This window comes from Bradyrhizobium sp. (genome assembly GCF_035701725.1).
Classification (GTDB): domain Bacteria; phylum Pseudomonadota; class Alphaproteobacteria; order Rhizobiales; family Xanthobacteraceae; genus Bradyrhizobium.
Genome location: NZ_DASSRP010000031.1, coordinates 1 through 50,661, shown reverse-complemented (window position 1 = coordinate 50,661; position 50,661 = coordinate 1). Strand labels below are relative to the sequence as shown.

At 62.5% G+C, this 50,661-nt stretch carries 49 protein-coding genes, 1 tRNA gene and 2 pseudogenes; 16 read left to right on the top strand and 36 right to left on the bottom strand.

Annotation, left to right across the window (positions count from 1 at the left end; translation table 11 throughout):
• The 3 genes and pseudogenes from VFL62_RS01895 to VFL62_RS01885 all read right to left on the bottom strand — a co-directional run.
• Positions 1–242: pseudogene (locus tag VFL62_RS01895) on the bottom strand (hypothetical protein); the annotation flags it as partial.
• Between the two features lie 161 nt (positions 243–403).
• A complete protein-coding gene (locus VFL62_RS01890) occupies positions 404–2,098 on the bottom strand; it encodes an FAD-dependent oxidoreductase (RefSeq protein WP_325170683.1) in 1,695 nt (564 codons plus the stop codon).
• A 92-nt stretch (positions 2,099–2,190) separates the two neighbouring features.
• The gene (locus VFL62_RS01885) at positions 2,191–2,388 is read right to left on the bottom strand and encodes a hypothetical protein (RefSeq protein ID WP_325170682.1); all 198 of its coding nucleotides are present in this window, start codon (positions 2,386–2,388) and stop codon (positions 2,191–2,193) included.
• Between the two features lie 205 nt (positions 2,389–2,593).
• Between VFL62_RS01885 and VFL62_RS01880 the strand changes: the two genes are divergently transcribed.
• The 4 genes from VFL62_RS01880 (at position 2,594) to VFL62_RS01865 (ending at position 6,034) form a co-directional block, all read left to right on the top strand.
• Positions 2,594–2,668, top strand: a tRNA-Thr gene (locus VFL62_RS01880).
• A 472-nt stretch (positions 2,669–3,140) separates the two neighbouring features.
• Positions 3,141–3,869, top strand: a complete 729-nt coding sequence (locus tag VFL62_RS01875; RefSeq protein ID WP_325170681.1) for an outer membrane protein — start codon at positions 3,141–3,143, stop codon at positions 3,867–3,869.
• Between the two features lie 150 nt (positions 3,870–4,019).
• Positions 4,020–5,081 (top strand): MBL fold metallo-hydrolase, encoded by a 1,062-nt coding sequence (locus VFL62_RS01870; protein WP_325170680.1) that lies wholly within the window; start codon positions 4,020–4,022, stop codon positions 5,079–5,081.
• Positions 5,078–6,034, top strand: a complete 957-nt coding sequence (locus VFL62_RS01865; RefSeq protein ID WP_325170679.1) for a TAXI family TRAP transporter solute-binding subunit — start codon at positions 5,078–5,080, stop codon at positions 6,032–6,034. The genes VFL62_RS01870 and VFL62_RS01865 overlap by 4 nt, the downstream gene beginning before the upstream one ends.
• A gap of 3 nt (positions 6,035–6,037) precedes the next feature.
• On the opposite strand, the gene VFL62_RS01860 is transcribed toward VFL62_RS01865, so the two are convergent.
• The 7 genes from VFL62_RS01860 to VFL62_RS01830 all read right to left on the bottom strand — a co-directional run bounded on the left by VFL62_RS01860 (position 6,038) and on the right by VFL62_RS01830 (position 12,603).
• Entirely contained in the window at positions 6,038–7,138 is a 1,101-nt protein-coding gene (locus VFL62_RS01860; RefSeq protein ID WP_325170678.1) for an amidohydrolase family protein, read from the bottom strand.
• A gap of 121 nt (positions 7,139–7,259) precedes the next feature.
• Positions 7,260–7,988 carry an amino acid ABC transporter ATP-binding protein gene (locus VFL62_RS01855; RefSeq protein ID WP_325170677.1) on the bottom strand — a complete coding sequence of 243 codons (729 nt, stop codon included), beginning with the start codon at positions 7,986–7,988 and terminating at the stop codon, positions 7,260–7,262.
• On the bottom strand, positions 7,988–8,674 hold the full coding sequence (locus VFL62_RS01850; RefSeq protein ID WP_325170676.1) for an amino acid ABC transporter permease: 687 nt from the start codon (positions 8,672–8,674) through the stop codon (positions 7,988–7,990). The genes VFL62_RS01855 and VFL62_RS01850 overlap by 1 nt, the downstream gene beginning before the upstream one ends.
• On the bottom strand, positions 8,671–9,399 hold the full coding sequence (locus tag VFL62_RS01845) for an amino acid ABC transporter permease (RefSeq protein WP_325170675.1): 729 nt from the start codon (positions 9,397–9,399) through the stop codon (positions 8,671–8,673). Before VFL62_RS01845 ends, VFL62_RS01850 begins: the two co-directional genes overlap by 4 nt.
• A 41-nt stretch (positions 9,400–9,440) precedes the next feature.
• Entirely contained in the window at positions 9,441–10,343 is a 903-nt protein-coding gene (locus VFL62_RS01840; RefSeq protein ID WP_325170674.1) for a transporter substrate-binding domain-containing protein, read from the bottom strand.
• A 41-nt stretch (positions 10,344–10,384) separates the two neighbouring features.
• Positions 10,385–11,716: an aspartate aminotransferase family protein gene (locus tag VFL62_RS01835; RefSeq protein ID WP_325170673.1), complete on the bottom strand. Its 1,332-nt coding sequence runs from the start codon at positions 11,714–11,716 to the stop codon at positions 10,385–10,387.
• Positions 11,713–12,603 carry a MurR/RpiR family transcriptional regulator gene (locus VFL62_RS01830; protein ID WP_325170672.1) on the bottom strand — a complete coding sequence of 297 codons (891 nt, stop codon included), beginning with the start codon at positions 12,601–12,603 and terminating at the stop codon, positions 11,713–11,715. Before VFL62_RS01830 ends, VFL62_RS01835 begins: the two co-directional genes overlap by 4 nt.
• Before the next feature lie 339 nt (positions 12,604–12,942).
• On the opposite strand from VFL62_RS01830, the gene hemA reads away from it, so the two are divergent.
• Together hemA and VFL62_RS01820 are read left to right on the top strand one after the other, a co-directional pair.
• Complete coding sequence (gene hemA / locus VFL62_RS01825) at positions 12,943–14,169, top strand: 5-aminolevulinate synthase (RefSeq protein ID WP_325170671.1); 1,227 nt, start codon at positions 12,943–12,945, stop codon at positions 14,167–14,169.
• 192 nt (positions 14,170–14,361) lie between these two features.
• Positions 14,362–17,865 (top strand): hybrid sensor histidine kinase/response regulator, encoded by a 3,504-nt coding sequence (locus VFL62_RS01820; RefSeq protein WP_325170670.1) that lies wholly within the window; start codon positions 14,362–14,364, stop codon positions 17,863–17,865.
• A gap of 1 nt (position 17,866) precedes the next feature.
• Here the strand turns inward: VFL62_RS01820 and VFL62_RS01815 are convergent, their stop codons facing one another.
• Positions 17,867–18,538, bottom strand: coding sequence for a response regulator transcription factor (locus VFL62_RS01815; protein ID WP_325170669.1), 672 nt, complete (start codon positions 18,536–18,538; stop codon positions 17,867–17,869).
• A 351-nt stretch (positions 18,539–18,889) separates the two neighbouring features.
• Here VFL62_RS01815 and VFL62_RS01810 point away from each other — a divergent pair, with 351 nt between their 5' ends.
• The gene (locus VFL62_RS01810; protein ID WP_325170685.1) at positions 18,890–20,518 is read left to right on the top strand and encodes an MFS transporter; all 1,629 of its coding nucleotides are present in this window, start codon (positions 18,890–18,892) and stop codon (positions 20,516–20,518) included.
• 66 nt (positions 20,519–20,584) lie between these two features.
• On the opposite strand, the gene VFL62_RS01805 is transcribed toward VFL62_RS01810, so the two are convergent.
• Genes VFL62_RS01805 through VFL62_RS01795 form a run of 3 tightly spaced genes read right to left on the bottom strand, consistent with a single transcriptional unit; the run spans position 20,585 to position 22,267 of the window.
• Positions 20,585–21,064 carry a secondary thiamine-phosphate synthase enzyme YjbQ gene (locus VFL62_RS01805; RefSeq protein WP_325170668.1) on the bottom strand — a complete coding sequence of 160 codons (480 nt, stop codon included), beginning with the start codon at positions 21,062–21,064 and terminating at the stop codon, positions 20,585–20,587.
• Entirely contained in the window at positions 21,064–21,591 is a 528-nt protein-coding gene (locus VFL62_RS01800; RefSeq protein ID WP_325170667.1) for a hypothetical protein, read from the bottom strand. The genes VFL62_RS01805 and VFL62_RS01800 overlap by 1 nt, the downstream gene beginning before the upstream one ends.
• A 52-nt stretch (positions 21,592–21,643) precedes the next feature.
• Positions 21,644–22,267 (bottom strand): 2-hydroxychromene-2-carboxylate isomerase, encoded by a 624-nt coding sequence (locus tag VFL62_RS01795; RefSeq protein ID WP_325170666.1) that lies wholly within the window; start codon positions 22,265–22,267, stop codon positions 21,644–21,646.
• A 366-nt stretch (positions 22,268–22,633) separates the two neighbouring features.
• On the opposite strand from VFL62_RS01795, the gene VFL62_RS01790 reads away from it, so the two are divergent.
• From VFL62_RS01790 to VFL62_RS01770, 5 genes are all read left to right on the top strand, one after another.
• Positions 22,634–23,005, top strand: coding sequence for an AtpZ/AtpI family protein (locus VFL62_RS01790; RefSeq protein ID WP_325170665.1), 372 nt, complete (start codon positions 22,634–22,636; stop codon positions 23,003–23,005).
• A gap of 65 nt (positions 23,006–23,070) precedes the next feature.
• Positions 23,071–23,814 carry a F0F1 ATP synthase subunit A gene (locus tag VFL62_RS01785; RefSeq protein ID WP_325170664.1) on the top strand — a complete coding sequence of 248 codons (744 nt, stop codon included), beginning with the start codon at positions 23,071–23,073 and terminating at the stop codon, positions 23,812–23,814.
• 38 nt (positions 23,815–23,852) lie between these two features.
• Entirely contained in the window at positions 23,853–24,080 is a 228-nt protein-coding gene (locus VFL62_RS01780) for a F0F1 ATP synthase subunit C (RefSeq protein ID WP_009796340.1), read from the top strand.
• A gap of 71 nt (positions 24,081–24,151) precedes the next feature.
• The gene (locus VFL62_RS01775; RefSeq protein WP_325170663.1) at positions 24,152–24,706 is read left to right on the top strand and encodes a F0F1 ATP synthase subunit B'; all 555 of its coding nucleotides are present in this window, start codon (positions 24,152–24,154) and stop codon (positions 24,704–24,706) included.
• 6 nt (positions 24,707–24,712) lie between these two features.
• Positions 24,713–25,198 (top strand): ATP F0F1 synthase subunit B, encoded by a 486-nt coding sequence (locus tag VFL62_RS01770; protein ID WP_325170662.1) that lies wholly within the window; start codon positions 24,713–24,715, stop codon positions 25,196–25,198.
• Positions 25,199–25,270: 72 nt separating this feature from the next.
• Here the strand turns inward: VFL62_RS01770 and VFL62_RS01765 are convergent, their stop codons facing one another.
• The 12 genes from VFL62_RS01765 to coxB form a co-directional block, all read right to left on the bottom strand.
• Positions 25,271–25,945: a hypothetical protein gene (locus VFL62_RS01765; RefSeq protein ID WP_325170661.1), complete on the bottom strand. Its 675-nt coding sequence runs from the start codon at positions 25,943–25,945 to the stop codon at positions 25,271–25,273.
• A 135-nt stretch (positions 25,946–26,080) separates the two neighbouring features.
• Positions 26,081–26,668, bottom strand: coding sequence for a GNAT family protein (locus VFL62_RS01760; RefSeq protein ID WP_325170660.1), 588 nt, complete (start codon positions 26,666–26,668; stop codon positions 26,081–26,083).
• Positions 26,669–26,878: 210 nt separating this feature from the next.
• A complete protein-coding gene (locus VFL62_RS01755; RefSeq protein WP_325170659.1) occupies positions 26,879–28,165 on the bottom strand; it encodes a pitrilysin family protein in 1,287 nt (428 codons plus the stop codon).
• On the bottom strand, positions 28,162–29,580 hold the full coding sequence (thrC, locus tag VFL62_RS01750; RefSeq protein ID WP_325170658.1) for a threonine synthase: 1,419 nt from the start codon (positions 29,578–29,580) through the stop codon (positions 28,162–28,164). Before thrC ends, VFL62_RS01755 begins: the two co-directional genes overlap by 4 nt.
• 297 nt (positions 29,581–29,877) lie before the next feature.
• Positions 29,878–30,579 carry an SURF1 family protein gene (locus VFL62_RS01745; RefSeq protein ID WP_325170684.1) on the bottom strand — a complete coding sequence of 234 codons (702 nt, stop codon included), beginning with the start codon at positions 30,577–30,579 and terminating at the stop codon, positions 29,878–29,880.
• A 50-nt stretch (positions 30,580–30,629) separates the two neighbouring features.
• The gene (locus VFL62_RS01740; RefSeq protein ID WP_325170657.1) at positions 30,630–31,034 is read right to left on the bottom strand and encodes a DUF983 domain-containing protein; all 405 of its coding nucleotides are present in this window, start codon (positions 31,032–31,034) and stop codon (positions 30,630–30,632) included.
• Between the two features lie 83 nt (positions 31,035–31,117).
• Positions 31,118–32,011, bottom strand: a complete 894-nt coding sequence (locus VFL62_RS01735) for a cytochrome c oxidase subunit 3 (protein ID WP_325170656.1) — start codon at positions 32,009–32,011, stop codon at positions 31,118–31,120.
• Between the two features lie 97 nt (positions 32,012–32,108).
• Positions 32,109–32,762: a cytochrome c oxidase assembly protein gene (locus tag VFL62_RS01730; RefSeq protein ID WP_325170655.1), complete on the bottom strand. Its 654-nt coding sequence runs from the start codon at positions 32,760–32,762 to the stop codon at positions 32,109–32,111.
• 4 nt (positions 32,763–32,766) lie between these two features.
• Positions 32,767–32,943 (bottom strand): CoxF protein, encoded by a 177-nt coding sequence (locus VFL62_RS01725; protein ID WP_325170654.1) that lies wholly within the window; start codon positions 32,941–32,943, stop codon positions 32,767–32,769.
• Positions 32,944–32,949: 6 nt separating this feature from the next.
• Entirely contained in the window at positions 32,950–33,888 is a 939-nt protein-coding gene (locus VFL62_RS01720) for a heme o synthase (protein WP_325170653.1), read from the bottom strand.
• A 57-nt stretch (positions 33,889–33,945) separates the two neighbouring features.
• The gene (ctaD, locus tag VFL62_RS01715) at positions 33,946–35,556 is read right to left on the bottom strand and encodes a cytochrome c oxidase subunit I (RefSeq protein WP_325170652.1); all 1,611 of its coding nucleotides are present in this window, start codon (positions 35,554–35,556) and stop codon (positions 33,946–33,948) included.
• A gap of 149 nt (positions 35,557–35,705) precedes the next feature.
• Positions 35,706–36,545, bottom strand: a complete 840-nt coding sequence (gene coxB, locus VFL62_RS01710) for a cytochrome c oxidase subunit II (RefSeq protein WP_325170651.1) — start codon at positions 36,543–36,545, stop codon at positions 35,706–35,708.
• A 527-nt stretch (positions 36,546–37,072) separates the two neighbouring features.
• Between coxB and VFL62_RS01705 the strand changes: the two genes are divergently transcribed.
• From VFL62_RS01705 to lepB, 3 genes are all read left to right on the top strand, one after another.
• Positions 37,073–37,558 (top strand): invasion associated locus B family protein, encoded by a 486-nt coding sequence (locus VFL62_RS01705; RefSeq protein ID WP_325170650.1) that lies wholly within the window; start codon positions 37,073–37,075, stop codon positions 37,556–37,558.
• 217 nt (positions 37,559–37,775) lie between these two features.
• Positions 37,776–39,197, top strand: coding sequence for a metalloprotease TldD (gene tldD / locus VFL62_RS01700; RefSeq protein WP_325170649.1), 1,422 nt, complete (start codon positions 37,776–37,778; stop codon positions 39,195–39,197).
• The gene (lepB, locus tag VFL62_RS01695) at positions 39,194–39,964 is read left to right on the top strand and encodes a signal peptidase I (protein WP_325170648.1); all 771 of its coding nucleotides are present in this window, start codon (positions 39,194–39,196) and stop codon (positions 39,962–39,964) included. The genes tldD and lepB overlap by 4 nt, the downstream gene beginning before the upstream one ends.
• Positions 39,965–40,011: 47 nt before the next feature.
• Here lepB and VFL62_RS01690 read toward each other — a convergent pair whose 3' ends face one another.
• The 6 genes from VFL62_RS01690 to VFL62_RS01665 all read right to left on the bottom strand — a co-directional run bounded on the left by VFL62_RS01690 (position 40,012) and on the right by VFL62_RS01665 (position 44,299).
• The gene (locus tag VFL62_RS01690) at positions 40,012–40,221 is read right to left on the bottom strand and encodes a GDCCVxC domain-containing (seleno)protein (protein WP_325170647.1); all 210 of its coding nucleotides are present in this window, start codon (positions 40,219–40,221) and stop codon (positions 40,012–40,014) included.
• 19 nt (positions 40,222–40,240) lie between these two features.
• Positions 40,241–40,957 carry a cytochrome c biogenesis CcdA family protein gene (locus VFL62_RS01685; protein WP_325170646.1) on the bottom strand — a complete coding sequence of 239 codons (717 nt, stop codon included), beginning with the start codon at positions 40,955–40,957 and terminating at the stop codon, positions 40,241–40,243.
• 8 nt (positions 40,958–40,965) lie between these two features.
• Positions 40,966–41,370: a thioredoxin family protein gene (locus tag VFL62_RS01680; protein WP_325170645.1), complete on the bottom strand. Its 405-nt coding sequence runs from the start codon at positions 41,368–41,370 to the stop codon at positions 40,966–40,968.
• An 87-nt stretch (positions 41,371–41,457) separates the two neighbouring features.
• The gene (locus VFL62_RS01675; protein ID WP_325170644.1) at positions 41,458–42,006 is read right to left on the bottom strand and encodes a PAN domain-containing protein; all 549 of its coding nucleotides are present in this window, start codon (positions 42,004–42,006) and stop codon (positions 41,458–41,460) included.
• A 334-nt stretch (positions 42,007–42,340) separates the two neighbouring features.
• The gene (locus VFL62_RS01670) at positions 42,341–43,711 is read right to left on the bottom strand and encodes a glutamate--cysteine ligase (protein WP_325170643.1); all 1,371 of its coding nucleotides are present in this window, start codon (positions 43,709–43,711) and stop codon (positions 42,341–42,343) included.
• A gap of 96 nt (positions 43,712–43,807) precedes the next feature.
• Positions 43,808–44,299 (bottom strand): MarR family winged helix-turn-helix transcriptional regulator, encoded by a 492-nt coding sequence (locus tag VFL62_RS01665; RefSeq protein WP_325170642.1) that lies wholly within the window; start codon positions 44,297–44,299, stop codon positions 43,808–43,810.
• A 125-nt stretch (positions 44,300–44,424) separates the two neighbouring features.
• Here VFL62_RS01665 and gstA point away from each other — a divergent pair, with 125 nt between their 5' ends.
• On the top strand, positions 44,425–45,036 hold the full coding sequence (gene gstA / locus VFL62_RS01660) for a glutathione transferase GstA (protein WP_325170641.1): 612 nt from the start codon (positions 44,425–44,427) through the stop codon (positions 45,034–45,036).
• Positions 45,037–45,133: 97 nt separating this feature from the next.
• Here gstA and VFL62_RS01655 read toward each other — a convergent pair whose 3' ends face one another.
• The 4 genes and pseudogenes from VFL62_RS01655 to VFL62_RS01640 all read right to left on the bottom strand — a co-directional run.
• On the bottom strand, positions 45,134–47,359 hold the full coding sequence (locus tag VFL62_RS01655; protein WP_325170640.1) for a 3-hydroxyacyl-CoA dehydrogenase NAD-binding domain-containing protein: 2,226 nt from the start codon (positions 47,357–47,359) through the stop codon (positions 45,134–45,136).
• Positions 47,360–47,371: 12 nt separating this feature from the next.
• Entirely contained in the window at positions 47,372–48,580 is a 1,209-nt protein-coding gene (locus VFL62_RS01650) for an acetyl-CoA C-acetyltransferase (protein ID WP_325170639.1), read from the bottom strand.
• A gap of 30 nt (positions 48,581–48,610) precedes the next feature.
• The gene (locus VFL62_RS01645; RefSeq protein ID WP_325170638.1) at positions 48,611–50,401 is read right to left on the bottom strand and encodes an acyl-CoA dehydrogenase C-terminal domain-containing protein; all 1,791 of its coding nucleotides are present in this window, start codon (positions 50,399–50,401) and stop codon (positions 48,611–48,613) included.
• Between the two features lie 119 nt (positions 50,402–50,520).
• Positions 50,521–50,661, bottom strand: a pseudogene (locus VFL62_RS01640) (nuclear transport factor 2 family protein); the annotation flags it as partial.

The window sequence follows — 50,661 nt, the reverse complement described above, 5'->3', positions numbered from 1 at the left end:
GCGATCGCGAGCAGCACCAGCGAGATGATCGCGATGATGTGCGAGGGCAGCAGCTTCTCGAACGGAAACATGAAGCCGGTGGCATTGGTGAGAATGGTGGTGATCAGGAAGATGGCGGTCATGCCCGGCATCGATTGCGACTTGAACAGCCCATACAAAACGATGAGGCCGGAGACGATTCCGATCAGACTGATGACGACATGCAGGACCGTAACTTCATGCAAACTTAGACCAAGCATCATGACGCGCTTCCCCCTGTTGGATCGCGCGATGCTACGGCCGATGACTGCAAATTGCTACAGGTTGCAGCGTCATGGCGTGACCCGTCTGCGCATAGCGCAATGACCGCGTCATGGAATTTTCGCCGGGCTGTCACCAAGACAGCGTCCAACAGGCAGCGGCCTCACAAGCTTGGCCGCGCGGAATCGTTGAGATAGCCGTGCAGCGCGGCGACGACCGCGGCGCCCTCGCCGATCGCGCCACCGACCCGCTTGACCGAGCCGGAACGGACGTCGCCGACGGCGAACACGCCGGGCACCGAGGTCTGAAGCGCCGATGTCGCAGCCGCCGCGCCGTTCGAGGCGCCGGTGACGACGAAGCCGGCCCGATCGACTTTCACGCCGCAGCCTTCGAGCCAGCCTGTCGCGGGATCGGCGCCGACGAACAGGAAAAGGTTGCGGGCATCAAACCGCATCTCTTCGGGCGCAAGGCGGCTGCGCCAACGCACGCGTTCAAGCGATGATTCTTTGGCGCCTTCGAGCCCGACGACCTCGGCATTGAAAATCAGTTCGATGTTGGGCGCCGCCTCGATGCGCTCGATCAGGTAGCGCGACATGCTGGCGCCCAGCCCGCCGCCGCGGATCACCATCTGAACCTTGCTGGCATGGCCCGACAGGAATACAGCGGCCTGGCCGGCGGAATTACCGCCGCCGACCAGAACCACCTGTTGCCGCGCGCAGAGGCTGGCCTCGATCGGCGAAGCCCAGTACCAAACGCCGCGCCCCTCATAATCGGCGAGGTTTTCGATTTCGGGACGCCGATAGCGTGCGCCGCTCGCGATCACGATGGCGCGCGAGCGCACCACGTCGCCGTTTTCAAGCGTCAGGCCGAAAACGCCATCGGCGCGCGAACAATCGAGCGATTTGACCTCGGTGGGGATCATGATCTCGGCGCCGAATTTTTGCGCCTGGTTGAAAGCGCGCGCCATCAGCGCATGTCCTGAAATACCGGTCGGAAAACCAAGGTAATTCTCGATCCGCGCGCTGGCGCCGGCCTGCCCGCCAAAGGCTCGCGTATCGCACACCGCCACCGACAAACCTTCGGAGGCCGCATAGACCGCCGTCGACAGCCCGGCGGGGCCCGAGCCGACGACGGCAACGTCGTAAACCTTGTCAGTTGCGACGGCGCGCACCATGCCGATGGCGCGCGCGAGCTCTGACTCGCGTGGATTGCGCAGCACCGTGCCATCGGGCACGACCACCAGCGGAAGCTCTTCCGGCAAGGGCCGATAACGCGCGATGACATCGGCGGCGTCGGCATCGACATGCGGGCACAGCAGATGGTGCGGGTAGCCGTTGCGCGAGAGAAAACCCTGAAGCCGGATGACGCCGGCGGAATTTCCGGGACCGATCAGCACGGGACCGCCGGCGCCGCCACGAATGAGGTTGACCCGCCGAAGGATCAAGGCGCGCATGATGCGCTCGCCGAGATCGGCCTCGGCCACCATCAACGCACGCAGCTTGGCCGGCGAGAGCAGCAAGGTCGTGACGTCGCCCTCGGCGTGACCGTCGACCAGCGCCGCCCGCTCCGATAACTGGCCGATCTCGGCAAGAAATTGCCCCGGTCCCTGATCGATGATCGGGGTCACGCGGCCAAGACCATCGTGATGGCTGATCGCGACATGGCCGGACAACACGACGAACAGCCCTGGGCCGACCTTGCCGGTCTCGAACAACGCTTCGCCGCTCTTATAGTGGCGCTCCTCGCCGAAATGGCGCATCCGCGCGATTTCCTCGGTGGTCAACACCGGAAAGGTCTGCTCGTAGCGCGGGAATGCACTGGCGAGGTTTGCCGGTCCGCTCGTTTCTTGTCCCAGCATGGCTTGCTCCGACATCACCTACCGCCTCATTTTGGGAACACGGACCGCTCGGCTCGATATTCTCCACCGATACGGCGACAGCAACCGGATATTTAGCCGGGGTTTTCCTCGTCGCCGTCGCGGATCACCTCATCAGAGGGCGATGGCGCCGGCGTGAAATCGCCGCGCCCTCGCGCTTGCGACTTTCTCCGCTTGAGATTTTCGCGCAATGCGAGCTTCAACCGTTCCCGGCGCGCCTGCTTGTCGCCCTGCCCGGCCGACCGACCACTGCCTTGCGGATCTTTTTGCATCGCTGACCTTGCCTCTCGCGCGATCAAATATCCGGCCTACTTTGGCGGAAACCGGGCCAAGCGCCCGCCAAAGCCGGAGGAACGCGCAAATTACGGCGATTTCGGCTTCCGCCGGGCCTTTCCCGTGCTTGCACGACCCCCGGCCTTGTGGCAAGGATCGGCCGCCTTGTAGGGCCTTTTTGGCCGATTCTCTGATCCGGGGCACGCTGCCGTAGCTCAGTGGTAGAGCACTCCATTGGTAATGGAGAGGTCGACAGTTCAATCCTGTCTGGCAGCACCAGTTATACCAACGACCTGCGGAACAAGATCGTCCGGCGCGCAAGATTCAAGCGTGCCGTGTCGATGACGGCTGATCGGCCTTGCAGGTGGTTTTCGTGCTTTCGCATGATCGCGGCTTTCTCGTTTCCATCAGCCGATGCGATCAAAACGCCCGGTATCCCGAAGCGCCCGTACCTTGGTGCGGCCAGTTCTGCGAACCCTCAAATCAAGCCAGCGCCGGTCAGATGCGAACGACAAATGGTTCCGATTGTTGCCGACTTGCTAATGACCCATGCCCGAAATTAAGCCTTCTTTAAAGCTTCATTAAGCCGTCACTAAGCATAAATTTCTGTTGTTCCCCAATATGTTGGGTTGTCCGCGAGTGTGGCGGATCGGTGACAGCTTTTTACCCAAAAGCTGTCTAAGTGCGCGCCATGGACGGCGCAGAATGCGCGCGGTCTCAAGAAACGGACTACTCTCTGGAGAACCAACAAATGAAGAAGTTTCTGCTTGCAACTGTGGCTCTCGTCGCCGTCGGCGCGACCGTGCCAGCACTGGCTGCCGATCTTGCGGCTCGCCCCCAATACACCAAGGCGCCGGCCTATGCCGCGCCGCTCTATAACTGGACCGGCTTCTACATCGGCGGCCACCTCGGCGGTGTGTTCTCGGACAACAGCAATTTCGGCGGTCTGACGACCGGCAACAACGGCAACGGCCGTTTCCTCGGCGGCGTGCAGGCTGGTGCCGACTACCAGTTCAACCCGAACTGGGTGGTTGGTGCGGAAGCCGCGTACTCCTGGATCGCGGGCAACAACGGCAGCGTCGTGTTCCCGAACGGTTCCACCTACACCAACAGCCAGCGCGGCCTCGGCTCGCTGACGGGCCGTATCGGCTACACCTGGGGTCCCGGGCTGCTCTACGTGAAGGGCGGCTATGCCTATTCCGACAACAACGAGTCGGTGACGGTCGGCGGCGTGCCTGCCGGGTTCGTGACCTCTAACGACCATCGCAACGGCTACACCGTCGGCGCCGGCCTGGAATACATGTTCACGCAGAACTGGTCGGGCAAGCTGGAGTATCAGTACTACAACTTCGGCAATGCGAGCTTCACCACCCCGGTCGCTCTGGCGCCGTTCGGCAGCTTCCGCACCGACGACCACGTCGTGAAGGCCGGCATCAACTACCGTTTCAACTGGGGAGGCCCGGTGGTCGCGAGGTACTGATCCTCGTCTGATCACTTGGAAAGAGAAAAGGCCGGCGTAGCGCCGGCCTTTTTAATTTGCGCCTTGCTCTGGCGGCATCGAATGGCGATTGTCTTCGCGCGCTGAGCCACCGATAGTGCACCGAAACTGACCAACGCGAACCGGACCGGAATGACTTCAAAGACAGAGGCGATGACTTCGTCCGCAGAAGCCCTGCGCTACCCCTGGGAAAGCCATCCGGGCGCCGATCAGGTCGTCGAAGTCATGCCGGGCCTGCTGTGGGTTCGCCTGAAACTGCCGTTTCGCCTCAACCATGTGAACATCTATCTGCTTGCCGACGGCGACGGCTGGGCGATGGTGGATTCCGGCTTCGGCAACGAGGAGACGATCGCGGCCTGGACCGCTTTGTTCGAAGGTCCGCTCGCTCACGTCCGGATCAGCCGCCTGATCGTCACCCATTCCCACCCCGATCATGTCGGTCTTGCCGGCTGGGTCGTCGAGCGCTTCGGCTGTCCATTGTTCATGTCGCAGGTCGAGTACCTGCAATCGGTCTATCACCAGAACCGCGGCACCGAAGAACGCAAGCAGGCACAGCGCCTGTTCTTCCGCCGCCACGGCATGGACGAAAACCTGACCGACAAGCTGCTCGGGCGCGGCCAGGATTATCTGAAACGGGTCTCGACCTTGCCGGCGTCCTATCGCCGCATTTCGCATGGCGACGAGATCTCGATCGGCACGCGCCGTTTCAAGGTGATTACCGGTGGCGGGCACGCGCTGGATCAGGTGATGCTTTACTGCGCCGCCGACAAGCTGTTTCTGTCGGCCGACCAGGTGTTGAGCAAGATTTCGCCCAACGTCAGCGTCTGGGCGGTCGAGCCCGAGCAGAATTCGCTCGGCGAATACCTGGCATCGCTCGCAAGCCTGACCACCACGCTGCCTTATGATCTGTTGGTGCTGCCCGGCCATGGCGTTCCGTTCTATGGCCTGAAGACGCGGATCAAGCAGCTTGCCGATCATCACGAGGAGCGCTGCCGGTTAATCGCAGATGCCTGCCGGGAGACGTCAAAGACTTCAGCGCAGCTCGTCCCCGTGGTGTTTCACAAGCACGTGCTGGACGAGCATCAGATGGGCTTTGCCGCCGGCGAACTGGTCGCCCATGTCAACTACATGCTGGTCGAGGGCCGCCTGACCGTCGAAGAAGTCGACGGCATGCTGCGCTTCAGAACGACATGATTTGCAGACCAAGAGTTCCAGCTTGCGGGCTGCTGGCTCTGATCGTGTGGTTCGCGACGGCGGCGATTGCGCAAACCACGGCGCCCGTGACCCTCATGACCGCTGGCGACGGCAGCGCCTTCCTGCCCTATGGCCAGGGCGTGGCCGCCTATCTCGCGAAGAAAGACATCCGCGTCGAGGTCAGGAAGAGCGGTGGCTCCAACGACAACCTGATGGCGGTAGATAGCACGCCAATGACGATCGGAACCGCGTTCATGGCATCGGCCTTTGAAGCCATCAACGGGACCGGCTTTGCGGCCGGACATCGCCATGAGAACGTGCGCGCGCTGTTTCCGATGTACGAGACATCGTTCCAGGTGGCGGCGCTGCGCTCAAGCGGCCTGCGCTCCCTCGCCGATCTCGACGGCAAGAAGGTCGGGGTCGGTCCGGCGCGCGGCCCGGCCGAAGGATTTTTCCGCGCCGCTGCCGAGGTCGCAAATGTCAAACCCATCATCGTCAATGGAGACCCGGCCGCGCTGTCTCGTCAGGTTCTCAATGGCGAGATTGATGCGCTGTGGCAGGGCGCGGTGGTGCCGATACCGTCCTTGACCGCGGTCGCCGATCAAGGCGATGCGATCGTATTCGGATTATCCGATGCAGAGGTCGCGGCAGTGCTCGGGAAACTGCCGGCGCTGTCGCCGACGACGATCCCGCCCGGCACCTATAAGGGGCAAGCGGGCGAAATCAAAAGCTTCTCGGCCTGGAACTTCGTGGTCGCCAACAAGGACCTTCCGGACGAGGTGGCCTACGCGATCACCAAGGCGGTTCTGTCGGCGGACGATCCGCGGTCGGACATTTACCCGACCGCATCGGGCACGCGCGCGGCCAATGCCGCCAACAACCGCATCGTGCCGTTTCATCCCGGCGCGCTGCGATTCTATCGTGAAGCCGGTATCGCGCTGCCCGCGCGTTGAGTTTCATGCTTCGAGATTGAACAGCTTCGCCGCAGTCCGGCCCAGGATGTCGGCCTTCTCGTCGTCGCTCAGCGAGGTCGACGCAAAGATGTGGTCGACCGGACTGAGCTGCCAGGGATACGGATAATCACTGCCGAGCATGATCTGGCTCGCGCCGACCTGCGCCGCCAGATGGCGGATCGCCTCCGGCGTGAACACCAGTGAATCGAAATAGATCTGCCGCAGATATTCCGTCGGCTTCTTCTTCAGCTTGATATCCGGATTGCATCCCTTCGGCCCGACGGTGCAGGGATGATCGGAGCGATCGGCATAAGACCCGAGATAGCCGCCGCCATGCGCCGCAATGATTTTCAGACCGGGGAAACGGTCGAGCGTGCCTTCGAAGATCAGATGCGACAACGCAATCGTCGTATCCAGGGGATTGCCGATGGTGTTGTCGAGCCAGCCGTTGCCGGCCAGCCGGTTCTTAAGTTCAGGAATGCCGCGCGGGTGAATGAAGAGCGGCGCACCGAGCTCTTCCGCCTTGACCCAAACGGGATGGAATTTCGGGTCCGAAAAATCAACGCCGTTGACGGAGCCGCCGATCGCAGCGCCCTTCAGGCCCTGCTTCTTCACCGCGGACTCGAGTTCCCGGACGGCCAGATCGGGGGCCTGCAACGTAAGTGAAGCAAACGCCGCGAACCGGTCCGAATGCGCGGCGCAGAATTCGGCGAGTTTCTCGTTCTGGATCTTGACGACTTGCGCAGCGAGATCGCGCTCCTTGTCGTACCAGAACGGATTGATCGACAGGATCTCCATGTCGACGGCCTGCGCGTCCATCGCAGCGAGCCGCTGCTTCAGATCGATGAAGGTTTCTTCGGCCCCATTGATCGGTCCAGCCTGGCGGCGGTGCCCCTCCTCGCCGAGCAGCGCACCTGCCTCGTGGAAATTGCAATGCGCGTGCACATCGACGGTCTTGACCCGTTTGCCATTGACGCTGACGGGGAGTTTGTGGCGCACCGGCTCCTCGGCACGGACGCCGTGCAACAATCCGCAGCCACAAAAAATGATGCCGGTGGCCGCAGCCGCTGTCCCGGTTTTGAGAAAATCGCGGCGCGTCGTCATGATGTTTGCTCCCATGATTTTGTTGGGCCCGCCTTTCGCAAGCCGGCCGCCTTGATGGCGGACTTGGGAGCGATCGTAGAATAGGGCGTGGCCCGCGGGCAAGTCGCCCGGCGCTCAATCGTCAGTGCTTGAGAATCCGGGCGAGAAACGCTTTGGCACGTTCGGATTGCGGCGCGTTGAAAAACTGGACCGCGTCCGCCGTCTCGACGATTTCGCCGCCATCCATGAACAGGACGCGGTTGGCGACGTTGCGGGCAAAGCCCATCTCATGGGTGACGCAGATCATGGTCATGCCCTGTTTGGCCAGCGACGTCATGACGTCCAGCACCTCGTTGACCATCTCGGGGTCGAGTGCCGAGGTCGGCTCGTCGAACAGCATCACTTCGGGATCGAGCGCCAGCGCACGTGCAATCGCCACGCGCTGCTGCTGGCCGCCGGACAATTGCGCCGGGTATTTCGTGATGTGGCCGGAGAGACCGACCCGCGCGAGCAACGCCCGCGCCTTCTCCTCGGCAACAGCCTTCGGACGCTTCAGGACCTTGGTCTGCGCGATCGTCACATTGCTGAGCACGGTCAGATGCGGAAACAGCTCGAAGCTCTGGAATACCATGCCGACCGAACGGCGCAGCGCCGCCATATGGATGACGCCGGGCGCGAGACGAAAATCGCCGACCTTGATCTCACCGGCGTCGATGGTCTCAAGCCCATTCACGGTCTTGATCAGCGTGCTCTTGCCCGAACCCGACGGCCCGCAGATCACCACCACTTCGCCGCGGGCAACTTGCGCATTGCAGTCCTTCAAAACTTGAAACGTGCCGTACGACTTCGAAACATGGCTGATCGAGATCATCAGCGCCCTCCATAGGCGAGACGGCCTTGCAGACGTTTGACGAGCTGCGAGGCGCTGTAACAGAACAGGAAATAGATGACGCCGACGGTCAGATACATTTCGACCAGACTTCCGTCGCGCTGGGCGATCTTGGTGGCTGCACCCAAGAGGTCGGTCGCCGAAATGACGTAAACCAGCGAGGTGTCCTGGAACAGGATAATGGTCTGGGTCAGCAGTATCGGCAGCACGTTGCGGATCGCCTGCGGAAAGAGAATGTAGACGTAGGCGTGAAACTTGGAGAGCCCGAGCGCCTCGCAGGCCGCATACTGGCCGCTTGAAATCGAGCGGAAACCGGCGCGCACGATCTCGGCGTAATAGGCCGCTTCGAACAGCACGAATGTCATGTAGATCGTCAGCGACGCGCCGACCGCAACCGGGCGGCCGCCATTGGTCAGCCAGCCGATCGCCCACGGGACCAGAAAGAAGACCCAGAAGATCACCATGATCAGCGGGATCGAACGCATCACGTTGATGTAGGCGGTTGCAAACGTCGAAAGCAGCCGATTGTTCGACAGCCGCGCGACCGCGAGCAGACTGCCGAACACGATGCCGCCGGCGACGCCGACGATCGTGATCTGGATCGTGAACAAAAGGCCCGACAGCAGAAACGGCGCAACTGACATGATGCCGGACAGATCGACCTTCATTTCCGCGCGCTCCCGCTGACGAGGCTCGGCAGCTGCACGGCGCGCTCGATCCAGTACATCAGCAACCAGGCCAGCATCGCGATCACGAGATAGACCAGGGTGACGACGCCGTAGGCCTCGAAGGTGCGGAAAGTATTCTCGTTGATCTCGCGCGCCGTCGCGGTCAGCTCGACGAGCCCGATGGTCAGGGCGACCGAGGTGTTCTTGAAGATCGTCATGAACTCGTTGGTCAGCGTCGGCAGGATGATGCGAAACGCCTGCGGCAACAGGATCAAGCGATAGAGGCCGGCGGGGCCGAAGCCGAGCGCGGCGGCGGCGGCGCTCTGCCCGGCCGGGAGCGCCTGCACGCCGGCGCGGACCTGTTCGGCGATCCGCGCCGCCGTGAACAGACCCAAACAGATCAGCGCCGGGACGAAGCTGCCCCATGGCGGATCCATCTGCTTGATCGCAAGCCCGATTCGTTGCGGCAGGATTTCCGGCAGCACGAAGTACCAGAAGAACATCTGCACCAGCAGCGGAATATTGCGAAAGGTCTCGACATAGACCCGGCCGAGTTTCGGCCAAATGCCGCCCTTGAAGGTCCGCGCCACGCCGACCAGCGTACCGACGACGAGCGCGATGGCCCAGGCGCCTAGCGCCAGCGACAGGGTCCAGACAAGACCGTTCAGGATCCAGTCGATGTATCGGCTAACCCCGTCAGGCGCGGTCTCGAACAGCAAGGACACCGATGTCCTCCCCGATCAGCGCCTGTCTGGACCCGCACCCGTCATTGGCCGATCGCCTTGTCGCTCGGGTTCTTGATCAACGCTTTCAGCCCATCCGACTGCTGAAATTTGAGATTGATGTTCTTCGGCGGAATCGGACTCTCGAACCACTTGGCGTAGAGCTTGTCGTAGAGGCCGGACTTCATGGCGCCGACCAGCGCATCGTCGACCAGCTTTTTGAACTCCGGATCGCCCTTGGCCATCATCACCCCGTAGGGATCGCTTGGATAAGCGTCGGAGAGAAACACGAAATTATCCGGCGAGCCGGCATTGGCTTTGAGCCCGGCCAGCAGGATGTCGTCTTCCATGAAGGCACTGGCGCGGCCGGTCTCGACCAACAGAAAGGACTCGGCGTGGTCCTTGCCTTGCAGGATCTTCATGCCGAGATTCTTCTCGGTATTGAGCTTGGCGACGAATTGGGCGGTGTTGGTGCCCTGCGTGACGACCACGGCCTTGCCCTTGAGGTCGTCAGTGCTCTTCAGATCCGAGGATTTCAGCGCAAGCCATTTGAACTGCGGCGCGTAGAAGATCACGGAATAAGCGACTTCCTGCTGACGAGCGATGGTGTTGGCCGTCGAGCCGCACTCGATATCGACGGTGCCGTTCTTCACCAGCGGAATGCGGTTCGACGAATTGACCGCCTGATAGGCGATCTTGAGATCGGGCTTGTTCAGCCTCTCCTTGACTTTGGCGACAACGAGGTCACACAGCTCGAGCGAAAACCCGATCGGCTTCTGGTTGTTGTCGAGATAGGAGAACGGCACCGAGGAATCGCGATGGCCGATCGTGATGGTACCGGCGTCCTTGATCTTTTGCAGCGTCGGGCTGAGGCTTTCGGCTGAGGCCGAAGCCGGTGCGAAGGCCAACAGGCACAGCGCGGCAAGACCGATGGTCATTGTCTTCATGATGGACTCCCCTCCTACAAAACTCTGGATCTGGCGCACCCTCATTTGACGGCCGCGACGGCGGCGTCGACGGCGTCGCCCAGCCGTTCGACGATGGTATCGATCTGCTCTTTGTTCACGATGAAAGGCGGCGCGATCAGAACGTGATCGCCGGTCGTACCATCGATGGTGCCGCCCATCGGATAGACCATCAGGCCGCGCGCCATGGCTTCACGCTTGACGGCCGCGTTGATCTTCAATTCCGCCGCAAAAGGCTTCTTGGAGTCGACCTCGGACACCAGCTCGACGCCGCGAAACAATCCGCGGCCGCGGATATCGCCAACATGATGATGGTTGGCAAAGCGCTCCTCGAGACGTCGCTGCAGGTGAGCGCCCATGGCGACAACATTGTCGAGCAGGTGATCGCGGCGCAGCACGTCCTGCACCGCCAGTCCCGCGGCGGCCGCCATCGGATGACCCATGTAAGTGTGGCCGTGCTGGAAAAAGCCGGAGCCTTTCGAAAACGCTTCGAAAATCCTGCTGCTCAGAAGCGTCGCTCCGACCGGCTGATAGCCGCCGCCGAGCCCCTTGGCGATCGCCATCAAGTCGGGCGCGATGCCGTCCTGTTCGCAGGCGTGCAGCGTTCCGGTGCGACCCATGCCGCACATGACTTCATCGAGAATCAGCAGCACGCCATAGCGGTCGCAGATCGCGCGGATACGCTTGAAATAGTCGGCCACCGGCGGCACGGCGCCGGAGGTCGCGCCGACGACGGTTTCGGCGACGAAGGCAATGACCGTATCCTTGCCGAGCTCGAGAATCTTGTCCTCAAGCTGTTGCGCAGCCCGCGCCGCGTAATCGGCATCGCTCTCGCCGGCTTTCTGCCAGCGATAGGCATAGCAGGGATCGATGTGATGGGTTTCGATCAGAAGCGGACGGAACTGCGCGCGGCGCCACTCGTTGCCGCCGGTTGCCAGCGCCCCCAGCGTGTTGCCGTGATAACTCTGGCGGCGCGCGATGATATGCCGCCGTTGCGGCTCGCCCTTCTCGACGAAATATTGCCGCGCCATTTTCAATGCGGCCTCGATCGCTTCCGAGCCGCCGCTGACCAGATAGACGTGATCGATGCCTTTGGGCGCGGTCTCGACCAGGCGGTCGGCGAGTTGTTCAGCGACTTCCGTGGTGAAAAATCCGGTGTGCGCATAAGCGAGCTTGTCGAGCTGCTTGTGCAGGGCGGCGATCACATCGGGATGACCGTGACCAAGGCATGACACCGCCGCGCCGCCGGAGGCATCGATGTAGCTCTTGCCATCCTTGTCGAAGAGCTCGATGCCCTTGCCGCCGACGGCGACGGGCATTTTGGCATTGGCGGAACGATGAAGAATGTGGGTCATGTCGGCTTCTTGTTTGGTCTGCTTTTGAGATGAGTGTTGAGAGCGGCGAGATGCCCGTCCGAATGGCGCAGCGAGGCGAGCGCGGCCTCGCCGCCACGGCCGGCTACGATCGCCCCTAACACCTCGGCAACGGCAAAGGCCGGCGACATCGCGTGAAAGAATGAGGGACTCTCGGTCGAAACCAGCACGGCATGCTGGGCGATCTGCGCCAACGGCGCGACTTCGCTGTCCGTGATCGCGACCACCGCGACACCTTGCGCAACCGCATATTCGGCCAATTCGATGGTGAGGCGCGTGTACGGCATCACGCTGACGACCAACAGCACGTCCCTGTTGGTGGCACGCGCCAGCGCATCGGAACCGGTCGCACCGATGCCATCGATATGAACCGAACGGTCGCCGACCAGTGTCAGCACATAATGAAGGTGCCAGGCGATGGAATGGCTCGACCTCAGCCCTAAGCAATAGATCCGGCGTGCGGAAGCCAGTGCTTTCGCCGTACTGACCAGACGCTCGAGACTGGCAGGCATCGCCAACTTTTGAATCTGTTGGCCGATCGAGCCCAATATGTCCGCGGCCAGCGCCTTGTCGCCTTTCAGTTTCTGGCTGATGACCTGAACGCCGGCCTTGCCGGCGAAACCAAGGTCGCCATCGCGGACCGCCGCGGCATATAGCTCGCGCACTTCCTCATAGCCGTCCATGCCGAGACGCTTGGCAAGCCGCGTCATGGTCGCCGGCTGCACGCCGGCCTGCCGCGCCTGTTCGCGCATCGACAGCAAGGCCACGTCGCGCGGCCGATCGAGCACGTAACGCGCGCCAGCCTGCAACTGGGCAGGCATGTCATCGAAGCTGCGGATGATGCGTTCGGTCAGCGGGCCACGATCCATGGACCGATCCTAGGCCGCAGTCCCGCGTCTTTGCAACAACTGTTTCAAAAACTTCGATTTCAATTCATATGGATCGTGGGGAGACCGTGGGGGCGCTTTGGCGGCAACGCCGCACGCCGGTATGCATTGTCCTTGCGAAAGGGGCTTGGTTTTAGAAAAGCTTGAGGAAGCGCCGTGGCTTAGCCGCGACGCTGGGCAGAACCGAATGTCGGTCCCGCCCAAACTTGATCGAAATCAAGGTCTTCCGTCTTCCGCCGGTGTTCGATTACGGCTCGACATCGATTATAGAAACCCTCTAAAACAGTGCTCGCTTGCGCACCCAAGGTTCCAGGTTCCGCGATGGATTACAGCCAATTTTTCCGTACCGCCCTCAACCGCTTGCATGATGAACGGCGGTACCGTGTTTTTGCCGATCTGGAACGTGTCGCCGGCCGTTTCCCGCACGCGGTGTGGCATTCGCCGAAAGGCCCCCGCAACGTCGTGATCTGGTGCTCCAACGATTATCTCGGCATGGGCCAGCATCCGAAGGTGGTCGGCGCGATGGTGGAGACCGCGACCCGCGTCGGCACCGGCGCCGGTGGCACCCGCAACATCGCCGGCACCCATCACCCGCTGGTGCAGCTCGAGCATGAGCTCGCCGACCTCCACGGCAAGGAGGCGGCGCTGCTGTTCACGTCCGGCTACGTCTCCAACCAGACCGGTATTGCGACCATCGCCAAGCTCGTTCCGAACTGCCTCATTCTCTCCGATGCCCTCAACCACAATTCGATGATCGAAGGCATTCGCGGGGCCGGCTGTGAACGGCAGATCTTCCGGCACAGCGACATGGCGCATCTGGAAGAACTGTTGCGCGCAAGCGGCGACCGGCCGAAGCTGATCGCCTGCGAAAGTCTTTATTCGATGGACGGCGATATCGCGCCGCTGTCGAAAATCTGCGATCTGGCCGAGAAATACGGCGCCATGACCTATGTCGACGAGGTGCACGCCGTCGGCATGTACGGCCCGCGTGGCGGCGGCATTGCCGAGCGTGACGGCGTCATGCACCGCATCGATATCCTGGAAGGCACCCTCGCCAAGGCGTTCGGCTGTCTCGGCGGCTATATCGCCGGCAGCGCCGAAATGGTCGACGCGGTGCGTTCCTATGCGCCGGGCTTCATCTTTACCACCGCGTTGCCGCCCGCGATCTGCTCGGCGGCCACCGCCGCGATCCGGCACCTGAAGACCTCGAATTGGGAGCGCGAGCGCCATCAGGAGCGCGCGGCCCGCACCAAGGCGATCCTGACCGCCGCTGGCCTGCCGGTGATGTCCAGCGACACCCATATCGTGCCGCTGTTCGTCGGCGACCCCGAAAAGTGCAAGCGCGCCTCCGACCTGCTGCTGGAGGAGCACGGCATCTACATCCAGCCGATCAACTATCCCACCGTTGCCAAGGGCACTGAGCGCCTGCGGATCACCCCGTCGCCCTATCACGACGATGCGGTAATCGATCAGCTGGCCGACGCGCTGTTGCAGGTCTGGGAACAGCTCGACCTGCCGCTCCGGCAGAAGTCGCTGGCGGCGGAATAACCTTAATCCGCCGATCGGCGCTCGATTTCGGCCGCAAAACCGTCTGGCAGCGTGCGTTGCCAGCCTGGTCCGGCTATAATTCTCCCTCGAACACGCGCTTCAGCGCGGAACCGGAGCGTATCGGTTGCGCATGATCGTTCCGGAATACCGCTAAAGGCTTTCCGGATCATGGGCGAGGGAGAATAAGCAGCGATGCTGCACGACTGGAGCGTGATCGCAGCCGCCTTCGGCTACATCGGCTTCCTGTTCTTCGTGGCGAGTTACGGCGACCGCCTCTCGCCGGCGCAGCGCGGGCGCGCCAGCGCGCTGATTTATCCGCTCTCGCTTGCGATCTATTGCACCTCCTGGACCTTCTTCGGCTCGGTCGGATTTGCCACCCGCACCAGCGTCGACTTCCTGGCGATTTATGTCGGTCCGATCCTGATGATCGGTTTCTGCACGCCGCTGCTGCGCCGCGTCATCAAGCTCGCAAAGTCGCAGAACATCACCTCGATCGCCGATTTCATCGCCGCCCGCTATGGCAAGAGCCAGGCTGTCGCCGCCACCGTGGCGCTGATCGCCATTATCGGCTCGGTGCCTTATATCGCCCTTCAGCTCAAGGCCGTCGCCTCCTCGCTCGAAACCATCCTGATCGACGAACAGGCCGTCTCCTCGATCCCGATCATCGGCGACATCGCCCTGACCGCAACGCTGGCAATGTCGGCCTTCGCCGTGCTGTTCGGCACCCGCCAGACCGACGCGACCGAACACCAGCACGGCCTGATGCTGGCGATCGCGACCGAATCCATCGTCAAGCTCGTCGCCTTCATCGCCGCGGGCGCCTTCGTCACCTTCTGGATGTTCTCGCCGCACGAACTGATCGAGCGCGCGATGAAAACGCCCGAGGCCGTACGCGCCATCGCATACGTGCCGTCGATCGGCAATTTCCTCACCATGACGCTGCTGTCTTTCTGCGCGATCATGCTGCTGCCGCGCCAATTCCACGTCAGCGTGGTGGAGAACTCGACGCCTGCGGAAGTCAATCGCGCGCGCTGGCTGTTTCCGACCTATCTGGTCGCGATCAACCTGTTCGTGATTCCGATCGCGCTTGCCGGTCTCATCATGTTCCCGTTCGGCGCCGTGGACTCCGACATGTACGTGCTGGCGCTTCCGGTGGAGGGCGATGCACCGCTGCTGAGCGTCGCGGTGTTCGTCGGCGGCCTGTCGGCGGCGACCGCGATGGTGATCGTGGAGAGCGTCGCGCTCTCGGTCATGGTCTCGAACGACATCATCATGCCGCTGGTGCTGCAGCGCCGGCGCGGCGACGGCCGGCAGGATTTCGGCCGTTTCCTGCTCGGCGCCAGGCGCTTTGCGATCTTCGCCATCATGGCGATGGCGTATTTCTATTACCGCGCGCTGGGCGAAGCTCAGCTCGCCGCGATCGGACTCTTGTCGTTTGCGGCCATCGCGCAGCTCGCGCCGGCGTTTTTCGGCGGACTGTTCTGGCAGCGCGCCACCGCCCGCGGCGCCATGGGCGGCATGCTCGCCGGTTTCGCGATGTGGGGGTACACGCTGTTCCTGCCGAGCTTTCTGGACGGGACGCCGGCGGGGCTGGCTTTCCTGCAAAACGGTCCGCTCGGGATCGAAACGCTGCGTCCGCAGGCTTTGTTGGGCTCCAACCTGCCGCAGCTTCTACATGGCGTATTGTGGTCGCTCTCGCTCAACGTCCTGACCTATGTGCTGCTGTCGCTTTCGCGCCGGCCGTCCTCGATCGAACGAATGCAGGCGGATCTGTTCGCGCCGAGCGTCCTGACGCCGATGACGCCGACCTTCCGCCGCTGGCGCACCACCGTCACCGTACAGGACATCCAGAGTACGGTGGCGCAATATCTCGGGCCTGACCGCGCGCGGGAATCCTTCGAGGCCTTTGCGACCACCCACAACCTCCATCTGACGCCCTCGGCGCCTGCCGATTTCGAACTGCTGCAGCACGCCGAACACCTGATCGCCTCATCGATCGGCGCGGCGTCATCGCGCCTTGTGATGTCGCTACTGTTGCGCAAGCGCACGGTTTCCGCCAAGGCCGCGCTGAAGCTGCTGGACGACTCGCACGCCGCCCTGCACTTCAACCGCGAGATCCTGCAGACCGCGCTCAACCATGTGCGGCAAGGCATTGCCGTGTTCGATGCCGATCTGCAACTGATCTGCTCGAACAGGCAGTTCGGCGACATCCTGGGGCTGACGCCGCATCTGGTGCAGATCGGAATTCCGCTCAGGGAAATCCTCGAATACATGACCGCGATTGCGCCTTCGGAATTCGATGACAAGGACATGGTCGTCGAGCGGCGGCTGAAGGCCTATACGACCGAGGGCGAGCCGTATCTCGAGCGCCTGGCCGACCGCCACATGGTGATCGAAGTGCGTTCCAACCGGATGCCCGGCGGCGGCCTCGTCATCACGTTCTCCGACGTCACGCCTTCATTCGAAGCGGCCGAAGCACTGGAGCGCGCCAATGCCACGCTGGAAAAGCGCGTCCGCGACCGTACTGAGGAATTGACGCGCCTGAACTCGGAACTAGCGCTGGCGAAAAGCACCGCCGAGGACGCCAGCATCTCGAAGACACGTTTTCTCGCCGCCGCCAGCCACGACATCCTGCAACCGCTGAACGCGGCAAGGCTCTACGTGACGAGCCTCGTCGAACGCCAGAACGGCGGCGAAGATTCCAGGCTGGTCGAAAACATCGACGATTCGCTCGAGGCAATCGAAGAAATCCTCGGCGCGCTGCTGGACATATCGCGGCTCGATGCCGGCGCCATGACGACCTCGCTCACCAATTTCAAGATTGGCGATTTGATGCGCTCGCTCGAAATCGAGTTTGCTCCGATCGCGCGCGCCAAGGGGCTGAAACTGACCTTCGTGCCCTGCTCGCTGCCGGTGCAATCGGATCGTCTGCTGCTGCGGCGCCTGTTGCAGAACCTGATTTCCAACGCGATCAAATATACCCCGCGCGGCCGCGTTCTGGTCGGATGCCGCCGCCGCGGCCAATCCGTGCGGATCGGCATCTATGATACCGGCGTCGGCATTCCTGTGCAGAAGCGCGGCGAAATTTTCAAAGAGTTCCACCGCCTAGAGCAGGGAGCGCGGATTGCGCGCGGCTTGGGCTTGGGCCTGTCGATCGTCGAGCGGCTCGCGCGTGTACTCGGCCACGGCATCGCGCTGGATTCCGTCGCCAGCGGCGGCTCGCTGTTCTCGGTGACGGTGCCGACCGCCGCAGCCGTCAACCACACCGCTGCGGTCACCAGCGCGACGCCGCTGGCGAAAACGCCGATGGCAGGCACCTTGATCGTCTGCATCGAAAACGATGCTGCGATCCTCGACGGCATGAAAACCCTGCTCAGCGGCTGGGACGCCGAAGTCATTGCGGTGGCGGATCCGGAGGCGGCGATCGAGGCGATCGAGGCGGCAAACAAGCGCGCCACCGGACTTCTGGTCGACTATCACCTCGACCGCGGCAACGGGCTGGCCGCGATCCGCGATATCCGCAAGAAATTCGGCGAGACGATTCCGGCCATTCTGATTACGGCTGACCGCAGCCCGCATGTTCGCGCCGCCGCGCGCGAGGAGAATGTCGCCGTGCTGAACAAACCGGTGAAACCGGCCTCGCTGCGCGCGCTGGTCGGACAGTGGCGCACCCAGCAGATGGTGGCGGCGGAGTAAATCAGGGTTGCGGAGCCGTGCCTTGCCGCCACTGGCCGCCGGCAATCTTGGCCGCAGCGATCACCGCCTGCGTTCGGCTTTCGACACCGAGCTTCTGCAGGATCGCCGAGACGTGCGCCTTGATGGTCGCCTCCGACACGCCAAGTTCATAGGCGATCTGCTTGTTGAGCAGACCTTCTGACAGCATCATCAATACCCGCACCTGCTGCGGGGTCAGCGTCACCAGGCGGTCGCGCAGCCGCGCCAGTTCCGGATCGGTCTGCGAGGACAGGTCGGTGTCCGCAGGCACCCAGACGTCGCCGCTCAGAACCTTCATGATGGCATCGCGAAGCGTATCCACGCCAAATCGCTTGGGAATGAACCCTGAAGCGCCGAAATCGAGCGACTGGCGGATGGTTCCGCCGTCGTCACTGGCCGAGACAATGACAACCGGAATCGCCGGAAACTGCGCCCGCAGGTATATCAGTCCGGAGAAGCCGGAGATTCCCGGCATCGTCAGGTCGAGCAGCACCAAATCGACGTCCGAATCCCGGTCGAGCTGCGCGGTCAGCTCCTCAAAACTGCCGGCTTCGTCGATTTTCGCCGATGGCACCACGCTCGCCACCGCCTGACGAAGTGCGTCGCGGAACAATGGATGATCATCGGCGATCACAAGGTGGGTGGCAGCAGTCATCTATTGCTTGCAATGGGTTAGGTTGGCCGCGTTGCTTTCCGTGTAGCGGTTTGCTTTTCGATTGTCCTGCGGCCTACGATCGCACGCAAGAGGTGGTACGCCACCATGCGAAATGGCGGTTAATTCCGCGACCTGGTGCGGCGCAAAAGCCTTAAGGGACCGACCGGCGCAAACAGGACGCCGGTAATTTTTCCGTCCCTCCTCTAGATGCGCCTTTCCGCAGCGGGCCGAAAGTCTTACTGGGCGATGGTTCACGCCGATGTTACCGTGCAGCACAACCTCTAGCCTGGGTGGCCGGGCGTACGGGGACGAAGGTAGCAACTGGATTTTCGGGGAGTGCGCACAATGGCTATGGCAACAGCAGCGGACGGCGCTGTCCGCAGCGGCGGGATGACGGCCGAAGAGCGAAAGGTGATTTTCGCTTCGTCGCTGGGCACCGTGTTCGAATGGTACGACTTCTACATCTACGGAACGCTCGGCGCTTTCCTTGCGAAATACTTCTTCTCCAACGTTCCGCCGAACGTCGCCTTCATTTTCACGCTGCTCGCCTTTGCTGCAGGCTTCGCGGTTCGGCCGTTCGGCGCGCTGATCTTCGGCCGCCTCGGTGACATGATCGGCCGCAAATACACCTTCCTCATTACGATGACGCTGATGGGCGTCGGCACCTTCTTCATCGGTCTTTTGCCCGGCTATGGGAGCTGGGGCATCGCAGCTCCGGTCGTGCTGATCCTGCTGCGGCTGATTCAGGGCCTGGCGCTCGGCGGCGAATATGGTGGCGCGGCGACCTATGTCGCCGAGCACGCGCCTGCCGGCAAGCGCGGCTACTACACGTCGTGGATTCAAACCACCGCGACGCTCGGCCTGTTCCTGGCGCTACTGCTCATTCTCGGCGTTCGCAACGCCATGGGCGAAGGCGCGTTCGGCGACTGGGGCTGGCGCATTCCGTTCCTGCTGTCGGGCATTCTGCTCGCGGTTTCGGTCTGGATTCGCTTGAGCCTGAACGAGTCGCCGATCTTCCAGAAGATGAAGGAAGAAGGAAAGACCTCCAAACGCCCGCTCAGCGAAGCGTTCGCTGAGTGGGGCAACGCCAAGATCGCGATCTTTGCGCTGCTGGGCGCCACCGCCGGCGAGGCCGTGGTGTGGTACGGCGGACAGTTCTATGCGCTGTTCTTCCTGACCCAGACCCTCAAGGTGCCCGGCGCCACCGCCCAGATCATGATCGTGGTCGCGCTGGCGCTTGGCACGCCGGGCTTCATCCTGTTCGGCTGGCTCTCCGACAAGATCGGCCGCAAGCCGATCATCCTGGCGGGCTTCCTGCTTGCGGCGCTGACGTATTTCCCGATCTTCAAGGGCATTACGCATTTCGCCAATCCGAAGCTCGAAGCCGCCCTGTCCTCCGCGCCGGTCACCGTGATCGCCGATCCCTCCGAGTGTTCGTTCCAGTTCAAGGCGACGGGCACGGAGAAGTTCACCACGAGCTGCGACACTGCAAAATCCGCTCTCGTCAATCTGTCGGTGAACTACCAGAGCCAGGATGCGCCGAAGGGAACGCCGGCGCAGGTCAAGATCGGCGAGCAGACGCTGAGCGCCGCCGCGCCGGACTTCGCCAAGGCGCTGCCTGACGCCATCAAGAAGCACGGCTACCCGGCCTCGGCCGATCCGGCCGAGATCAACTGGCCGATGACGGTGGTTCTGCTGTGGCTGCTCGTGATCTACGTGACGCTGGTCTATGCGCCGATCGCGGCGTGGCTGGTCGAACTGTTCCCGAGCCGCATTCGCTACAGCGGCATGTCGCTGCCCTATCACATCGGCAATGGCTGGTTCGGCGGCTTCCTGCCGGCGACCGTGTTCGCCATCGTCGCCTACACCGGAAACATCTATTCCGGCCTGTGGTACCCGATCGTCATCGCGGTCATGAGCCTGGTCATCGGCTTCCTGTTCCTGCCGGAAACCAAGGACGTCGATATCCGCAGCAACTGATCGGGCTGAAGGAGACAAAAGCCGGCCGCGGAGTGATCCGCGGCCGGTTTGCTTTTGAGGCCATGCTCAGGCCGCACCGGTCTTGCCGACAAACTGAACGACGACTTCGCGGACGTGCGGACGCCGCCGATGCTCGATCAAATAGATCGCCTGCCAGGTTCCCAGCATGAGCTTGCCCTTGATGATAGGCACTTGCAGCGAAGTGGCCGAAAGCATGGATTTGACATGGGCCGGCATGTCATCGGGCCCTTCGGTGTCGTGGCGCCAGCCAAAATCCTCAGGCGCTAGCCGATCGAGCGCCGTGGTCAAATCCTCGAGCACCGTGGGATCGGCATTCTCCTGGATCGTCAGCGAGGCCGAGGTGTGGCGGATGAACAGCGTCAGCTGCCCGTCGATGGCGTTCGCCTCCGCGACGAAGTTCGCAACCTCGTCCGTCAGATCGACGAAGCCGCGGCCCGGCGTGCGCACCGTCAGCAAGGACGAAACAATCGAGTTCGCGGAAGCCGTCGAGAGCGCATCGCGGGAGATCGAAGATGGCCCCGTCATCAGATCTTGCCGCTGACGTCTTTCTGCATGCGGTTGGCCATCTCCACCAGCCGCCGCCACGCCTGCTCAAGAAACGACATCACCCGGTCCATATCGCGATCGCTCGGCAGCGGGATCTCGATCTTGCGCGGCGTTTCGGCCACCTTCGGTTCAGCCTTCTTCAGCGAATCCGATTTCGGCAACGCCTCTTCGGATTTGCCTTCGACCGGCGCGCGCGAGGCCAATTCGGTCTTCAGCTTTTCGATTTCCGCTTTGGCCTTTTCAGATTCCGCCTGTAGGCGTCCGATTTCCTGGTCGTAGGCCGCGCGTTCGTCGGGCACGACGTAGCAAGCCCATCCAGCGCCGGCATTGTTACAGGTGGAAACCGTGCCGGTGCGGGTGTCGAGCCGGATCACGCCGTCGGCAATCGGCGATAGCGTATAGCGGCCGTTTTCCCCATCCGGCAGCGCTTCGGCCACCGCGGCATTCGCGCCAATCAAGACCGACAAGACAACAACGGTTGACGTCAAAGCTGCCGTTCTGGTCATGGGATGCTCCGCCTCAAGGGTCGCCAAGGTCTTATCTATGCCTACCTAACCCTCAAATTTGCGAACGATAGGGCGCTCGGCCCGATTTCAATGCGTCCACCAGCAATTCGATCCGGTCCTGCCCCCAGAATACCTCACCATCCAGGACATAGGCAGGCGATCCGAACACGTCGGCCGCCAGAGCGTCCTGCCGGTTCTGCTCGTATTTCTGGCCGATCTCCTCGCTCTGCGAACGCTCGACCAGTGTCTTGCCTGGCAGGCCGCTGTCGTCGGCCAGCCGCGCCAGCGTCTCTGGGTCGGCGAGATTGAGCTCCTGCTCCCATACACCGGCAAAAGCCCGGCGCAGGAACGGATCGGGATCGTGACCGGCCTCGAGCGCCGCGACCACCAGACCGTCGGCCAGTCGCGCATTGAGGGGGTAGTGCTTCGGCTGAAAATGGAAATTCAGCCCGCGCTTGTCGCGCCAGCGTTGCAATTCGAGCATCCGGTAACGCTGCCGGACCGGGTGCCGCTTGATCAGCGGCAGCCCGCCGGTTTCCGAGAACAAATCGACCAGGACGACCGGCTTGTGATTGACCTCAAGGCCATAGGTCGCGACGGCGTCGCGAAACAGTTTGTGCCCGATATAGGCCCAGGGGGAGGAAATCGAAAAGTAATAGTCGATCTGACGCGGCATACCGTTTCTCGAAGAATTCTGGAATCGAAGGTCATCCCAACAGACCCAAAATCGCGATGCAAGGCCAGCCAGCGGTTCTACGCCTCCAACATTCGCAAAATGCCGGCTCGGTAGGAATGCGAATGTTGGCCGCGGCGCACCGGCCCGACGCGGATTTTCCCGTGATATCGCGGCCAGCTATTGCAGTGCGGCGATCGGACCATTCGACCAGTTGAAAACTGAGTAAATAGCATAGCAATATCAATAATATAGATAGCTGTGACGTAATCTTGACTTGATTTGGCGTGGTCAGTATGGTCCGCGCGGCTTTTGAGGGGTGACGGGGCGCCGTTTCTTTCTTCGCAATCGTTTCGGGTCTTAGCAACCATGGCGCAAGGCACGGATGACCGCGAGGAAAAGAACAAATCGTCCTCCGACGAGGCCGCACTTTCCGCAAGGCTCGGAAGTCTGGAGCACCGGTTGTCCGAACTTCGGGACGGCCGAAACATCAGAACTGACCAATCCGAAGCAGGAAGTGGAGACTCTAGCGCCCGCGCTTCGGCGATGGCACTCGGTTTCCGCCTCTCATCGGAATTGATCGCCGGCGTTGGCGTCGGAGCACTGATGGGCTGGGGCTTCGACCGTCTGCTTTCGACGTCACCTTTCGGGCTCATCGTGTTCGTGCTGCTCGGCTTTACGGCCGGCGTTTTGAACGTGGTCCGCTCGGCAGGTGTTGCTCAGAACAGGACCGGCCGTTAAGGAAGTGGCCAACAACGTGATTTGAAGCGCCGGCGTGACCGGCAAAGCTAGAGATTGCTGCGCGGATGATCGATCCGATCGAACAATTCCACATCGAAAAGCTCTTCACGATTGGCCATATCGGCAATCAGGAGATCGCCTTCACCAATTCGTCCGCCTACATGTTCGGCTCGGTCGCCTTGATTGCGCTGCTGATGCTCGGGCCGGGCCGGAATCTGGTGCCGGGCCGCCTGCAGTCGGTCGCGGAAATCGCCTATGAATTCGTTGCCAACACCATCCGGTCGAATGCCGGCAAAGACGGCATGAAGTTCTTCCCGCTGGTGTTCACCATCTTCATGTTGCTGACCGTCTCCAACATGATCGGCGTCATTCCCTACAGCTTCACGATTGCCAGCCACATCATCGTCACGGCGGCGCTGGCGTTTCTCGTGTTCTTCACCGTGCTGATCTACGGTTTCTACAAGAACGGCCTGAAATTCCTCAAGCTGTTCGTACCGTCGGGCATTCCGATTTTCATCCTGCCGCTGGTCGTCTTCATCGAGATTTTCTCGTTCTTCCTGCGGCCGATCTCGCACTCGGTGCGTCTGTTTGCGAACATGCTGGCCGGCCATATCGCGCTGGCGGTGTTTGCCGGCTTCATTCCAATGCTCGCCGGGATCGGCATCGCCGGTTATTTCGGCGCCGTATTGCCGCTCGGCATGGTGATGGCGCTCTCTGCGCTCGAGCTGCTGGTGGCCTTCCTCCAGGCCTACGTCTTCACCATCCTCACCGTCATCTACATCAACGACGCTATCCATCCGGGCCACTAAAAGGCCCCTCAACCAAACCTCAAGAAGGAGTTCGTTTCATGGATCCGATTGCCGCGAAGTACATTGGCGCTGGTATTGCCTGCATTGGCATGGGTGGCGCCGGCGCTGGCGTGGGCATCATCTTCGGCAACTACCTTGCCGCTGCGGTGCGCAATCCCTCGGCCGCTCAGGGCCAGTTCGGCAACCTGATTTTCGGCTTCGCGGTGACCGAAGCGCTCGGCATCTTCTCGCTGCTGATCGCGCTGCTCTTGCTGTTTGCGCTCTGATCTATCGCCGGTCCCGCCTCCTCGCATAGGGAGCGGGTACCGAACCCAGGCTAGCCGAACAGGAGAAGCCCATGGCTGAAAGTCATGGCGGGCCGAAGGGCACCACCGCCCACACCGAGGCCGACGGCGGTCACAAGGAGTTTCCGCCGTTCCAGAAGGACACCTTCGCTTCGCAGTTGGTGTCGCTGGCGATCGCGTTCGTCGCGCTGTATCTGATCGTCTCGAAGATCGCGCTGCCGCGCGTCGGCGGCGTGATCGACAAGCGTCAGGATACGATCGACGGCGATCTGGCTGCAGCCCAGAAGCTGAAGGACGAATCGGACAGCGCGCTCAAGGCTTATGAGAGCGAACTGGCGAGCGCGCGTTCCCGCGCGCAAGCGATCGGTGCGGAGACCCGCGAAAAACTGAACGCCGCGTCCGAGGCGGAACGCAAGACGCTGGAAGAGAAGCTGTCGCAGAAGCTCGCGGAGGCAGAAAAGACCATCGCGTCCACGCGCGAGGCTGCCATGAGCAACGTGCGCGGCATCGCCACCGATGCGGCCGCCGCCATCGTCCAGCGCCTGAGCGGTGTGGCGCCCGACAGTGCCTCGGTCGGACAGGCCGTCGATGCGTCGCTGAAAGGGTAAGTATTCATGTTCGCCGAACCGGAATTTTGGGTCGCCGTCGGGTTCGTCATCCTGATGGGTGTGTTCGCCTATATCGGCGTCCACCGCACGGTGCTGACGGCGCTCGATCATCGCAGCGAACGCATCAAGGCTGAACTCGACGATGCGCGGCGCCTCAAGCAGGAAGCCGCCAATCTGCTCGAGGAATACAAGGCCCGTCGCGCCAGCGCCGAGCGTGAGGCTCAGGACATTGTCGCCGCGGCGAAGGTCGATGCCGAACGCGTCGCTGCCGAGGCCAAAGCGAAAATGGAAGATTTTGTCGCTCGGCGCACCAAGGCCGCCGAGAACAAGATCGCGCTTGCCGAAGCCCAGGCGCTGGCTGACGTGCGCGCCGCCGCCGCCAACGCGGCGGTGACGGCGGCCTCGACCGTCCTGTCGCAGACGGTGAAGGGACAGGTCGCCGACGATCTGCTCGCCAAAGGCATCACCGAAGTTCGCCAGAAGCTGAACTGACGAAACCTGATCGACGAAAAAAGCCGGCGCGAGATCATCGCGCCGGCTTTTTCGTTTTGAGAATCGATCCCTTTATCTCCGCCGCGACGGCGCCGCCGGCGTCACGGCTTGCGGATCGAAGCCGACGTAGAAGACGTACGAATCGCTGGTCAGGTTCTGCGGCATGTTGAACACCAGGTCCTCGCCCACCACGCTGAACGCGCCACCGCCCTCGGTCATCGCCACCGTGGTCCGGTATACCTTGGTCATGAGAACCTTCTCGTTGACCCCGGCGTACACGACGGCGACACGAAGCGGAACTTCGACGGAGGCTGGCGCACCGGCAGGACCCGCGATGACCCGGCCTTGAATGCCGATGCGCGCCGCAATCTGGCCGCCCGTGGTGCGCCGGCAATCGCGTGCGGTGCGCGAAATGGTCGCCTGATAGTTCAACTCGCTGGCGACCGGCTGCTTGCCAGGCGGCGCCACGCCATAGGTGGACGCGCCGGCCCTGATCTTCACCACCGGACAGTCGACCTCTGTGCCATCGGGCGCCGTCTCGGAGACTTTCCCGCGGCCGCCGAACAGCTGATCGAACCGGTCCGTAAGCGTCGGGAGATCCTCTTGCGGCGGCGGGGCCGTACTGAACGGGTTATTGATGGTGGTGCCGCCGCAGCCCGACAGCAAGGCGATGGCCGCCAAGGCCAGTGCGGTGCGCTTGTGGCCCGCTTTGGCCACCCTCGCCTGCCCGATCAGCCCGTGCCGCATTACAGGAAAATCCCCATCGAAATCGCCGCCGAAAAGTGATGCTTTCTGGGCAGCCTCATGCGCCGTGCTTATAGCAGCGCAATGGCGGCAAACCCAAGGCACCTGTCATAATTTGGATAACGGACAGAAACACAGCTAACCGCGGAAATCCTCGTGCAACAGGCCGAATAGCAGGTGATCCTGCCAGACACCGTTGATACAGAGGTAACGCCGCGCCAGTCCTTCGCGGGTAAAGCCGCACTTCTCCAGAACCCTGATGGAGGGCGCATTGGTCGGGATGCAGGCGGCCTCGATGCGGTGCAAATTGAGCTCGCCGAACAAAGACGGCAACAGCACGCGAAGCGCCGTCGTCATGTAGCCGCGATGCGCAAAGGGTTGTCCGACCCAGTATCCGATCGTCCCCGCCTGAACGATACCGCGGCGCACATTGGCCAGGGTGATCCCGCCGATCATGACCCCGTCGGTCTCACGAAAAACGATGAACGGGTACGACCGATCGGCGGCAATATCTTCGGCATAGCGACGGAGCCGCCGTCGGAAGCCGGACCTGGTCAAATCGTCCGACGGCCAGATCGGCTCCCAAGGCGTCAGATAGCCGCGGCTGATTTCGCGCAAATGCGCCCATTGCAGGAAGTCCGACATCTGCGGGGCACGCAGCAGGAGGCCATGACCGCGCGGAACCAGTGCAGCCGGTCCGCTCGTGGGCAACCGGAACAGGGCCATCTATGAAACTCCCCCGCCGCCTCAAACAGAAATCATGAATGGATAGCGCTCATGTTCTCGCAGCTAGCACAGCGGCCTTCAACTGATCCCATTGTAGCATCCGCACTTCGTCTCAGCAGCACTTTTTGCGAATGTCGGAGCGACGGGTCTGCCTGCAGACATCCGTCTTCCGGCGGAGACTGGTTTGACATTCGCCTCGTGCATTCGCGGCTAGTGAAGGCTCTTCGCCCTCGCTTTGGTCAATCCTTCCGCAAAAGCGACCGCCGTGTCCAGTCCCCTTCCGCTGCCGAGCGCAACGACAGCAGGCCGGCTGCGGGACAACAAGGCGCGCGCTGCGTTTCGTGTCGTATCCACACTGACGGAATCGATCCGCGCCACCAGTTCTTCCGTCGTCAGCGGCCGTCCGTAGGCCAGGATATGCCGCGCGAGCTGCTCGGCGCGCGAGCTGCAGCTTTCCAAAGCCATCAGCAGCCCGGCCTTCATCTGCGCCTTGGCGCGGGCAACCTCGGTTTCGCTCAGTGTCTCGACCGCATCGTTGATGACATCGACGATGACTTCCATCATCTCCGGGGCGTCGCCCGGATCGGTGCCGGTGTAGAGGCCAAAAAATCCGGTATCCACATAGGGCGCATGGAAGGCATAGACGGAATAGCAGAGGCCGCGCTTCTCACGCACTTCCTGGAAAAGGCGCGACGACATCCCGCCGCCGAGAATATTGGTGAACACCTGAAGCGAAAACAGCGACAGGTCGGTTTGCGGAACGCCTTCGAGCGCCAGCGTCAGATGCGCCTGCTCCAGCTCGCGATGCACGACGCGCGAGCCTCCTTTGCCGAACATCGCCGGCTCCGGCTTTGGCGCCGGGGTGGCGTCGAAACCGGCAAAGCGCTGCGCCACGTCATCGACCACTTGCCGGTGGTCGACCGCACCGGCCGCGGCGACCACCATGTCAGGCCCGCGATAATGCGTCGAGAGATAGCCACGCAGCATGTCGCGGTTGAAGGACTTCAGCGTCTTCGCCGTGCCCAGCAGCGATCGTCCCATCGGCTGATCCGGGAAACACAGCTCATTGAGATGCTCGAACACGACGTCATCGGGAGTGTCCTGGGCCGCGCCGATCTCCTGCACGATCACGCTCTTTTCGCGCTCGAGCTCGTCGGCCACGAAAGACGGATTGGTGAGAATATCGGACAAGACATCGAGCGCGAGCGGCACGTCCGCCTGCATGACGCGCGCATAATAGGCCGTGGTCTCGGTCGAGGTGCCGGCATTGAGATCGCCGCCGACGGCTTCGATCTCCTCGACGATCTCGCGCGAGGTCCGCCGCGTGGTGCCCTTGAAGGCCATGTGTTCGAGCAGATGCGATATGCCGTGCTCATTGGGTTTTTCATCGCGGCCGCCAACGCCGGCCCATACACCAAGGGCCGCGGTCTGCAGATGCGGCATGGTATCGGTGATGACGGTGAGGCCAGACGGCAGTTTCGTGACTTCAACGCTCATCCGGCGGCTCCTTGCTTCGCGGCACGACTGACCGAGCGTACAAATCGCGCAACTTCAACCTTGTCGTTCTTCATCACCACCACGCGTTCGGGCCTTGTCATCAAACCTTCGAGCCATGGCGGCAGTTCCGGGCGCACGCCGCAGGCCGCTTCCACCGCGTCCGGAAACTTGGCGGCGTGCGCGGTCGACAGCACGATGTTGGGAATCTTGGAATCCGGCGCATCGCGATCGGCCACCGCCAGCGCCACAGCCGTATGCGGATCGACCAGATCGCCGGCCTCGCGCCAGGCGGTCCGGATAACGGCGCTGGTCTCGGTTTCATCGGCGCGACCGGCATCGAAGTCCTTGCGCACCGCGGCTAGCAACGCATCCGGCAGCACGAAGCGTCCGGACTGCTTGAGCGAGGCCATCAGCCGCCTCACCAGCGCCGCGTCACGGCCACTGGCTTCGAACAGCAGGCGTTCGAAATTCGACGAGACCTGAATATCCATCGACGGCGAGGTCGAGGCGTGGACTTCGCGGGTCTCGTAAATTCCGGTCTTGAGCGTACGCGGCAGAATGTCGTTGACGTTTGAGGCAATGCGCAGCCAGCGGATCGGCAGCCCCATCCGCTTGGCCACGTATCCGGCAAAGATATCGCCGAAGTTGCCGGTTGGCACCGTGAAGTCGACGCTGCGCGACGGCGCTCCGAGGGCGGTCGCCGCGGTGAAGTAATAGACCACCTGCGCCACGATGCGCGCCCAATTGATCGAATTGACGCCGGAGAGCGCAACCGCATCGCGAAACGCATGATCGTTGAACAGTTCCTTCACGATCGCTTGGCAGTCGTCGAAGGTGCCATCGACGGCGAGCGCATGAACATTGCCGGCGCCGGAGGTGGTCATCATCCGCCGCTGCACCTCCGAGATGCGGCCGTGCGGAAACAAGACGATGAGATCGACATTATCGCGGCCGGCGAAGGCGTCGACCGCAGCGCCACCGGTGTCGCCTGATGTCGCCACCACGATCGTGGTGCGTTGTGCACGCTTTGCCAGAACATGGTCTATCAGCCGCGAGAGCAACTGCATGGCAACGTCCTTGAACGCCAGCGTCGGACCGTGGAACAGCTCGAGCAGGAATTGACTGGGGCCGGTCTGGTCGAGCGGCACCACGGCAGGATGGCGAAATGTCGCATAGGCTTCGTTGGCCATGCGACCGAGATCGGCATCGGAAATCTCACTGGCGACAAAGGGCCGGATGACGTCGACCGCGACTTCCCAATAGGGCCGCCCGAAAAACCCGGCGATGGTCTCGCCAGAAAGCTGCGGCCAGATTTCGGGCACGTAGAGGCCGCCATCCCGGGCAAGCCCGGTCAGCATCACATCGCAGAAGCCCAATGTGGGGGCTTCGCCCCGTGTTGAGATATATTGCGTCAAGCCAAACGAGCCTCCAAAGATCCGGCACTCCGCCAAACCTTTGATTTCATATACAAAACCACCTTGCAGGGAGCAAAGTGGCGCCACCATAAGCGTTTTGACCGAAACTGGAAACCGCTTCTTCGAAGGTGACGCCATCCGGATCGGGCGCCAGGGGCGCAGCGGAAATGACAGCCATGCTTGCCATTTCCCGCGCTAAGCACCGGCCGCCCGAAACCTCGCAGCTCATCCGCGCGGGTTGCCGCGTAATAGGGGAGGCCAGCGTCCTGACAGGGCCTGCGGATCGCGGCCAGTGCCTCAACCGGCGCGGAAACGTTTGGCGCGCCACCAGACAGCGAACGCCACCATCACCGCGCCCGCCAACACGAACCAGGTAATGGCGTATTGCAGATGATCGTCCTTCAGGTGCACCTGAAGTGGTCCCGGCTTCGGAATGCCGCTCGGTGGCACCGGCAGTTCGAGATCGATGTAGAATGGCGCGGCCTGCCCCCAGCCGAGCGCGTGCGACATGTCGAGATGATCGCGCGCAAACCATAGGCGCTTTGTGAAATTTGCCGCGGGCGTGAGCCATCCGGCGTGCTCGGGAAAACGGATATAGCCGGTGAAATCGGTTGGCCCGCCGGTCAAAAGACGGGCCACGTCACGATCCTGCTCGGTGCGGTCCTGCATCGTGTTCTGCACGAAGCCGGCATTGATGACGACGACCTCGCCACTGGTCAGCCGCGCGGGCATGAAGGCCCAGGTGCCGGGCCCGGAAACGTCGTCGCGCACGGCAGAACCGGCGCTATAGACCATGGCGTCCGGTCCGGCGCCGAAGGTCGCCTTGAAACGGACCCGGCGGAACTCGTCCTTTTCTGGGGTGAGCTTGTTCCATTCGGAGGCCGGCGGCAGCGGCACCGGCTCAACCGCGAGGCGCTCCGTGAGAGCTGCTATCAGCGCATGTTTTTCGACGCGGCGTTGCAGCTGCCAGACGCCTAATCCGACAAAGACGGCAATCATGGCCAACGTGAAAAGGCCGAAACCGAGGCCTCGCCGTCCGATCGCCTCGGTCACTTCGGCTCGCGATTGATTAAGCGGCCTGGAGCAGCCTTGTGATGGAATTGCAGCGCGATCAACAGCGACTTCATCGAACGCAGCGGCAACAGCGTGGTCGCCAGGATTAGCGGCAGCCACAGCACCGCATGCAACCAGAACGGCGGCTGATACTTCACTTCGACGATCAAGGCGCAGGCCACCACGATCGCGCCCGCCAGCATGATGATGAAAATGGCGGGACCATCGCCGGTGTCGATGAAGGCAAAGTCCAGCCCGCACACATCGCATTTCGGCCGCAAGGTGAGAAATCCCGCGAACAGTTTGCCGTTGCCACAGCGCGGGCATTTGCAGGCGAGTCCACGCAGCACGCTCTGGGCCAGGGACGGCGTATCCGGTTCGGTGGTATGGGTAGTGCTCATGCCGGGCAATCTATCACGACCGGGCTGCGTCAACAAAAAGGGCGGCCGCGAGGCCGCCCTTCGCGAAGAGATCGACGGAAAGCCTATTCGGCCCCGACGAGCCGGCCGCCGCCGGTGCCCCAGACGTAGATGCAGGCAAACAGGAACAGCCACACCACGTCGACGAAATGCCAGTACCAGGCGGCGAATTCGAAGCCGAGGTGTTGGGTCGGCGTAAAGTGCCCGGCGTAAGCGCGGGCAAGGCAAACGATCAGGAAGATGGTGCCGACCAGCACATGGAAGCCGTGGAAGCCGGTCGCCATGAAGAAGGTCGCGCCGTAGACGTTGCCAGAGAAGCCAAACAGCGCGTGGCTATATTCGTAAGCCTGCACGCAGGTGAAGCAGGCACCGAGCGCAATGGTCAGCCAAAGGCCGTATTTCAGGCCCTGGCGGTCATTTTCCAGAAGCGCATGGTGTGCCCAGGTCACGGTGGTGCCCGAAGTCAGCAGCAACAAGGTGTTGAGCAGCGGCAGATGCCATGGGTCGAACGCTTCGATGCCCTTGGGCGGCCAGGTGCCGGGAACGGCGCATGCGCCCATCTGGGTGCCGGCGCCGCATCCGAAGATCGCATCGCGCGCGGCGTGAACCGCATCGGCCGGGAACAGCGCCGAGTTGAAAAAGGCCCAGAACCAGGCGACGAAGAACATCACCTCGGAGGCGATGAACAGGATCATGCCGTAGCGATGGCTGATCTGAACGACGCGGGTGTGATCGCCCTTGTATTGCGCCTCGCGGATCACATCCATCCACCAGCTCGCCATGGTGTAGAGCACGCCGAGCAAACCGACGAAGAAGATAATCGGCGCGGCACCCGTCATATGGTGCATCCAGAGGATGGCGCCGACCGCCATAATGAAAGCTGAAATCGAGCCGACGACCGGCCACGGGCTCGGATCGACGAGGTGGTAGTCGTGATGCTTGACTTGCGCCGTAGCCATTTTTCGATCTCTCCGTTAGCAGGGCCTGCCCGGCCCCTCCGTCTCAATATTCCAATTCAAACTTCGCGATGATCTCGTTTGGCGGACCATCGTTCACTCAAAGATTGCCCTTCGCGCTTGCTCCGGACTTTTCCGATTCGCCCGCCGCCAGCGGCTTCACCGATGGCTCGCGGACAGGGAAGAAGGTGTAGGACAGGGTGATGGTGTTGACGCTGTCGTTCTCGCTGTCCTTGACGATCGAAGGATCGACATAGAACACAACCGGCATCTGACGCGTTTCCCCCGGCGCCATGGTCTGCTCGGTGAAGCAGAAGCAGTTGATCTTCTCGAAATAGGAGCCGACCGTCAGCGGCGCGACATTGTAGGCCGCCTGCCCGGTCGTGGTCCGCGCGGACTGGTTGGTTACCTTGTAAAAGACAGTGGTGACTTCGCCGATACGCACCTCGATCTCGGTCTGCTCCGGCTCGAACTTCCAGGGCAGCCCGCCGGCGACGTTGGAATCGAAGCGTATAGCGACCTTGCGCTCGAGCGGCGCGCCCGATGGAGCCGAGGTCGCCACCTGCGTCGTGCCGTTGAAGCCGGTGGCGCGGCAAAACCAGTTGTAGAAGGGCACGGCGGCGTAGGCGGCGCCGACCATCAGCACCACCACGAAACCGCAAATCGCAGCCACAGCGGCATCACGCGTCAGGCCGCGCCGCGACGATTTCTTCTCGCCTGCGGAAGCCGGGTGCTGGTTCTGATGGTCTGCCATGTCCTTACAACGGCCGCACGAGAACGGCCGGCCCCTTGACGATGGTGACGGCGAAAAACAACAGAACCAGGACGCCGAGCGCGAGCGCGATGGCGACCGAGCGCTGGCGGCGGCTTTTCTTTTGCGCCTCGGTGAGGACGATTCCGTCTGGTTTATCGTGATCGGCCATCGCTATCGCCATGCGCCCTTACCAGATCAACGGAGCAATACCGCGCGCCACCACCTCGAGCAGGAGGGTGGCAAACAGCGCGAAGAGATAGAGGATCGAAAACGCGAACAGCCGGCGCGTGGCCCGATTGGCTTCGCGGCCCTCACGAAGGCGGTAGACGTCGATCGAGAGCCACAGCATGCCGCCGCCCAGGAGGAGCGAGACCACGCCATAGACCGCGTCGAAATAGCCGAGCGGCCAGGGCGCCAGCGCCACGGCGACCAGCACGATCGTGTAGAGCAGAATTTGCAGCCGCGTCACGTCCGGCCCGGCGGTGACCGGCAGCATCGGAACGCCGGCCCGGGCATAGTCGTCGCTGCGGAACAGCGCCAGCGCCCAGAAATGCGGCGGCGTCCAGAAGAAGATGATCAGAAACAACAGCACCGGCTCGACCGAGAGCGAGCCGGTGGCGGCCGCCCATGCCACCACGGGCGGAAGCGCACCAGCGGCTCCGCCGATCACGATGTTCTGCGCGGTCCAGCGCTTGAGCGCCACGGTGTAGATCACGACGTAGAAGAAGATCGTGAAAGCGAGCAGCGCGCCCGCGACCCAGTTAACGAGAATGCCGAGCGTCATCACGGAGAAGAAAGCGAGCGTCATGCCGAAGGCGGCGGCTTCACCCGGCGCTATCCGGCCGCGCGGGATCGGCCGGTTGGCGGTCCGCGACATCAACGCGTCAATATCGGCCTCGTACCACATGTTGAGCGCGCCCGAGGCGCCGGCGCCGACCGCGATGCAGAGGATCGAGGTGAAGGCCAGCACCGGATGCACATGGATCGGCGCTATCATCAGGCCGACGAGTGCCGTGAACACCACGAGCGACATCACCCGAGGCTTCAGAAGCGCGACGTAATCGGCAACCTCGGCTTCCGAGATCCGGGGGCTGAGTTCGATGCTGGTATGATCGACGACCGACAAGACGGCTCTCGCTTCCTTCAAGAAGGCAACGCGGCGCTCATCGCGCCGCGCCGCCCATTACTGCACGCGCGGCAAGACTTCGAACTGGTGGAACGGCGGCGGCGATGACAGCGTCCATTCCAGCGTGGTCGCACCGGCGCCCCACGGATTGTCGGCGGCCTGCTGCTTGCGCATGAAGGCGTCGATGACACCGTACATGAAGATCAGCACGCCAAATCCGGAGATGTAGGAGCCGATCGACGACACCAGATTCCAGCCGGCAAAGGCGTCGGGATAGTCGACGTAGCGGCGCGGCATGCCGGACAGGCCGAGGAAGTGCTGCGGGAAGAACACCAGGTTGACGCCGATGAAGGTGAACCAGAAGTGCGCCTTGCCGATGGTCTCGTTGTACATGTAGCCCGACATCTTCGGGAACCAGTAGTACCAGCCGGCGAAAATCGCGAACACGGCGCCCAGCGACAGCACGTAGTGGAAGTGCGCCACCACGTAGTAGGTGTCCTGCAGGACGCGGTCGACGCCCGCATTCGCCAGTACGACACCGGTGACGCCGCCGACGGTGAACAGGAAGATGAAGCCGATCGCCCACAGCATCGGGGTGCGGAATTCGATCGAGCCGCCCCACATCGTGGCGATCCAGGAGAAGATCTTCACGCCGGTCGGCACCGCGATCACCATGGTGGCAGCGACGAAGTAGGCCTGCGTCGCCGACGACATGCCGACCGTGTACATGTGGTGCGCCCACACCACGAAACCGATGCCGCCGATCGCGACCATGGCGTAGGCCATGCCGAGATAACCGAACACCGGCTTGCGCGAGAAGGTCGAGACGATCTGGCTGATCATGCCGAAGCCCGGCAGGATCAGGATGTAGACTTCGGGATGTCCGAAGAACCAGAACAGGTGCTGGAACAGCACCGGATCGCCGCCGCCTTCAGCAGAGAAGAAGGTGGTGCCGAAGTTGCGGTCGGTCAGCAGCATGGTGATGGCGCCGGCGAGCACCGGCAGCGACAGCAGCAGCAGGAACACCGTCACCAGGATCGACCAGACGAACAGCGGCATCTTGTGCAGGGTCATGCCGGGCGCGCGCATGTTGAAGATCGTGGTGATGAAGTTGATGGCGCCGAGGATCGACGAGGCACCGGCCAGATGCAGCGACAGAATCGCGAAATCGACCGCGGGTCCCGGATGGCCGGTCGTCGACAGCGGTGCGTAAATGGTCCAGCCCGCGCCGACGCCATTCGCGCCCGGCTCGCCCTCGACGAAGCTCGAGAGCAACAGCAGCGCAAAGGAAGCCGGCAACAGCCAGAACGAAATGTTGTTCATGCGCGGGAACGCCATGTCCGGCGCGCCGATCATCAACGGCACGAACCAGTTGCCGAAGCCGCCGATCATCGCCGGCATCACCATGAAGAAGATCATGATCAGGCCGTGCGAGGTGACGAAGACGTTGTAGGTGTGGGTTTCGTGGAACAGCTGCACGCCCGGATACATCAGCTCGATCCGGATCGCGATCGACATCGCCGCGCCGATGATGCCGGCGAAGATCGCAAACACCAGGTACATCGTGCCGATGTCCTTGTGGTTGGTCGAGAACAACCAGCGCCGCCATCCGGTGGGATGGCCGTGGTCGTCATGGGCGTGGTCGTGTGTCGCTGCGGTGGTTGCCATTTTCAAACCCTGCTTTGCAATCCTCAGGTCTTTAAGACCCCTTGCGGTCCCATCGTCCTTGCCGACTTGACCCGTCCTGCGACGCGCCTTGGGCCCGGCGATCAATTCCTGACCGTCCCCTCAAAGCCGAAGGGGCCGGTCCATCGAGCTCACTGTGCCGCCGTCCCGATCGAGGCGAACGAATTCGCGGGATTGGCCGCGAATTTCTTCTTGGCGTCCTCGACCCAGGCGGCGAATTCCTTGTCGGTGACGACCCTGACCGCGATCGGCATGAACGCATGGTCCTTGCCGCACAGTTCCGAGCACTGGCCGTAGAACATGCCGGTCTTGGTCGCCTTGAACCAGGTCTCGTTGAGACGGCCGGGAATCGCGTCGATCTTGATGCCGAAAGCCGGCACCGCGAAGGAATGGATCACGTCCGCGCCAACCGTCTGGACCCGGATCACCTTGTTCACCGGCACCACCATCTCGTTGTCGACGCCGAGCAGCCGCGGCTGCTTGTCCTGGGCCATCAGCGAATCGAATTCGAACTTGCCGTTATCCGGATAGGCATAGGACCAGTACCACTGTTTGCCGGTCGCCTTGATGGTCAGATCGGCCTTGGGAACGTCGAGCTCGAGAAACAGCAGACGGAACGAGGGAACCGCAATGCCGACCAGGATCAGCACCGGGATCAGCGTCCAGGCCACCTCGATCAAGGTGTTATGGGTGGTCCGGGACGGAACCGGGTTGGCCCTGGCGTTGAACTTGACCACCACGACGACCAGCAGGGCCAGCACGAACAGCGTGATAAGGGTGATCAGGACCAAGAGGAAGTTATGAAACCAGGTGATATTCTCCATCACTGGGGTCGCGGCTTCCTGCAGCTTGTATTCCCAAGGCGCCGGCTGGCCCAGTTCGGCAAACGCCGATCCGCAGGCTCCCATGGCGGTGCCGGCCACCGCCCAACCCAGCAACCGACGGCCGATCTGGCCCTTCGACATCTTCATGCCGCTCGCGCTCCCTTCGATAATATCCCCTGGCGCAGTCCGCTGAAGGCGAATAGCGCAACGATTCCGATCCCTGCCAAATGGCTTGCGATGCGCCTTCAAAGCACAAGGGCCAGCTTGCTGGAATGCGTCAAAATCCAGCCTCTCAAACCATAATTCTACGGGCATCGCAATGCAGTAGTACGTCGTCGAGGGGTGCATGTGCGGCTATTGTGGGGATGCCGCGTTTCCCCCGGGAAATCAGCCCAACTCCCTGTTTGGCGCCCGATCCCGGCTTGACAGGCGGTATACCGGATGTAGGCACGGGGGCGAGGGTTCTTGGGCGGGCTGATTCGTCGGCGGATTCGGTTCGCGCCGCGCAGGACCAGCCTTCATGGCGCCGTCATTTGCCGTATCAGTCGGGCACGTCCGATTTTGCCGAAGAAATCAAGGGATCGACCCTCATGGGCCTTCCGAAACACCCACTGACCAGCTCCGCTCCTTTGGCGCCGGCCCGCCACGAGCCCCGCACACGATGGGTCGCTGGAATGGCAGCGGTTCTCGGCGTTTTCTGCTGGTTCGGCCTCTCCGCGCCGGCAAATGCGCAAGGTGCGGTGCGTTCGGTCCACGGCGACTGGCAGATCCGCTGCGATACCCCACCGGGCGCCCAAAGCGAGCAATGCGCGCTGATCCAGAGTGTGGTAGCCGAGGACCGCTCCAATGCGGGGCTGACGGTCATCGTGCTCAAGACAGCCGACCAGAAAAGCAAGCTGATGCGGGTGGTCGCACCGCTCGGCGTGCTGCTGCCCTCCGGCCTTGGCCTGAAGCTCGACAATGTCGACGTCGGACGCGCCGGCTTCGTGCGCTGCCTGCCGAACGGCTGTGTGGCCGAAGTCGTGATGGACGACAAGCTGTTAGGCCAATTGCGCAGCGCCAAGACCGCGACGTTCATCATCTTTGAGACGCCCGAGGAGGGCATCGGCTTTCCGCTGAGCCTGAACGGGCTTGGCGAGGGTTACGACAAATTACCGTGAGGCAATGTGCCTCGCTTTATGACACGCCCGGCCCCTCCCTTTCGCAGATCGTCGCGCCTATTTTGGAAAAGTGGCGAGAACATCATGCGGATTTGGAAACCGGCCCTGATTACGTTGATGTAACGCGACCGCCTTGCCGGAATTGTCTAGTTTGAACGAGCCTGCGGGCCGGACCATGCCGACGACGGCCAGCGAAAGACAGAAATCTGGAGTACGCATGACGCCCCCCACCTCGCTCATTGACCGCGCCCAACTCGATCGTGATTCGGTCCGCCTGCAGATCGGCCGCGGACTTGAGGGCGCCGACGATGGCGAGTTGTTCCTCGAATATAGCCAGACCGAAGCGCTGACGTTCGATAACGGCCGCCTGAAGCAGGCGACCTATGACACCAGCCAGGGATTTGGCCTGCGCGCCGTGAAGGACGACGCGGTCGGCTACGCACATTCCTCCGACGTATCGCTGCCCGCTCTGATACGCGCTGCGGACGCGGTTGCGGCTGTACGCGGCGGCTATAGCGGCACGTTTGCCGCCCCGCCGGCGCATACCAATGTGCGGCTTTATGGCGACGAAAATCCGCTGGACGCGCCCGGCTTCGAGGCCAAGGTCAAGCTGCTCGCCGAAATCGACGCCTATGTGCGTGAGAAGGAGCCGCGGGTGCGCCAGGTAACCGTCAGCCTGGGCGCGACCTGGCAGGTGGTCGAGATCCTGCGCCCCGATGGCGAGAGCTACCGCGACATCCGCCCGCTGGTGCGGGTCAATATTTCAGTGGTGGCCGGCCAGGGCGCCCGCCAGGAGAGCGGCTCTCGAGGCTATGGTGGCCGCGAGGGTTATGCGCGCTTTATCGAGACCAAGTCCTGGCGCGAGGCCGCCGACGGCGCGATCCGCGAAGCCCTGGTCAATCTGGAATCGGTGCCGGCCCCCGCCGGCGAAATGGATGTCGTGCTCGGGGCCGGCTGGCCCGGTGTGATGCTGCACGAAGCGGTTGGCCACGGACTTGAGGGCGACTTCAACCGCAAGAAGACTTCGGCCTTTGCCGGGCTGATGGGCCGGCAGGTCGCGGCGAAGGGCGTCACCGTGGTCGATGACGGCACCATGGCTTCAAGGCGAGGTTCGCTCTCGATCGATGACGAAGGCACACCGACCAACCGCACGGTCTTGATCGAAGACGGCATCCTCGTCGGCTACATGCAGGACCGGCAGAACGCCCGGCTGATGAACATGAAGCCGACCGGTAACGGTCGCCGTCAGGGCTATGCCCACGTGCCGATGCCGCGCATGACCAACACTTACATGCTGTCGGGTAGCCATGATCCGGCCGAAATTCTGGCCTCGGTCAAGAACGGCGTCTATGCCGCCAATTTCGGCGGCGGCCAGGTCGACATCACCTCCGGCAAATATGTGTTCCAGTGTACCGAAGCTTACCGGATCGAAAACGGCAAGGTGGGCGCACCGCTCAAGGGCGCGATGCTGATCGGCAACGGACCGACTGACCTGCATCGCATCACCATGATCGGCAACGACCTCGCACTCGACACTGGTATCGGAACCTGCGGCAAGAACGGCCAGGGTGTTCCGGTTGGCGTCGGCCAGCCGACGCTGCGGATGGAAAGGATTACGGTTGGAGGCACCGGCGCATGACCATGGAACGGCAAACGATCGCCACGCGCGCACGCGGCTGGGGTGCTCAACTTCTTCAATTCATGGCAGCGCTGGGACTGGTGTTTCTGGCCAAGGGCGCTATCGCCGAGCCGTTCTATGTGCCGTCGGGCTCGATGGAGCCGACCCTTCTGATCGGCGACGCACTGCTCGCATCGAAATTCCCTTACGGCTACGGCACCGCCTCGCTGCCGATCCAGATCAACCTGCCCGAGACCGGGCGCATCTTCGGCAATGCGCCCAAGCGCGGCGATGTCGTGGTGTTCCGCTGGCCCGGCGACCGCTCGCAGGCCTGGGTCAAGCGCGTCGTCGGCCTTCCCGGCGACCGTATTCAGATGCGGCAGGGTCAGCTCTTCATCAACGACCGCGCGGCATCGTTGAAGGCGGACGGCATCGGCGAGGTGGAAGACGAACGCGGTGGCTTCGAGCCGGCGCGGCGCTACATCGAGACGCTGCCGGGCGGCGTCAGTCACGCCATTTTCAAGATTCGCGACAACGGACGGCTCGACAACACCGCGGAAGTGACGGTGCCCGAAGGCTATCTGTTCGTCATGGGCGACAACCGCGACAACTCCGCCGATAGCCGTGTGCCGCTGCGCGACGGCGGGGTCGGCATGCTGCCGATCGACGATCTGGTCGGACGCGCCGATGCCGTGATCGGCTCCTGGGACCTCGGCATCCGCGAGCAGCCGGTCTGGACTTGGCTATCGGGCTTCCGACTGGCGCGGTTCTTCACCTCGGTCCGGTAGCGCGTTCCGAAGGTTCCGTTCCGTCGTAGCAGCCACTGTCACGCACTTCATCCGCAGCACGGCCCTTTGCCGTGCTGCTGAACCGGCGGACAAGGCTCCGATCCGTACGAGCAGAACACGCAGCAGTCCCCTGCTTTGGGCTTCAGCTTCTCGCCGCAACCCTTGCAGATATAGAAGAACTGACAGGCATCGAGCGGCATCTGTTCGCGTGCGCTAAAGCCGCATGTCGGGCAGGTCAGGACGGATTCCATCTGCATGGCGCGAATCCTCCCCAAGTTAAAATGAAGTCGTCAGGTCGGTGAGCCATTGCGGCGAGGCTTCGACGAGCGCGGCCTCGATCCGCTTGTCAACGCCAACGATGATCGCAACGCCTGTGACGAGAAAGGCCGCGCCCAGCAGACCCTTGCCGAGTTTTCCCGCCGACATCAGCCTGCCGCGGATACGCATCAAGCTTGCGCGCGACAACAGGCCGAGCAGGATCAACGGCAGTCCGGCGCCGACGCCGAACATCACCATCGTCAGCGCCACTTTCGCGAGATCGTGACCTTGCGAGGCAAGGAGCGAGGCGGCTCCCAATGTCGGGCCGACGCAGGGCGACCAGACTGCGCCGAGCAAGAGACCTATTCCGAACTGACCGGCAAGACCGGAAGCGGCCAGGCCGCCAAACTGCCGGTCGGCCCAGGCTGAAACCGGGCCACCGGCGCCTGCGAGGCGCGCCTGCCACGACGGCGTCAGCAGAATCAAGCCGAGCACCACCATGATCGCCGCAGCCGCGAAGCGAAGCTGGCCTGCATCGATGCCGAAGCCAAATCCCACCACTGCGAGCAGGAGGCCAAAGCCGGTAAACGAAAACGCCAGCCCCGCAGCCAACGCGACCGCGCCCAGAGCGTGCGCGGTGACGGCGGCGCCGAGCACGATCGGGACCAGCGGCAATACGCAAGGCGACAGGATCGAGAGCGTCCCGGCGGCAAATGCCAGTACGAGCGCGGTCACGTCAGGAATCAAAGGCTCTTGTTGAGCAAAGCTTCGATTGAGGCTTCCTTGGTGTCGCCGACCGAGCGGCCCTGTTCGGCGCCTCCCTTGAAGACGATCAGCGTCGACTGCATCTGCGCGCCGAACTCTTTGACCACCGGCTTCTGGGCATCGAAATCGACCCGGAAGATTTTCAGATCCTTGAATTTCGCGGCGGAGGTCAGCTTGTCGAGAATGGGATTCTGCGCCTTGCAGGTCGGACACCAGTCGGCATGGATTTCAACCAGGATCGGGCTGCCGGAAACCTGTGCCGCCCTGAACGCCTCAGCCGAGAAGGGAACCGCGGTGTTGGCCCAGGCGGCCGCCAGCGGCGCTGCAACGGCGAGCGCGCCTGCGATCAGGGCTCCATTCAAAATCCTGCGCGTGATCATCATCGGAATGCTCCGTGCTCGGGTTTCGGCCCACGCCACCGCCATCGGTGGCGGACCGCTGGCGTCATTACGCCGCCAATGCGGGCGATGTTACCTGATCACGCCGGATGTGAAGCCCGGCTTGCGCCGCGGCGGCTTGATTTCCTTCTTGAGAAAACAGTGGGGTTCCCGCCCTACATATCCCGCCCGCGCATAGGTCCAGGCGCGGCATTTATTGTCGGCACCGCAAGCCGCCTTGCAGGCCTCCTCGCGCTCGCCGCGCTTGAGCTCGAAGCTGCGGTAATCGCCCCCGGCGCGATCGATCGAAATTTCCTCGGTACCGTTGCGTGGCTCGACCACGCCGGCGCCCCGCACGCCCGAGACGCAACAGTCATCGGCGACGCGTGCCGGCACGCTGTTCTTCAGCCAGCACACCGCCAGATGCGAAATGTCGTTCGGATAGTTGAAACTCCAGGCGCGGCAGCGGCGGTCGCGTTCGCAGACCAGCGCACAATCGGCCGGATCGCCCGAGGGCACCGGCGCGCTCTGGTAGTCGCCGCCCGGACGATCGAAATTGGCTTGCGCCAGCGCCGGTTGGGTGGTGACGGCGAAGAGGACGAGCGTTCCCAAACACGCCACTAGCAGGCGGCCTCCGCACATTCGCGATGCTTTCAACCGTTTGGAGTTACGCGCAAATTGCGGCTCTCGGCCGCGGGCCGCCATTTGATCGCCATCAACCTGTACGGCTGATGAACGGCAGAATTCGGCTTCTAGGTCTAAAGCATGATGCGCCTCCGATAAGGGACACAGGCGCAGTGCGTCGCATTTCGGAAAGATTACGCTCAATCAAGCAACTAACGCGCGATCACACGTGGATCCCGCCTCGCGCGTCGCGATGTCGAGGGGATACCGCAAATTATTGATCTCGTGTGGCTTTGGTTCACAATCGCGCGTGATAACGCGCGGCAGAATGGTGCGAGCTTCAGCCGCCGCGCTAGAAAGCGTATTCGCTGTAGGCCGGTTCCACCGAGCCCCGCCAACCGTCGTTGAACTTGGCCAGCATTTCTTCAGCCGGCGTCTGACCGGCGTCGATGATCCGGTCGAGCGGCTCAAGATAACGTGTCTCGTCGCGGCCGAGGTGGTCGGCGCGGCCGCGCCGGCGCAATCCCGAATGCGCCAGCACCAGACATTCCTTGGCGACTTCGAAGATGTAGCGATCCTTGATCCTCGCCTTGAAGCCGAGGCGCGGAACGTCATCGCGCAACGACTGCCGTTCGTGAGCATTCCAGCCTTTGACGATGTCCCAGGCGGCATTCAGGCTGGTGTCATCATAGAGCAGCCCGACCCAGAAGGCCGGCAGCGCCGGCAAACGGCCCCATGGCACGCCATCGGCGCCGCGCATCTCCAGATAACGCTTCAGCCGCACTTCGGGGAAGATCGTCGAAAGATGGTTGGCCCAATCCGACAGCATCGGCCGCTCGCCGGGAAGCGCCGGGTTTTTCCCGGCGAAGAAATCGCGGAACGAGGAACCCGATACGTCGACATAGGTGTCGCCGCGTTTGACGAAATACATCGGCACATCGAGCGCATAGTCGACCCAGCGCTCGAATCCCATGCCGTCCTCGAACGCCCATGGAATCATGCCGGCCCGCGCATTATCGGTGTCGCGCCAGATTTCCGAGCGGAATGACAGAAAGCCGTTCGGCTTGCCTTCGGTGAAGGGCGAGTTGGCGAACAAAGCGGTCGCCACCGGCTGCAGCGCCACGGACACACGGAGCTTCTTGACCATGTCGGCTTCGGAGGAGAAATCGAGGTTGGTCTGCACCGTGCAGGTCCGGTACATCATGTCGAGGCCGTAGCGGCCGACCTTCGGCATGTCATTGGTCATGATCTTGTAGCGGCCCTTGGGCATCATCGGAATCTGCGCCCGCGACCAGGACGGCGTCATACCGAGGCCGAGAAAGCCGATCCCCAACGGGGCGGCGATCTCGCGCACCTGGGCCAGATGCGCCATCAGTTCGCTCTGGGTCTGGTGCACGGTGTCCACCGGCGCGCCCGACAATTCGAACTGGCCGCCCGGCTCGAGCGAAATCGCCCCGCCTCCGGTCACGTCATAAAGGCCGATGATGTTGCCGCGCTCCATGATCGGCTCCCAGCCGAGCAGGAGCTGCATCCCCTCAAGCAGCGCGCCGATGCCGCGCGCGCCTTCGTAAGGCACCGGCTGGTGCCCGCTCAGCGTAAACGGCGTCTTTTCGTGCTCGGTGCCGATCCGAAACTCGGAAGCCGGTTTGACGCCCGCCTCAAGCCAGGCGACGAGCTCGTCGCGCGACTGCAGAGGTGTCATATCGATCTGGTCACGCGCCATGCGAATTCCTGACGTGAGGCGCAGCGGCCGAACGCGCGCGGAGCCAAAGGCTTCCACGAACCGCAGGGTTCGCGGGACTGAGAGTAATCAATGATATCATCGGGCAGGCGCGCCGTCTTTTGCGGCAAGCGAGGGAGTTTCCCCGCCGGCACAGCAGCCGAGCCGATCGAGCAGGCCGCACAGCTTGATAGCGTCGGCGTCCGACAACTTCGAGCCGACGTGCTTTTCGATTCCCGCCGAATAGGCGCTCCACATCTTCTTCTGCAGTTCGCGTCCGGCGTCGGTGATTTCGACGAACTGACCCCGCTTGTCGATCTTGCACTCGCGGCGGACCGCAAGCCCCTCATCGACCAGCCGGTCGATCAGCCGCGACGTCGAATATTGCGGGAGCAGCATCTGCTTTTCCAATTCCACCGGCCGAAGCTCGCCGGCAGGCGCGCGCGACAGTTCGAGCAGCGCGTCGTACCAGGCCAGCGGCGGAAAGCCCGCCTTTTTCAAATCCTGTTCGACGCAATTGAGCACCCGGCTCTGGACGCGCATCAGGCGAATCCAGGCGGCGGTTGCTTCCGTCGATGGTTTGCGTTTCATCGTCAGGTCCAAACTGTCGGCGGCTACCCTAGCCCATTTAATGCAGATGCATCAATATTGACTACTTCATGCGGATGCATGTAGCCATGCGTTGCCCATTTGTCATGATCCCAGGGAGAAAACCAATGAAACTCTACTATGCGCCCGGAGCCTGCTCGCTCTCCCCCCATATCGCACTTCTGGAGGCCGGCCTCCCCTACGATCTGGTCAAGGTCGATCTGCGGGCCAAGAAGCTCGAAAACGGTGACGATTTCTTGAAGATCAATCCCAAAGGCCAGGTGCCGGCGCTGGTACTCGATAATGGCGAGCTCGTCACCGAAGGTCCGGTGATCGTGCAAAGGATCGCCGACCAGGTCCCGGCCAAGAACCTGGCGCCCGGCCGCGACAGCGCCGAACGTTACAAGCTGCTGGAATGGCTGACCTACATCAACAGCGAGTTGCACAAGAACATCGGCCCGCTGTTCAACCCGGCGCTTTCCGATGAAGCCAAAGGCGTTTTCAAGGATCGCGCGATGGGCAAGTTCAAATATGTCGATGGGCAGCTCGCCGGCAGCGACTATCTGATGGGCAAGCAGTTCACCGTGGCCGACGGCTATCTGTTCGTGATGGTGCGCTGGGCCGAAAGCATGAAGTTCGATCTGTCGGGCCTGAACAATCTGCTCGCCTATCGCGACCGCGTCGCAGCGCGACCGAAGGTGAACGAAGCCCTGGTCAAGGAAGGCCTGAAGGCGGCTTGATCGTGAACGTCATTCCGGGAGGGTGCGCTAGCACCAGACCCGGAATCACGAGATTCCGGGTTCGATGCTCCGCATCGCCCCGGAATGACGCGTTGGGTCACTCCGCGGCCTGCGCGGCAATCTTTTTCGGCGGGAAGCGGCCATAGAAGGTCTCGCCCCTCTCGGCCATCTCGATCAGGAGCTTCGGCGGCGTGAAGCGCGAGCCGTATTTCGTCTCGAGCTTGTGGCAGAGGTCGACGAACTTCCTGGTTCCCATGAAGTCGATATAGGACAGCGTACCGCCGGTGAACGGCGCAAAGCCGAAACCGAGGATCGAGCCGATATCCGCCTCGCGCATGTCGGTGATGACGTGGTCTTCCACCGTGCGGGCGGCTTCCACCGCTTGCACCACGAGGAAGCGCTGCTTCAACTCCTCGACGTCGAGCGTGTCTGGATCGAGGTGTTTCGGCTGCAGGCCACCGAGCGAAGGCCACAGGCTCTTCTGACCCTTGCCCTTCTCCGGATAGTCGTAGAAGCCCTTGCCGTTCTTGCGGCCGAAGCGGCCTTGTTTCTCGACCATCTCGACCAAGAGCTTCTTCTGCGCCTGATCGATCGCATTGGGACCAAGATCGGCTTCGGTCGCCTTCATGATCTTGAGCACCAGATCGAGCGCAACTTCATCCGACAGCGAAAGCGGACCGACCGGCATGCCCGCCATCTTGGCGGTGTTCTCGATCATTGCCGGCGGCACGCCTTCCATCAGCATTTCGAGCCCTTCGGCCGTAAACCGCAGCACGCAGCGGTTGGCGAAGAAGCCTCTGCTATCGTTGACCACGATCGGTGTCTTGCCGATCTGGCGCGTGTAATCGAGCGCGGTCGCAAGTGCGACATCGCCGGTGTTCTTGCCGAGGATGATCTCCACCAGCATCATCTTCTCGACCGGCGAGAAGAAATGGATGCCGATGAACTTGCCCTGGTCCTTGAACTCTTCGGCCAGCGAATTGATCGGCAGGGTCGAGGTGTTCGAAGCAAAGATCGCATCCGAGCGAAGCAGCGGCTGAGCCTTCGCATAGGTCTCGGCCTTCACCTTGCGGTCCTCGAACACGGCCTCGATGACCAGGTCGCAGTCCGAGATCGCATTGTAGTCGGCGGTCGCCGTGATGCGCGACAGGATCGCGTCACGATCGGCTTCCTTGGCGCGGCCTTTCTTGATCAGGTCGTCGATGACCGATTGCGCGTGCGCCTTGCCCTTGTCGGCGCTGGCCTGATCGCGATCGATCAGGACGACGTTGATGCCGGCGCGGGCCGAGACGTAGCCGACGCTGGCACCCATGAAGCCGGCGCCGATCACGGCGAGCTTCTTCACTTTGGTTGGCGGCACGCCTTGCGGACGCCGCGCACCCTTGTTCAATTCCTGCATCGACAGGAACAGCGAGCGGATCATCGCAGCCGCTTCGTTCGAGCGCAGGATCTGCGTGAAGTAGCGCGACTCGACCCGCAGCGCCGCATCGATCGGCAGTTGCAGGCCCTCATAGACGCATTTCATCACGGCGCGCGCGGCCGGGTAGTTGTCGAAGGTCTCGCGGCGGTAGATCGCATTGCCCGCCGGGAACATCATCATGCCGGCTTTCGAAAAGACCGGGCCGCCGGGTAACTTGAAGCCCTTCTCATCCCAGGGCGCGACTGCCTTGCCGCCGCCCTTGATCCAGTCTTTGGCCGCCTTGACCAGATCGGCCGCCGGCACGACGGCGTGAATGAGGTTGAGCGCCTTGGCCTTGTCGAGCGTGACCGCCTCACCCTTGAGCAGCAACTGCATCGCATCCTGCGGCGAGACGATGCGCGGCACCCGCTGGGTGCCACCCGCGCCGGGGAATAGTCCGACCTTGATCTCCGGCAATCCAAGGCGCGTCTTGGGATTCTGCGCCGCGACGCGGTAGTGGCAGGCGAGCGTCAGTTCGAACGCGCCGCCGAGCGCCAGGCCGTTGATTGCGGCAGCCCATGGCTTGCCTGAAGTCTCGATCGCGCGGAAGATCAGCGACATCCGCCGGCTTTCCTCGAACAGCATCTGGTTGGCCGCGACTTCGCCCTTGTCCTTCAGCAGCGCGGTGTAACGGCCATGCATGCCCTCCAGCATCGACAGATCAGCGCCCGCCGAAAATGCTTCCTTGCCTGACGTGACGACGACGCCCTTCACCGCCGCATCGGCAGAGGTCTGCTTCACGATTTCTTCGAGTTCGGCGATCGTCGTTTCGTCGAGCACGTTCATCGAACGGCCGGGAATATCCCACGTCACCAGCACGATGCCGTCGGCGTCGGTTTCTACCTTGAAATTCTTGAAAGCCATTGGCCGCTCCCCTTACACGCGCTCGATGATGGTCGCGGTGCCCATGCCGCCGCCGATGCACAGAGTGACCAGCGCGGTCGATTTGTTGCTGCGCTCGAGTTCGTCGAGCACGGTGCCGAGAATCATGGCGCCGGTCGCGCCAAGCGGATGGCCGAGCGCGATCGCGCCGCCATTGACGTTGATCTTCGCGTTATCGATGTCGAAGGCCTGCATATAGCGCAACACCACCGAGGCAAAGGCCTCGTTGAGTTCGAACAGATCGATATCGGACTTCTTCATGCCGGAACGTTCGAACAGTTTTTCGGTGACATCGACCGGGCCGGTCAGCATCATCGCGGGCTCCGAGCCGATATTGGCGAAGGCGCGGATTTTGGCGCGCGCTTTCAGCCCGTACTTGCTGCCGGCCTCTTTGCTGCCGAGCAGTACCGCGCCGGCGCCGTCGACTATGCCGGACGAGTTGCCGGCGTGATGCACGTAATTGACGCGCTCGATCTCCGGATGCGACTGGATCGCGACGCCGTCGAAGCCGCCCATCGCCGCGACGTCGGCGAACGACGGCTTGAGCTGACCGAGCGACTGCATGGTGGTGGTCGGACGCATATGTTCATCCTTGGCCAGGATCGTCAGGCCATTGACGTCCTTCACCGGGACCACCGATTTATTGAAGCGGCCCTCGTCCCACGCCTTTCCGGCACGCTGCTGGCTCTGCACGGCATAGGCATCGACATCATCGCGGGAGAAGCCGTATTTGGTCGCGATCAGATCGGCCGAGATACCCTGCGGCATGAAATAGGCCGGCACCGCAATCGAAGGATCCATCGGCCAGGCGCCGCCGGACGCACCGATGCCGACACGGCTCATGGATTCCGCGCCGCCGCCGATCGTCAGTTCATTCTGGCCGCTCATGATCTGGGCCGCGGCAAAATTCACCGCATCGAGCCCGGAGGCGCAGAAGCGGCTGATCTGCATGCCCGGCACGGATTCGCCAAGCCCGGCTTGCAGCGCCGCAAAGCGCGCGATGTCGGAGCCGGCCTCGCCGACCGGATCGACCACACCGAGGATCACGTCGTCGACGACGTCTTCCGGCAGGTTGTTGCGCTCCTTGAGCGCTTTCAGCGGCACGGTGGCGAGCGCCAGCGCCGTGACTTCGTGCAGCGCGCCATCGGCCTTGCCGCGGCCGCGCGGCGTGCGAACGTGATCGTAAATATATGCCTCAGGCATGATGCCCTCCCGGGTTGAGGATATTTTGAATCAGAAAGCGTCAGCCGCCAATTCCATGATGGTCGTGCTGCCACTCTGGATGCGCGCCAGGTGCGTGGCGGTTGCCGGCAGCACGCGCTCCATGAAGAAGCGGCCGGTCACAAGTTTGGTCGACAGATAGGCCGTGGCGCCACTGCTCGCAATCTTGCCGTTGGCGACCTTGGCCATCTTGGCCCACATATAGCCCAGCGTCACCAGGCCAAACAGATGCATGTAATCGGTCGCCGCGGCACCGGCGTTGTCGGGCTTGGCCATCGCGTTCTGCATCAGCCAGGTGGTAGCTTGCTGAAGATGACCGAGCGCGGTCGAGAGTGGCGCGATGAACGGCTTCATCGCTTCGTCGGCCGCATGTTCCTTGGCGAAGGCACCGAGCTCGCCGAAGAAAGCCATCACGGCGCGACCGCCGTCGCGCGGCAATTTGCGTCCGACAAGATCGAGCGCCTGAATGCCATTCGCGCCTTCGTAGATCATGGCGATGCGGGCGTCGCGCACGAACTGCTCCATGCCCTGCTCGGCAATATAGCCGTGGCCGCCATACATTTGCTGGGCCTGAACGGCATTGGCAAAGCCGGTTTCAGTCAGGAAACCCTTCAGCACCGGCGTCATTAATCCGAGATGATCGTCGGCGTCCTGGCGATCCTTCGGATCGCTGGAGCGATGCGCAAGATCGCTCTTGAGCGAGGTCCACACCACCATGGCGCGTGCCGCCTCGTTGAACGCGCGGATCGTCAGCAGCGTGCGGCGCACGTCCGGATGCACGATGATCGGATCTGCCGGCTTGTCCGGCGACTTGGCGCCGGTGAGCGCACGCCCCTGCAGGCGATCGCGGGCATAGGCGACCGCGTTCTGATACGCGACTTCCGATTGCGCCAGGCCCTGCACGGCGACGCCGAGCCGCGCTTCGTTCATCATCACGAACATGCCTTGCATGCCCTTGTTTTCTTCGCCGATCAGCCAGCCGGTGGCGCTGTCGTAGTTCATCACGCAGGTCGAATTGCCGTGGATGCCCATCTTGTGCTCGATCGAGCCGCAGGTGACGCCGTTGCGTGCGCCAAGCGAACCGTCGGCATTGACAAGGAATTTCGGCACCACAAACAGCGAGATGCCCTTGATGCCGGCGGGCGCGCCCTCGATTCGTGCGAGCACCAGATGGATGATGTTCTCGGCGAGATCGTGTTCGCCGGCGGAAATGAAAATCTTGGTGCCCGTGATCTTGTAGCTACCGTCGGCCTGCTTGACCGCCTTGGTGCGCAGCAAACCCAAATCCGTGCCGCATTGCGGCTCGGTGAGATTCATCGTACCGGTCCATTCACCGGCCACCATCTTCGGCACATACATCGCCTTCTGCTCGGCGCTGCCATGGACGAGAAGCGCCGCGGTGGCGCCGATCGTCAGGCCGCCATACATCGAGAACGCCATGTTCGCCGAGCACTGGAATTCCGTGACAGTCTGACTGAGCGTAATCGGCAATCCCTGACCGCCATATTCTGTCGGCGCCGAAAGCCCCAGCCAGCCGCCTTCCACCACCTGCTTGAACGCCTCCTTGAATCCCTTCGGCGTCGTCACGCTGCCATCGTCGTGACGGGTGCAACCTTCGAGATCGCCGACGCGATTGAGCGGCTGCAGGACTTCCTCGCTGAGTTTTGCGGCCTCGCTCAGAATTGCTTCGCGCACATCGGCCGAGGCGTCGCTAAATCCCGGAAGGTTGTCGTAGCGATCGATTTGAAAGACATCGTTGAGCAGAAAGTTGACGTCTTCAACTGGCGCTTTGTAGATCGGCATGGCGTTCTCCCGGGCGATGTCGTGGCGGCATTTTCAGGAATAGCTTGGCGCGAAGCTTATCCACTTCCTTGAGTCGAAGGCAGCTTTGATTGCAATCGGACGGCGGCCTTACGCCGCGTTCACTGTTGCGCTAGTTGCTCCCCCATCAGGCGGTGCAGCAGGTTGATGGCTTTCAGCGGGCGGACCATTACCTTGAAGTGGGTGATGCGCGCGTCCGCGTCGAAAGTGATGATGTCGACACCATTGATAGTGATCCCGTC

What these genes read in the sequence shown, in the direction of transcription:
- VFL62_RS01890 (WP_325170683.1), bottom strand. Translation starts at nt 2,098, where the DNA reads ATGCTGGGACAAGAAACGAGCGGACCGGCAAACCTCGCCAGTGCATTC.
- VFL62_RS01885 (WP_325170682.1), bottom strand. Translation starts at nt 2,388, where the DNA reads ATGCAAAAAGATCCGCAAGGCAGTGGTCGGTCGGCCGGGCAGGGCGAC.
- VFL62_RS01875 (WP_325170681.1), top strand. Translation starts at nt 3,141, where the DNA reads ATGAAGAAGTTTCTGCTTGCAACTGTGGCTCTCGTCGCCGTCGGCGCG.
- VFL62_RS01870 (WP_325170680.1), top strand. Translation starts at nt 4,020, where the DNA reads ATGACTTCAAAGACAGAGGCGATGACTTCGTCCGCAGAAGCCCTGCGC.
- VFL62_RS01865 (WP_325170679.1), top strand. Translation starts at nt 5,078, where the DNA reads ATGATTTGCAGACCAAGAGTTCCAGCTTGCGGGCTGCTGGCTCTGATC.
- VFL62_RS01860 (WP_325170678.1), bottom strand. Translation starts at nt 7,138, where the DNA reads ATGACGACGCGCCGCGATTTTCTCAAAACCGGGACAGCGGCTGCGGCC.
- VFL62_RS01855 (WP_325170677.1), bottom strand. Translation starts at nt 7,988, where the DNA reads ATGATCTCGATCAGCCATGTTTCGAAGTCGTACGGCACGTTTCAAGTT.
- VFL62_RS01850 (WP_325170676.1), bottom strand. Translation starts at nt 8,674, where the DNA reads ATGAAGGTCGATCTGTCCGGCATCATGTCAGTTGCGCCGTTTCTGCTG.
- VFL62_RS01840 (WP_325170674.1), bottom strand. Translation starts at nt 10,343, where the DNA reads ATGAAGACAATGACCATCGGTCTTGCCGCGCTGTGCCTGTTGGCCTTC.
- VFL62_RS01835 (WP_325170673.1), bottom strand. Translation starts at nt 11,716, where the DNA reads ATGACCCACATTCTTCATCGTTCCGCCAATGCCAAAATGCCCGTCGCC.
- VFL62_RS01830 (WP_325170672.1), bottom strand. Translation starts at nt 12,603, where the DNA reads ATGGATCGTGGCCCGCTGACCGAACGCATCATCCGCAGCTTCGATGAC.
- hemA (WP_325170671.1), top strand. Translation starts at nt 12,943, where the DNA reads ATGGATTACAGCCAATTTTTCCGTACCGCCCTCAACCGCTTGCATGAT.
- VFL62_RS01820 (WP_325170670.1), top strand. Translation starts at nt 14,362, where the DNA reads ATGCTGCACGACTGGAGCGTGATCGCAGCCGCCTTCGGCTACATCGGC.
- VFL62_RS01815 (WP_325170669.1), bottom strand. Translation starts at nt 18,538, where the DNA reads ATGACTGCTGCCACCCACCTTGTGATCGCCGATGATCATCCATTGTTC.
- VFL62_RS01810 (WP_325170685.1), top strand. Translation starts at nt 18,890, where the DNA reads ATGGCAACAGCAGCGGACGGCGCTGTCCGCAGCGGCGGGATGACGGCC.
- VFL62_RS01805 (WP_325170668.1), bottom strand. Translation starts at nt 21,064, where the DNA reads ATGACGGGGCCATCTTCGATCTCCCGCGATGCGCTCTCGACGGCTTCC.
- VFL62_RS01800 (WP_325170667.1), bottom strand. Translation starts at nt 21,591, where the DNA reads ATGACCAGAACGGCAGCTTTGACGTCAACCGTTGTTGTCTTGTCGGTC.
- VFL62_RS01795 (WP_325170666.1), bottom strand. Translation starts at nt 22,267, where the DNA reads ATGCCGCGTCAGATCGACTATTACTTTTCGATTTCCTCCCCCTGGGCC.
- VFL62_RS01790 (WP_325170665.1), top strand. Translation starts at nt 22,634, where the DNA reads ATGGCGCAAGGCACGGATGACCGCGAGGAAAAGAACAAATCGTCCTCC.
- VFL62_RS01785 (WP_325170664.1), top strand. Translation starts at nt 23,071, where the DNA reads ATGATCGATCCGATCGAACAATTCCACATCGAAAAGCTCTTCACGATT.
- VFL62_RS01780 (WP_009796340.1), top strand. Translation starts at nt 23,853, where the DNA reads ATGGATCCGATTGCCGCGAAGTACATTGGCGCTGGTATTGCCTGCATT.
- VFL62_RS01775 (WP_325170663.1), top strand. Translation starts at nt 24,152, where the DNA reads ATGGCTGAAAGTCATGGCGGGCCGAAGGGCACCACCGCCCACACCGAG.
- VFL62_RS01770 (WP_325170662.1), top strand. Translation starts at nt 24,713, where the DNA reads ATGTTCGCCGAACCGGAATTTTGGGTCGCCGTCGGGTTCGTCATCCTG.
- VFL62_RS01765 (WP_325170661.1), bottom strand. Translation starts at nt 25,945, where the DNA reads ATGCGGCACGGGCTGATCGGGCAGGCGAGGGTGGCCAAAGCGGGCCAC.
- VFL62_RS01760 (WP_325170660.1), bottom strand. Translation starts at nt 26,668, where the DNA reads ATGGCCCTGTTCCGGTTGCCCACGAGCGGACCGGCTGCACTGGTTCCG.
- VFL62_RS01755 (WP_325170659.1), bottom strand. Translation starts at nt 28,165, where the DNA reads ATGAGCGTTGAAGTCACGAAACTGCCGTCTGGCCTCACCGTCATCACC.
- VFL62_RS01745 (WP_325170684.1), bottom strand. Translation starts at nt 30,579, where the DNA reads ATGATTGCCGTCTTTGTCGGATTAGGCGTCTGGCAGCTGCAACGCCGC.
- VFL62_RS01740 (WP_325170657.1), bottom strand. Translation starts at nt 31,034, where the DNA reads ATGAGCACTACCCATACCACCGAACCGGATACGCCGTCCCTGGCCCAG.
- VFL62_RS01735 (WP_325170656.1), bottom strand. Translation starts at nt 32,011, where the DNA reads ATGGCTACGGCGCAAGTCAAGCATCACGACTACCACCTCGTCGATCCG.
- VFL62_RS01730 (WP_325170655.1), bottom strand. Translation starts at nt 32,762, where the DNA reads ATGGCAGACCATCAGAACCAGCACCCGGCTTCCGCAGGCGAGAAGAAA.
- VFL62_RS01725 (WP_325170654.1), bottom strand. Translation starts at nt 32,943, where the DNA reads ATGGCGATAGCGATGGCCGATCACGATAAACCAGACGGAATCGTCCTC.
- ctaD (WP_325170652.1), bottom strand. Translation starts at nt 35,556, where the DNA reads ATGGCAACCACCGCAGCGACACACGACCACGCCCATGACGACCACGGC.
- coxB (WP_325170651.1), bottom strand. Translation starts at nt 36,545, where the DNA reads ATGAAGATGTCGAAGGGCCAGATCGGCCGTCGGTTGCTGGGTTGGGCG.
- VFL62_RS01705 (WP_325170650.1), top strand. Translation starts at nt 37,073, where the DNA reads ATGGCAGCGGTTCTCGGCGTTTTCTGCTGGTTCGGCCTCTCCGCGCCG.
- tldD (WP_325170649.1), top strand. Translation starts at nt 37,776, where the DNA reads ATGACGCCCCCCACCTCGCTCATTGACCGCGCCCAACTCGATCGTGAT.
- lepB (WP_325170648.1), top strand. Translation starts at nt 39,194, where the DNA reads ATGACCATGGAACGGCAAACGATCGCCACGCGCGCACGCGGCTGGGGT.
- VFL62_RS01690 (WP_325170647.1), bottom strand. Translation starts at nt 40,221, where the DNA reads ATGCAGATGGAATCCGTCCTGACCTGCCCGACATGCGGCTTTAGCGCA.
- VFL62_RS01680 (WP_325170645.1), bottom strand. Translation starts at nt 41,370, where the DNA reads ATGATGATCACGCGCAGGATTTTGAATGGAGCCCTGATCGCAGGCGCG.
- VFL62_RS01675 (WP_325170644.1), bottom strand. Translation starts at nt 42,006, where the DNA reads ATGTGCGGAGGCCGCCTGCTAGTGGCGTGTTTGGGAACGCTCGTCCTC.
- VFL62_RS01670 (WP_325170643.1), bottom strand. Translation starts at nt 43,711, where the DNA reads ATGGCGCGTGACCAGATCGATATGACACCTCTGCAGTCGCGCGACGAG.
- VFL62_RS01665 (WP_325170642.1), bottom strand. Translation starts at nt 44,299, where the DNA reads ATGAAACGCAAACCATCGACGGAAGCAACCGCCGCCTGGATTCGCCTG.
- gstA (WP_325170641.1), top strand. Translation starts at nt 44,425, where the DNA reads ATGAAACTCTACTATGCGCCCGGAGCCTGCTCGCTCTCCCCCCATATC.
- VFL62_RS01655 (WP_325170640.1), bottom strand. Translation starts at nt 47,359, where the DNA reads ATGGCTTTCAAGAATTTCAAGGTAGAAACCGACGCCGACGGCATCGTG.
- VFL62_RS01650 (WP_325170639.1), bottom strand. Translation starts at nt 48,580, where the DNA reads ATGCCTGAGGCATATATTTACGATCACGTTCGCACGCCGCGCGGCCGC.
- VFL62_RS01645 (WP_325170638.1), bottom strand. Translation starts at nt 50,401, where the DNA reads ATGCCGATCTACAAAGCGCCAGTTGAAGACGTCAACTTTCTGCTCAAC.